Origin of the sequence: Pauljensenia sp. UMB9872, assembly GCF_030212665.1 — a bacterium.
Taxonomy (GTDB): Bacteria; Actinomycetota; Actinomycetes; order Actinomycetales; family Actinomycetaceae; genus Pauljensenia; species Pauljensenia turicensis_B.
Genome location: NZ_JASOER010000015.1, coordinates 1 through 56031 on the forward strand (window position 1 = coordinate 1; position 56031 = coordinate 56031).

The 56031-nt window shown below is 57.4% G+C and carries 50 protein-coding genes and 1 tRNA gene; 19 read left to right on the plus strand and 32 right to left on the minus strand.

Annotation, left to right across the window (positions count from 1 at the left end):
* Positions 1-102: 102 nt before the first annotated feature.
* The 14 genes from QP109_RS06895 to rimP all read right to left on the minus strand — a co-directional run bounded on the left by QP109_RS06895 (position 103) and on the right by rimP (position 16214).
* Complete coding sequence (locus QP109_RS06895; RefSeq protein WP_285024095.1) at positions 103-1794, minus strand: ribonuclease J; 1692 nt, start codon at positions 1792-1794, stop codon at positions 103-105.
* A gap of 53 nt (positions 1795-1847) precedes the next feature.
* The gene (gene dapA / locus QP109_RS06900; RefSeq protein ID WP_101627327.1) at positions 1848-2744 is read right to left on the minus strand and encodes a 4-hydroxy-tetrahydrodipicolinate synthase; all 897 of its coding nucleotides are present in this window, start codon (positions 2742-2744) and stop codon (positions 1848-1850) included.
* Between the two features lie 60 nt (positions 2745-2804).
* Positions 2805-3380, minus strand: a complete 576-nt coding sequence (locus tag QP109_RS06905; RefSeq protein WP_285024096.1) for a GNAT family N-acetyltransferase — start codon at positions 3378-3380, stop codon at positions 2805-2807.
* Entirely contained in the window at positions 3377-4129 is a 753-nt protein-coding gene (gene dapB, locus QP109_RS06910) for a 4-hydroxy-tetrahydrodipicolinate reductase (protein ID WP_285024097.1), read from the minus strand. Before dapB ends, QP109_RS06905 begins: the two co-directional genes overlap by 4 nt.
* A 22-nt stretch (positions 4130-4151) precedes the next feature.
* Positions 4152-5471 carry a M16 family metallopeptidase gene (locus tag QP109_RS06915; protein ID WP_270771437.1) on the minus strand — a complete coding sequence of 440 codons (1320 nt, stop codon included), beginning with the start codon at positions 5469-5471 and terminating at the stop codon, positions 4152-4154.
* A gap of 200 nt (positions 5472-5671) precedes the next feature.
* A complete protein-coding gene (locus QP109_RS06920) occupies positions 5672-8044 on the minus strand; it encodes a polyribonucleotide nucleotidyltransferase (protein WP_285024098.1) in 2373 nt (790 codons plus the stop codon).
* 227 nt (positions 8045-8271) lie between these two features.
* On the minus strand, positions 8272-8541 hold the full coding sequence (gene rpsO / locus QP109_RS06925; RefSeq protein WP_006681724.1) for a 30S ribosomal protein S15: 270 nt from the start codon (positions 8539-8541) through the stop codon (positions 8272-8274).
* 177 nt (positions 8542-8718) lie between these two features.
* Positions 8719-9708: a bifunctional riboflavin kinase/FAD synthetase gene (locus QP109_RS06930; RefSeq protein ID WP_285024099.1), complete on the minus strand. Its 990-nt coding sequence runs from the start codon at positions 9706-9708 to the stop codon at positions 8719-8721.
* Positions 9705-10733, minus strand: coding sequence for a tRNA pseudouridine(55) synthase TruB (gene truB, locus QP109_RS06935; RefSeq protein ID WP_285024101.1), 1029 nt, complete (start codon positions 10731-10733; stop codon positions 9705-9707). Before truB ends, QP109_RS06930 begins: the two co-directional genes overlap by 4 nt.
* Before the next feature lies 1 nt (position 10734).
* On the minus strand, positions 10735-11211 hold the full coding sequence (gene rbfA, locus QP109_RS06940; RefSeq protein WP_285024102.1) for a 30S ribosome-binding factor RbfA: 477 nt from the start codon (positions 11209-11211) through the stop codon (positions 10735-10737).
* A 238-nt stretch (positions 11212-11449) separates the two neighbouring features.
* Complete coding sequence (gene infB, locus QP109_RS06945) at positions 11450-14233, minus strand: translation initiation factor IF-2 (protein ID WP_285024103.1); 2784 nt, start codon at positions 14231-14233, stop codon at positions 11450-11452.
* 107 nt (positions 14234-14340) lie between these two features.
* On the minus strand, positions 14341-14616 hold the full coding sequence (locus tag QP109_RS06950; RefSeq protein WP_101627335.1) for a YlxR family protein: 276 nt from the start codon (positions 14614-14616) through the stop codon (positions 14341-14343).
* A gap of 72 nt (positions 14617-14688) precedes the next feature.
* The gene (gene nusA / locus QP109_RS06955; RefSeq protein ID WP_285024104.1) at positions 14689-15735 is read right to left on the minus strand and encodes a transcription termination factor NusA; all 1047 of its coding nucleotides are present in this window, start codon (positions 15733-15735) and stop codon (positions 14689-14691) included.
* Positions 15736-15740: 5 nt separating this feature from the next.
* Positions 15741-16214 carry a ribosome maturation factor RimP gene (rimP, locus tag QP109_RS06960; RefSeq protein ID WP_243381058.1) on the minus strand — a complete coding sequence of 158 codons (474 nt, stop codon included), beginning with the start codon at positions 16212-16214 and terminating at the stop codon, positions 15741-15743.
* A gap of 72 nt (positions 16215-16286) precedes the next feature.
* On the opposite strand from rimP, the gene QP109_RS06965 reads away from it, so the two are divergent.
* The gene (locus tag QP109_RS06965; RefSeq protein WP_285024105.1) at positions 16287-17456 is read left to right on the plus strand and encodes a hypothetical protein; all 1170 of its coding nucleotides are present in this window, start codon (positions 16287-16289) and stop codon (positions 17454-17456) included.
* A gap of 80 nt (positions 17457-17536) precedes the next feature.
* Positions 17537-18022, plus strand: coding sequence for a hypothetical protein (locus tag QP109_RS06970; protein ID WP_243381061.1), 486 nt, complete (start codon positions 17537-17539; stop codon positions 18020-18022).
* Between the two features lie 77 nt (positions 18023-18099).
* Here the strand turns inward: QP109_RS06970 and QP109_RS06975 are convergent, their stop codons facing one another.
* The 3 genes from QP109_RS06975 to QP109_RS06985 all read right to left on the minus strand — a co-directional run bounded on the left by QP109_RS06975 (position 18100) and on the right by QP109_RS06985 (position 21937).
* Positions 18100-18579 carry an S-ribosylhomocysteine lyase gene (locus QP109_RS06975; RefSeq protein ID WP_101627340.1) on the minus strand — a complete coding sequence of 160 codons (480 nt, stop codon included), beginning with the start codon at positions 18577-18579 and terminating at the stop codon, positions 18100-18102.
* 72 nt (positions 18580-18651) lie between these two features.
* Complete coding sequence (gene dnaG / locus QP109_RS06980; protein WP_285024106.1) at positions 18652-20616, minus strand: DNA primase; 1965 nt, start codon at positions 20614-20616, stop codon at positions 18652-18654.
* A gap of 40 nt (positions 20617-20656) precedes the next feature.
* Positions 20657-21937, minus strand: coding sequence for a deoxyguanosinetriphosphate triphosphohydrolase (locus QP109_RS06985; protein WP_285024128.1), 1281 nt, complete (start codon positions 21935-21937; stop codon positions 20657-20659).
* Between the two features lie 81 nt (positions 21938-22018).
* Here QP109_RS06985 and QP109_RS06990 point away from each other — a divergent pair, with 81 nt between their 5' ends.
* Positions 22019-23146 (plus strand): hypothetical protein, encoded by a 1128-nt coding sequence (locus tag QP109_RS06990; protein ID WP_285024107.1) that lies wholly within the window; start codon positions 22019-22021, stop codon positions 23144-23146.
* 47 nt (positions 23147-23193) lie between these two features.
* Here QP109_RS06990 and aroD read toward each other — a convergent pair whose 3' ends face one another.
* Together aroD and dusB are read right to left on the minus strand one after the other, a co-directional pair.
* On the minus strand, positions 23194-23994 hold the full coding sequence (gene aroD / locus QP109_RS06995; RefSeq protein ID WP_285024108.1) for a type I 3-dehydroquinate dehydratase: 801 nt from the start codon (positions 23992-23994) through the stop codon (positions 23194-23196).
* 1 nt (position 23995) lies between these two features.
* The gene (dusB, locus tag QP109_RS07000; RefSeq protein ID WP_285024109.1) at positions 23996-25270 is read right to left on the minus strand and encodes a tRNA dihydrouridine synthase DusB; all 1275 of its coding nucleotides are present in this window, start codon (positions 25268-25270) and stop codon (positions 23996-23998) included.
* On the opposite strand from dusB, the gene QP109_RS07005 reads away from it, so the two are divergent.
* The 3 genes from QP109_RS07005 to QP109_RS07015 all read left to right on the plus strand — a co-directional run bounded on the left by QP109_RS07005 (position 25269) and on the right by QP109_RS07015 (position 27701).
* Positions 25269-25478 carry a hypothetical protein gene (locus QP109_RS07005; protein WP_285024110.1) on the plus strand — a complete coding sequence of 70 codons (210 nt, stop codon included), beginning with the start codon at positions 25269-25271 and terminating at the stop codon, positions 25476-25478. The two genes, dusB and QP109_RS07005, sit on opposite strands and share 2 nt — an antisense overlap.
* A gap of 108 nt (positions 25479-25586) precedes the next feature.
* Positions 25587-26345 (plus strand): hypothetical protein, encoded by a 759-nt coding sequence (locus QP109_RS07010; RefSeq protein ID WP_285024111.1) that lies wholly within the window; start codon positions 25587-25589, stop codon positions 26343-26345.
* Between the two features lie 75 nt (positions 26346-26420).
* The gene (locus tag QP109_RS07015; protein ID WP_285024112.1) at positions 26421-27701 is read left to right on the plus strand and encodes a hypothetical protein; all 1281 of its coding nucleotides are present in this window, start codon (positions 26421-26423) and stop codon (positions 27699-27701) included.
* Between the two features lie 159 nt (positions 27702-27860).
* On the opposite strand, the gene QP109_RS07020 is transcribed toward QP109_RS07015, so the two are convergent.
* Positions 27861-29252: a glycine--tRNA ligase gene (locus QP109_RS07020; protein WP_285024113.1), complete on the minus strand. Its 1392-nt coding sequence runs from the start codon at positions 29250-29252 to the stop codon at positions 27861-27863.
* Positions 29253-29408: 156 nt separating this feature from the next.
* Here QP109_RS07020 and QP109_RS07025 point away from each other — a divergent pair, with 156 nt between their 5' ends.
* The 5 genes from QP109_RS07025 (at position 29409) to QP109_RS07045 (ending at position 33311) form a co-directional block, all read left to right on the plus strand.
* Positions 29409-30470, plus strand: coding sequence for a metal ABC transporter substrate-binding protein (locus tag QP109_RS07025; RefSeq protein ID WP_285024114.1), 1062 nt, complete (start codon positions 29409-29411; stop codon positions 30468-30470).
* Positions 30467-31291: a metal ABC transporter ATP-binding protein gene (locus tag QP109_RS07030; protein ID WP_285024115.1), complete on the plus strand. Its 825-nt coding sequence runs from the start codon at positions 30467-30469 to the stop codon at positions 31289-31291. The genes QP109_RS07025 and QP109_RS07030 overlap by 4 nt, the downstream gene beginning before the upstream one ends.
* Positions 31291-32250 carry a metal ABC transporter permease gene (locus tag QP109_RS07035; protein ID WP_502929286.1) on the plus strand — a complete coding sequence of 320 codons (960 nt, stop codon included), beginning with the start codon at positions 31291-31293 and terminating at the stop codon, positions 32248-32250. The genes QP109_RS07030 and QP109_RS07035 overlap by 1 nt, the downstream gene beginning before the upstream one ends.
* Positions 32251-32367: 117 nt before the next feature.
* On the plus strand, positions 32368-32805 hold the full coding sequence (locus QP109_RS07040; protein ID WP_285024116.1) for a Fur family transcriptional regulator: 438 nt from the start codon (positions 32368-32370) through the stop codon (positions 32803-32805).
* Positions 32802-33311: a VTT domain-containing protein gene (locus tag QP109_RS07045; protein WP_285024117.1), complete on the plus strand. Its 510-nt coding sequence runs from the start codon at positions 32802-32804 to the stop codon at positions 33309-33311. The genes QP109_RS07040 and QP109_RS07045 overlap by 4 nt, the downstream gene beginning before the upstream one ends.
* A 6-nt stretch (positions 33312-33317) precedes the next feature.
* Here the strand turns inward: QP109_RS07045 and QP109_RS07050 are convergent, their stop codons facing one another.
* The 9 genes from QP109_RS07050 to QP109_RS07090 all read right to left on the minus strand — a co-directional run bounded on the left by QP109_RS07050 (position 33318) and on the right by QP109_RS07090 (position 42404).
* Positions 33318-34148, minus strand: a complete 831-nt coding sequence (locus tag QP109_RS07050; protein WP_195224977.1) for an isoprenyl transferase — start codon at positions 34146-34148, stop codon at positions 33318-33320.
* The gene (recO, locus tag QP109_RS07055; RefSeq protein ID WP_270771650.1) at positions 34148-34882 is read right to left on the minus strand and encodes a DNA repair protein RecO; all 735 of its coding nucleotides are present in this window, start codon (positions 34880-34882) and stop codon (positions 34148-34150) included. The genes QP109_RS07050 and recO overlap by 1 nt, the downstream gene beginning before the upstream one ends.
* A gap of 164 nt (positions 34883-35046) precedes the next feature.
* Complete coding sequence (leuA, locus tag QP109_RS07060) at positions 35047-36801, minus strand: 2-isopropylmalate synthase (RefSeq protein ID WP_285024118.1); 1755 nt, start codon at positions 36799-36801, stop codon at positions 35047-35049.
* Positions 36802-37043: 242 nt separating this feature from the next.
* Positions 37044-37343: a DUF1304 family protein gene (locus QP109_RS07065; RefSeq protein WP_285024119.1), complete on the minus strand. Its 300-nt coding sequence runs from the start codon at positions 37341-37343 to the stop codon at positions 37044-37046.
* A gap of 112 nt (positions 37344-37455) precedes the next feature.
* Positions 37456-38421 (minus strand): amino acid kinase family protein, encoded by a 966-nt coding sequence (locus QP109_RS07070; RefSeq protein WP_285024120.1) that lies wholly within the window; start codon positions 38419-38421, stop codon positions 37456-37458.
* Positions 38422-39621, minus strand: a complete 1200-nt coding sequence (gene era, locus QP109_RS07075; protein ID WP_285024121.1) for a GTPase Era — start codon at positions 39619-39621, stop codon at positions 38422-38424. It lies immediately after the preceding gene.
* Positions 39621-40940 carry a hemolysin family protein gene (locus QP109_RS07080; protein ID WP_285024122.1) on the minus strand — a complete coding sequence of 440 codons (1320 nt, stop codon included), beginning with the start codon at positions 40938-40940 and terminating at the stop codon, positions 39621-39623. The genes era and QP109_RS07080 overlap by 1 nt, the downstream gene beginning before the upstream one ends.
* Positions 40937-41386, minus strand: coding sequence for an rRNA maturation RNase YbeY (ybeY, locus tag QP109_RS07085; protein WP_285024123.1), 450 nt, complete (start codon positions 41384-41386; stop codon positions 40937-40939). The genes QP109_RS07080 and ybeY overlap by 4 nt, the downstream gene beginning before the upstream one ends.
* Complete coding sequence (locus QP109_RS07090) at positions 41379-42404, minus strand: PhoH family protein (RefSeq protein ID WP_285024129.1); 1026 nt, start codon at positions 42402-42404, stop codon at positions 41379-41381. Before QP109_RS07090 ends, ybeY begins: the two co-directional genes overlap by 8 nt.
* 135 nt (positions 42405-42539) lie before the next feature.
* Here QP109_RS07090 and hrpB point away from each other — a divergent pair, with 135 nt between their 5' ends.
* Positions 42540-45086, plus strand: coding sequence for an ATP-dependent helicase HrpB (gene hrpB / locus QP109_RS07095; protein WP_285024124.1), 2547 nt, complete (start codon positions 42540-42542; stop codon positions 45084-45086).
* A 203-nt stretch (positions 45087-45289) separates the two neighbouring features.
* Here the strand turns inward: hrpB and lysA are convergent, their stop codons facing one another.
* On the minus strand, positions 45290-46741 hold the full coding sequence (gene lysA, locus QP109_RS07100) for a diaminopimelate decarboxylase (RefSeq protein ID WP_285024125.1): 1452 nt from the start codon (positions 46739-46741) through the stop codon (positions 45290-45292).
* A 1-nt stretch (position 46742) separates the two neighbouring features.
* A complete protein-coding gene (argS, locus tag QP109_RS07105) occupies positions 46743-48422 on the minus strand; it encodes an arginine--tRNA ligase (RefSeq protein ID WP_285024126.1) in 1680 nt (559 codons plus the stop codon).
* Positions 48423-48774: 352 nt separating this feature from the next.
* On the opposite strand from argS, the gene QP109_RS07110 reads away from it, so the two are divergent.
* The 6 genes from QP109_RS07110 to QP109_RS07135 all read left to right on the plus strand — a co-directional run bounded on the left by QP109_RS07110 (position 48775) and on the right by QP109_RS07135 (position 55149).
* The gene (locus QP109_RS07110) at positions 48775-50109 is read left to right on the plus strand and encodes an ABC transporter substrate-binding protein (RefSeq protein WP_101627361.1); all 1335 of its coding nucleotides are present in this window, start codon (positions 48775-48777) and stop codon (positions 50107-50109) included.
* A 95-nt stretch (positions 50110-50204) separates the two neighbouring features.
* Positions 50205-51050, plus strand: coding sequence for a carbohydrate ABC transporter permease (locus QP109_RS07115; RefSeq protein ID WP_101627362.1), 846 nt, complete (start codon positions 50205-50207; stop codon positions 51048-51050).
* Positions 51047-51922 carry a carbohydrate ABC transporter permease gene (locus tag QP109_RS07120; protein WP_101627363.1) on the plus strand — a complete coding sequence of 292 codons (876 nt, stop codon included), beginning with the start codon at positions 51047-51049 and terminating at the stop codon, positions 51920-51922. The genes QP109_RS07115 and QP109_RS07120 overlap by 4 nt, the downstream gene beginning before the upstream one ends.
* 126 nt (positions 51923-52048) lie before the next feature.
* Complete coding sequence (locus QP109_RS07125) at positions 52049-53113, plus strand: LacI family DNA-binding transcriptional regulator (protein ID WP_101627364.1); 1065 nt, start codon at positions 52049-52051, stop codon at positions 53111-53113.
* On the plus strand, positions 53110-53781 hold the full coding sequence (locus QP109_RS07130; RefSeq protein WP_101627365.1) for a YesL family protein: 672 nt from the start codon (positions 53110-53112) through the stop codon (positions 53779-53781). The genes QP109_RS07125 and QP109_RS07130 overlap by 4 nt, the downstream gene beginning before the upstream one ends.
* Before the next feature lie 90 nt (positions 53782-53871).
* A complete protein-coding gene (locus tag QP109_RS07135) occupies positions 53872-55149 on the plus strand; it encodes an Nramp family divalent metal transporter (protein WP_101627366.1) in 1278 nt (425 codons plus the stop codon).
* Between the two features lie 105 nt (positions 55150-55254).
* Here the strand turns inward: QP109_RS07135 and QP109_RS07140 are convergent, their stop codons facing one another.
* On the minus strand, positions 55255-55710 hold the full coding sequence (locus QP109_RS07140; RefSeq protein ID WP_006681762.1) for a ribose-5-phosphate isomerase: 456 nt from the start codon (positions 55708-55710) through the stop codon (positions 55255-55257).
* 153 nt (positions 55711-55863) lie between these two features.
* Between QP109_RS07140 and QP109_RS07145 the strand changes: the two genes are divergently transcribed.
* Positions 55864-55936: transfer RNA gene (locus QP109_RS07145), tRNA-Arg, on the plus strand.
* Positions 55937-56031: the final 95 nt, after the last annotated feature.

Sequence of the window (56031 nt, forward strand, 5' to 3'; positions counted from 1 at the left end):
ATCAGGAAAGGACCCCTCAAATAAAAATACGCCCGACGGCGACACGCCGACCGGACACACTTTCTGCTACTTAACCCGTAAAGAGGTCCCCACGTGCCTCTCCTATTGTTCTACAACGACTGGGACGATCATCGGACGACGGCGGAGCTTGCGCGCCACCCAACGACCGATCACACGACGCATTGCCTGCTGGAGAACATAGGGGTCAACTCCACCGGGAGCAGCCGCGTCCACGAGCGCTTCTTCGACGTCCGGCTGAATCTCTTCAAAGACCGAATCATCTTCTGCCATACCGATTGCGCGGATGGTCGGCGCAGAGAGCACCATACCTGAATCGTGTTCAACGACGGCATAGACGGAGATAAAGCCTTCGGAGCCGAGCGTGCGTCTAGTTTCAAGCTCGTGTTCAGAGATTTCGCCGATGGAGCGACCGTCGACGTACACGTATTCGCAGGGAACGGCTCCACTGACGCGTGCCGTGCCGTCCTTCAAGTCGACGCAGACGCCGTCTTCTGCCAGCACCACATTGTCGGGTGAGATACCGGTCTTCACGGCGAGTTGTCCGTTAGCGACCAGGTGGCGGACCTCGCCGTGAATCGGCATGACGTTGGTGGGTTGCACGATGTTGTAGCAGTAAATCAGCTCGCCTGCAGCGGCGTGGCCGGATACGTGAACCTTCGCGTTCGCCTTGTGCACGACGCGTGCACCCAGGCGCATGAGGTCGTTGATGACGCGGTAGACAGAGTTTTCGTTTCCAGGAATCAGAGAGGACGCTAGGACCACCATGTCGCCGGGCTCAATGGAGACGCTACGGTGAGTTCCAAGGCTCATACGAGACAGCGCTGCCATTGGTTCACCCTGCGAGCCGGTTGCCATGTAGACACGCTTGGAGGGTTCAAGCATTTCGATGGTGCGCGCGTCGACGATAACGCCCTCGGGAATAGTTAGGTAGCCCTTTTCCTGGGCAATGCGCATATTGCGTTCCATTGAGCGCCCCACCAGGCAAACGTGCCGCCCGTGGTGCGCCGCAGCCTGAATAACCTGCTGGACGCGGTGGACGTGCGAGGCGAAGGATGCAACGACGATCTGTCCCGAAGCTTCACCAAATACTCGATCAAGAACCGGGCCGATTTCACGTTCGGGAGTGATGAAGCCGGGAACCTCAGCGTTCGTGGAGTCAACCATGAACAGGTCCACGCCTTCTTCACCGAAGCGAGCAAAGGCACGAAGGTCGGTCAGGCGGGAGTCAAGGGGAAGCTGGTCCATCTTAAAATCACCGGTGATCAGCAGTTTTCCTGCCGGGGTGCGGACAAAGACAGCCAGAGCGTCGGGAATCGAGTGGGTCACGGAGACGAATTCAAGATCGAAGTCACCAATAGTGATTCGGTCACCTTCTGCTACGACGTGCAGGTTGTCGCAGGTCAACTTGTGCTCACGAAGCTTCGGTTCGACGAATGCCAGCGTCAGTTCCGAACCGTAGATTGGGATGTTTTCGCGGAGTTTCAACAGGTACGGAACAGCGCCGATATGGTCTTCGTGACCGTGGGTGAGGACCATGCCGACAACGTCGTCCATGCGGTCTTCAATCCAAGAAAAGTCCGGGAGAATCAGGTCAACACCCGGCTGGGTTTCTTCAGGGAAAAGAACACCACAGTCGACGACGAGGAGTTTGGAGTCGAACTCCAGCACGTTCATGTTGCGACCGACTTCGCCCAAGCCACCAAGTGGGATGATGCGAATAGCGCCCTCTTCTAGGGGTGCGGGTTCGGAAAGGTTCTCATACAGGGACTTCATAGGTCTAAGTGTGCCACGACCTCGGGGGAAATCCGTAAGCACTCAGACCCACGTCAGAGCAGTTCGGCCACTTTCAGCGCAGACTTCAAGGATTCCATTTCGTCATCCGAGGCTCCCACCAACGGCAGACGCAGAACCGGCGTTTCAATGACGCCCTGCAGGTACATGGCTGCTTTTGCCATGACAGCCCCCTGTCCCCCGCCCATGATGGCAGCCACCAGCGGGCGGAGCGAGTAGGCGAGTTCGCGGGCTTCCCAGACCTTATCGGCATCCAGCAGGTCGATCATTTTCCGGTAGTGGGACGAGGCAACATGTGACACGACCGACACGAAACCGGAGGCTCCGCCGGTCATCCAAGCGAAGTTCAAGCCGTCATCACCCGAGTAGTACTCAAGTTTGGTTCGGTGCATTCGTTCGACGCCCTGTTCAACGTTCCCCGTGGCATCTTTAACAGCTTTGATACGCGGGTGGGTGGCAAGGTCGTCCAGTGTCTCATCACTGAACGCCAAGCCAGTACGTCCCGGAATGTCGTAGAGCATGACGGGAAGATCAGTTGCGTCCGCAATAGCGCGAACGTGGGCACGCAGACCCACCTGAGATGGACGGTTGTAATACGGGGAAACAACCAGTAGGCCGTCAGCCCCCGACGCCTGCGCCCCCTGGCCAATGCGCACAGCGTGCGCGGTATCGTTCGAGCACGCACCGCAGAGAATAAACGCGCGTTCACCCACGGCTTCCTTCACGGCAACCGTCAGTTCATTCTTCTCAGGCTGATGGGTCGTCGGAGATTCGCCAGTCGTTCCAGACAGCACAATTGTGTCGGACCCGTCGTCGACGAGCTTCTTCGCCAAACGGACCGCGGAGTCGAGGTCGATTGCCCCGTCAGCGTGGAACGGGGTCACCATTGCGGTTGCGAGGGAGCCGAAAAGACGGCGCGGGGTGTAGCTCATGGGTTGAGCATATGACGAGAACACATCGACACAGCCCAAAGTTCACTAGGTGAACGCCTATTACTCGTCAGGTGTCTGCGTTAAAGTCCACCACAGGTGCTGGACAACATCAGGCATGTCCGGGAATGTGCGCCTGAGCCCTGCCGGTCCGAACCCGCATGAGGTGAAGAAACGGATCCGGGCCTCGTCCCTTGAATCAATCCACGTACTGAGGGCGGTCGCACGCGAAACGTCGACGCACGCCTGCACCAAGCGAGAGGCATGTCCGCTTCGACGGAAACTTTCGTCCACGTCCATTTCGGCGATCAACGAGGGCCCCGTGATGGCGCTACCATCACCGGCGGTGAAATCATCGGCGGGAACAACCAGAGCATAACCGGCGACCGCGTTGGCGTGGAGGGCAACAAGAGTGAAGCACCCAGCGGGAGCAGGAGCAGTCAATGTTGTTGCCCACTGTTGGGCAAGAACCTGTTCGTCCACCTGTGCGTTCACGCCGAAGAGCCTCTTGAGCGAGGCCGCCTGAATACGCGCGATCTGTGGCGCATCCTGAGCCAATGCGGTGCGAACCGATCGGCCGGGTGACTTCGGAGCGGACCCAGGTGCACCTGCTTGCGGCATACCACGGTCGATGCTCATGGAAGCCCCGGCAGGTCAAGGACAGTATCCAAGCCGATCGACAGACCCGGATGCTTGCTCACTTCGCGCACGCCCAACAAAACGCCGGGCATGAAAGAGAAACGGTCGAAGGAATCCGTGCGAATCACCAGCTGTTCACCAGGGTTGCCCAGCAGAATCTCTTCCGAGGCTGTCAGGCCACGCAGGCGGACAGCGTGGACGGGCACGCCGTCTACGACTCCCCCGCGGGCACCCAGTGGATCCGACTGGGTGGCATCCGGCATGGGACTACATCCGGCCTTTCGGCGCGACGCTGCGATCCCCTTCGCAGTGGCAACCGCAGTACCGGAAGGCGCATCCACCTTGTTCGGGTGGTGCATTTCGATAACCTCAGCGGACTCGAAGTACGGAGCGGCCAGCGCAGCGAACTTCATCGCCAGCACGGCAGACATCGCGAAGTTCGGTGCGATCAGGACGCAACGGCCAGATTCTTCAGCGTGGGCGCGCACACGCTCATAGGATTCGTCGCTCCACCCCGTTGTGCCCACAACGACGTTCACCCCAGCGTCCAGCAGTGCGTGGACGTTTGCTTCGGTAACAGACGGCGTTGAGAAGTCGACGGCAACCTCGGCGCCACCAAGGTTGCTGGCGATGATCTGATCCCCCGCATCAAGACCAGCGACAAACTCCATATCGTCTGCACCGTTCACGGCTTCAACGACGGTCGCGCCCATACGGCCTTGAGCGCCAATGACTGCTACGTGAATCATGATGAGTTCCTCTTCTTGTCTTTTAGGCGTTGTTCGGAAGGACGAGAGCACGAGAGAAGTCACGGCTTACAAGGTCGGTGGCCATGGCCTTCACGTCTTCAGCGCTCACCTGGTTGATCGCGTCAATTGCTTGTTCGATGGACTTGTATCGGCCAGACACTTCAGCGCGACCAATGAGCATCATGCGCGACCAGTTATCTTCTTGGCCCAGCACGACGGAGCCCCGCACTTGGCCTCGTACGCGCTCCATCTCTAAGGCGGTCGGGCCTTCGCTTGCGAGCAACTCCAATTGGGCCCGCATGAGTTTTTCGACCTCGTCTACCTTCGCCGGCGATGTGCCCGCGTACATGCCGAAGCTACCGGTTTCCGCGTAGGACGAACCGAAAGCGTAGGTCGTGTAGGCCAGGCCTCGTTTCTCGCGAACTTCCTGGAACAAGCGCGACGACATCGACCCGCCCAGCACATTGAGCAAAACGTTAAAGGTCGGGAGTTCATCAGCGAGTGCGCAAAACCCCTTGGTGCCGATCACAACGTGAGCTTGTTCAACATCGCGACGCCTGACCATTTCCGCCGACTGTGCGCCTTCGCTGGTTGCGAGCTTCGAGCGGCGCTGACGAGGCCGACTGGATGATTTCAGCTGTGATGCCCAATTGGACGCCGACAGAGCATCGGTCACCATGTTCACGACTGCTTCATGCTCGATATCGCCGGCAACCGCAACGATCAAGTTATTCGGCGCATAGTGGCGGTGATAGTGCTCAAGCACCTTGTCACGACTGAGCGCGCTGATGATGTCAGGGGTGCCACCCACCGGGCGACCAAGCGGAGTATCACCGTGAATTGCCTGCTGGAATGCTTCGTGGACGTTCTCGGTCGGAGAGTCTTTTGACATCGCAAGCTCATCGAGGATGACCCCTCGTTCCATTTCAAACTCTGCCGGATCCAACAGCGAGTTGGTCAGCATGTCAGCGATCGTACCCACCGCCATTGTGAGATCGGTCGAAACGACGCGAGCCCAGTATGCGGTGTGTTCCTTCGCGGTTTCCGCATTCGTTTCTCCGCCCACGCGGTCGAAACTTTCGGCGATGTCAAAAGCGGAGCGAGTATCCGTCCCTTTAAACAACAGGTGTTCAAGGAAGTGGGTCGAACCTGCGACTTCGGGGGTTTCATCGCGAGATCCCACAGGAACCCACATGCTGACTCCGGCAGAATGCGTGGCAGGAATGTGCTGGGTGATGATACGCGTACCAAACGAGGTCACTGTCCGTCGCAGATCGCCATCAGTGTCATCCAGTAGCTGATTGTCGATCGCATCGAGTGTCAGTTCGATCGGTTCGCTCACGGGTCTTCCAATTCCTTTTCTTCTCGCCGTTCACGCGATGTTCCCCCGATTGTTCAGGCGGAGGATCAAAGCGTCCATGTGTGTGAGTCTACTTGCTCAATGCTCAACCGGTTGGAGACGTTCAGGCAGAGCACCATTGGCTGAAAAACACTGTTGGGCCGGTGGCTTAGCCACCGGCCCAACGAGGTTATGAAGAACTATCAGTCTTCAGACGGAGCCTGGGTTGCTTCGCCCTCGTCCTCACGCTTGCGACGCGTGCGGGTGCGCGGACGACGCTCACGACGCTCGGAGCGGTCACGGCGTTCGCGACGCTCGGGGCGACCTTCGGACTTAGAGTTGGAAGCATTGGCAGCTTCAGCGGCTGCAGCTTCGTCATCAAGGACAGCGTGCAGGGAGAGCTTGCCACGATCGCCGATTTCAGCGATCTCGACCTCAACCTGCTGGCCAACCTGCAGAACGTCGTCGACAGACTCGACGCGCTTGCCACCGACCAGGCGACGAACCTGGGAAATGTGGAGCAGGCCATCCTTGCCCGGGGTCAGGGAGATGAATGCACCAAACGACGTGGTCTTGACGACCGTGCCGATGAAGCGTTCGCCGACCTCAGGCATCTGCGGGTTAGCGATCTGGTTAACCATCTGGCGCGCAGCTTCAGCGGCTTCGCCAGCAGCGGCAGCAATGTAGACGGTGCCGTCATCTTCGATCGTCAGATCTGCGCCGGTGTCTTCCTGGATCTGGTTGATCATCTTGCCCTTCGGGCCAATGACCTCACCGATCTTATCCACGGGAACCTGGACGGTGATGATGCGAGGAGCGTTCGGGCTCATTTCATCAGGGCCGTCAATAGCCTGGTTGATCAGATCAAGGATGGTCAGGCGAGCGTCGCGGGCCTGAGCAAGGGCGCCACGCAGAACCTGGGAATCAATACCGTCGAGCTTGGTGTCGAGCTGGAGTGCGGTGATGAAGTCCTTGGTGCCAGCTACCTTGAAGTCCATGTCGCCGAAGCCGTCTTCTGCGCCGAGAATGTCGGTCAGGGTAACAGCCTTCTGAACGCCATCAACTTCACCGGTCATGAGGCCCATGGCGATACCGGCGACGGGTGCGCGCAACGGGACGCCAGCCTGGAGTAGCGACAGGGTCGATGCGCAGACGGAGCCCATCGAGGACGAGCCGTTGGAGCCCATGGTCTCGGAGACCTGGCGGATTGCGTAGGGGAACTCTTCGCGCGATGGCAGAACCGGGATCAGAGCGCGCTCTGCAAGGTCACCGTGGCCGATTTCACGGCGCTTCGGGGCACCCACTCGGCCGGTTTCACCGGTCGAGAAGGGAGCGAAGTTGTACTGGTGCATGTAGCGCTTCGCGGTGACGGGGCTCAGGTTGTCGAGCTGCTGTTCCATGCGGAGCATTGCCAGTGTGGTAACACCCAGGATCTGGGTTTCGCCACGTTGGAAGATGGCGGAACCGTGGACGCGAGGCAGAACCTCGACCTCTGCGAAGAGGGAACGAATCTGGCGCGGAGTACGACCATCCATGCGGATTTCTTCGCGCAGCGTGCGCTGACGGATCGTGTACTTTTCGAGCGAACGGAAGGCTGCCTTCAGTTCCTTCTCAGCCTCTTCATGTTCGAAGCGCGCAAGCAGTGCCTCGAGCATCTCGGCCTTAACGGCGTCAACGGCTTCGTCGCGCGCCAGCTTGCCTTCGGTCAGGAGCGCCTTGGCAAGCTTGTCGCCAACCCATTCCTCGACTGCTACGTATTCTTCATCGGTGTAGTCGATGAACAGCGGGAACTCTGCAGTTTCCTTCGAAGCGGTCTTGGCGACCTCAATCTGGGCCTCGCAGAGGACCTTGATGAAGGGCTTTGCTGCTTCAAGACCATCGGCAACAACATCTTCGGTCGGAGCAATGGCGCCCCCCTGGATGAGTTCCCACTGGTTCTTTCCGCCACCGGCCTCAACCATCATGATTGCGACGTCTTCGGTGCCGTCTTCAGCGGTCACGATACGACCGGCGACAACGATGTTGAAGACGGAGCGCTCAAGCTCAGACCAACGCGGGAATGCCACCCACTGGCCGTCGATCAGAGCAAGACGGGTGCCACCGATCGGGCCGGTGAAGGGCAGGCCTGCGATCTGGGTGGACATGGATGCTGCGTTGATTGCCAGAACGTCATAAGCGTCATCGGGGTGAACGGTCAGGACGGTCTCGACAACCTGGACCTCGTTGCGCAGGCCCTTGACGAAGCCGGGGCGCAGCGGGCGGTCAATCAGGCGAGCTGCGAGGATTGCCTCGGTGCCGGCGCGACCTTCGCGACGGAAGAACGATCCGGGGATACGACCCGCAGCGTACGAACGTTCTTCAACGTCGACGGTCAGCGGGAAGAAGTCGAACTGATCGCGAGGCGACTTGCCGACGGTCGTGGCTGACAGGACGGTGGTCTCGTCGTCCAGGTATGCCAGAGCGGAGCCTGCGGCCTGCTTGGCAAGGCGACCCGTTTCGAAGCGCACGGTGCGCTTGCCGAAACGGCCGTTATCAATAATCGCCTCTGCGGCGGTGATGTCTGATCCTTCCATCATGATGGGGATTCTCCTTTGTGATTCTCAACTGAAGAACTCACGTCACGCTTCGGCCTTCGATCGAAGTCCACGGCGTCGCACCCGACAAACAAGCGGGGGTCCGTGAACCACTGTCGAAAACCGGCGACGCGTTCGTGGTTCTTTCCTATTAGGTTGTGGGTGTGTGGGTGAATACGCCACACGTAGTGAACCGGCCCGGTCCCCTACGGGATCGGGCCGGCACAAGTTCAGCGACGCAGGCCGAGACGCTCGATGAGCGAACGGTAGCGTTCGATGTCGACCGAAGCCAAGTAGCCAAGAAGGCGACGACGACGACCAACGAGCAACAGAAGGCCACGACGCGAGTGGTGATCGTGCGTGTGGTACTTGAAGTGCTCGGTCAGATCCTTGATGCGCTGGGTCAGCAGTGCGATCTGAACCTCGGGGGACCCGGTGTCGCCCTCGTGGGTCGCGTACTCGGCGATGATCTGGTCTTTAACGTCCTTGCTCAGCGGCACAGGCGTCTCCTTTGCTTCATTCGTTGCGCGGAGCTGTAAAGCTTTCCTTTACAGCATCGGATCCGCGGCCGTTTTGACGGCTTTTCAAGGTTAGCATGATGCGGGCTTTTCCCCGTATCTACGTGGGCAGACTCACCTTGTGAAAGAACAATCACACCCGAGGGAAAACCCTTGGTTTCAGACGGCGGTCACAGAATCGGGATCTACGCGATTCGCCACGGCGATTCCGAGCACGGATGCGGTCTTCAACAGGTCATTATCCATCTGGACAAGTAGTTCATCGAGAGAATCGAAGCTCATCATTTCGCGAATGCGTGACACGAAGGTGACCGCGATTTTTTCGCCGTAGAGGTTCAGGTCGGATCGCCCCAGCACGTGAGCTTCAACGGTGCGCTCTACCCCATCGAACTGTGGGTTCGTTCCCACCGAGATCGCTGCGGGCAAGAATTCTGCGGACTGCGTTCCTGGAACGGTACGGACAACCCAGCCGGCATACACGCCATCAGCAGGCACAACGCCTTCAATTCCGCCCTGTAAATTGGCGGTCGGGAATCCCAGGGTACGGCCTCGTTTAAAACCGTGTTCGACCGTGCCACGGATTCGATGCAAATGCCCCAAAACCCGGGCAGCGCCAGCGACATCGCCTTCGGCGAGCAGTTCACGCACCCACGATGAGGACCAGCGACGCCCTTCGGGAGCCTGAATATCGGTGACCATCACAACGTCAAAACCGTAGGTGCGTCCCAGCGCCCGAAGCGTATCGATTGTGCCTAAGTTGTGGGCGCCAAAACGGAAGTCTTCACCGACAACAACTTCAACCGCACCCAAACGGTCAACGAGGTACTCGGTGACGAAATCTTCGGCTTCCAGCGTGTACACGCTTTGGTCGTAGTGCTGCACAAGTGTTGCATCCAGTCCGCACGAGGCCATGGCATCAAGTCGATCTCGCAACGGCGAAATCAGCTGGAGGTTTACTTCCGGGCGATGCACCTGGGTCGGATGCGGGTCGAAAGTAATCGCCACGGCATCCACACCGCGTTTGCGTGCGCGCTCAACGCACGAGGCAACGACTCGGCGGTGCCCATTGTGCATACCGTCAAAGTTACCGATGGTGACCACCGACTTTTCGTCGCCGGGAATCTCAGACAGGTCGGTCCAGACCTTCATTGTGTTGCTCCAGAAAATACGTTGAGAGTCTTCAAAGAATGATTCTTAATGGCCAGCAACCCACAGAGCACTCCAGATGTATTGCACGCTGCGATGACATCGCCGGGGTTCCCTAATGCCATTACTTCCTGCGCGTCACGCGTCGGTGCCTGGCCATGGGAGAAACGCTGTTCTTCTTCCGCGCTCAGAACAATGGAGGGGAACAATGAGGTCGCGGCCTCGTCAATCGGAATCAGGCCGGGAGATGGCAAGGAGGGCGTGCCTGGCGAAAACTCCCCTCGCGCTTCGGTTTCTGCTTGCAGATCAGCCAGCTGGTGGGCGCCCGAAAGGGTGAACGAGGCAACGCGCGTACGACGCAACGCCGTCAAGTGCGCGCCACACCCCAGCATCTGCCCGAGGTCGCGGGCGAGGGAACGAATATACGTGCCAGACGAGCAATCGACGTGAACGTCAACATCAGCGACACTGACTGGAATAGCCGTCATTTCAGTCGAATCATCATCTGTAGCAATCGCATACTCCGCCATTTGAATGCGCGGATCGCTCAGTCGTTCGAAGGCGTGGATTGTAATCGGACGCGCTTTCAGCTCAACGAAGTGGCCTTCGCGTGCTAAGGCGTAGGCTCGCTTACCATCGACCTTGATCGCCGAGACCGTTGCAGGAACCTGCATGATCTCACCGCGCAGGCTTGCCATTGCAGATTCGAGGGCTTCTAGGTCCAGCTGTTCGCATCCGGCAATCGAAATCGGCTGGCCTTGCGCATCATCCGTGGTCATTGCGACGCCGAAACGAATCGTCGCGTCATAAGCCTTCGAGCCGGCGGTAATGTAGGTCAGCAGTCGCGTTGCTTGACCGATGCCGATTACCAAAACGCCGGTCGCCATCGGATCAAGGGTTCCTCCGTGGCCGACCTTGCGAGTATGCGCCACGCGTCGCATCTTCGACACGACATCGTGGCTGGTCATCCCAGCTGGCTTATCGACAAGAACGATGCCTGGGATGGAAGTGTCAGGCTTTTTCGCCATCTCAGGCGAGGTCCTGGTTATTTTCGTCGAAGCCGTCGGCTTCCTCGCCATCTTCATCTTCGTCGTCGCGACGGTAGGGATCTGCATCTCCAGCGTAGGTAGCCCCGATTGACGAGGCCGCGATCTCTTCATCGCGCTTCTTCGCTGCTGCCAGCGCGTCTTCGAGAGCTGCCGCAGACTCGGGCAGACCATCCAGAATGAATTCAAGAGTCGGAGTCAGGCGAATGCCTAGAGCCTTACCCACTTCGGAGCGAATAATGCCCTTTGCAGATTCGAATGCGCGACCGGCGCCTGCGCGGTCGCCGTCATCGCCCAGGACTGTGTAGAAGATCGAAGCATGCTGAAGGTCGCCGGTCACTCGCACGTCGGTGATCGTGACGAAGCTGAGACGCGGATCCTTGATTCGACGGCCGAGCATACGCGCGACGGTCTGGTGAATACGGTCTTGAACTTTACGTTGGCGTGCTTCGTCTGCCATGGCACTCCCCTTTTTTCTTCTGTCACCCATTCGGTGGCTCATGATTTCAGTCGAACTGGCGTACTTGCTGGTATCCCATCGTAGAGGGTCTAGCCCTCATCGGCTGAATGCTGCTGGATACCTCACGTTCAACGCACCTATCCAAACGCGTTACCCGGTTGGAACACAAAGGTCGGGTGGAAACGAAACTCGCTTCCACCCGACACTACGTATGTCCTACAAGCGGACCATCACAACCTCAGTCACGCGGCTTTTCGCGCATTTCCCAGGTTTCGATGATGTCGCCTTCGGCGATGTCCTTGTAGCCCAGCGTAATACCACATTCGTAGCCTTCGCGGACCTCGGTGACATCGTCCTTCTCGCGACGTAGCGATGCGATTTCGAGGTTGTCTGCGACAACCACGCCGTCGCGAACCAAGCGAGCCTTGGTTCCACGCTTGATCGTGCCAGAGCGGATGATCGAACCTGCGATGTTGCCGAACTTGCCGGAGCGGAAGACCTGACGGATCTCTGCGCTACCGAGTGCGACCTCTTCGTAGATCGGCTTGAGCATCCCCTTAAGAGCGGCCTCAATGTCGTCGATCGCCGAGTAGATGACGTTGTAGTACTTGATCTCGACGCCTTCGGAGTCGGCCAGTTCTGCCACGCGTTCTGCGGGGCGAACGTTGAAGCCGATGATGACGGCGTTGTCGACCGTTGCCAGGTTGACGTCGTTCTGCGTGATTGCACCAACACCGCGGTGGATGATGCGCAGTGCGACCTCTTCGCCCACATCGATGCTGAGGAGCGAATCTTCCAGGGCCTCGACGGCACCGGAAACGTCACCCTTGATGATGAGGTTGAGGGTATCGACCTCGCCTTCCTTGAGGACCTTATCGAAGTCTTCAAGGGAGACACGCTTACGACGCTTGGCAAGCATTGCCTGACGTTCTGCTGCCTCACGCTTGCCAGCAATCTGGCGAGCAGTACGGTCATCGGGGGCAACCAAGAAGGAGTCGCCTGCACGCGGAACGGAGGTCAGACCAAGGACAGCAACCGGACGCGACGGACCGGCTTCAGAAACGTCATCCCCCGTGTCATCGAACATGGCGCGGACGCGACCGTAGGAGGAACCGACGACCAGCGCGTCACCGATGCGCAGGGTGCCACGCTGAACCAGCATGGTTGCAACGGCACCACGACCCTTATCGAGGTTCGCTTCAATGGCAACGCCACGTGCTGCGGTATCGGGGTTAGCTTCCAAGGTCAAAGCAGCGTCTGCGGTCAACAGAACTGCTTCGAGCAGTTCGCGGATACCGGTACGTTGCTTTGCCGAGATGTCGACAAACATGATGTCGCCACCGTATTCCTCGGCAACCAGACCGTATTCGGTCAGCTGGCCACGGATCTTGTCCGGGCTTGCACCTTCCTTATCGACCTTGTTGACCGCGACAACGATCGGAACGTTTGCTGCCTGAGCGTGGTTGATTGCTTCAACCGTCTGTGGCATAACTCCGTCGTCGGCTGCGACAACCAGAATCGCGATGTCAGTGACCTGAGCACCGCGGGCACGCATAGCGGTGAATGCTTCGTGACCGGGGGTATCGATGAACGTGATCGGACGCTTGCGACCTTCATGTTCAACGTTAACCTGGTAGGCGCCGATGTGCTGCGTAATGCCACCGTGCTCGGTGTCGACCACGTCGGTGTGACGGATCGCGTCAAGCAGCTTGGTCTTGCCGTGGTCGACGTGGCCCATGACGGTGACGACCGGCGGACGAGGCATGAGGTTTTCGACGTCGTCGAGTTCTTCGGCCTCGAGGTCGATATCGAAGGACTCCAGTAGTTCGCGGTCTTCTTCTTCGGGAGAAACGACCTTGACGTCGTAACCGAGTTCTGCACCGAGTGTTTCAAAGGTGTCCTGGTCGAGCGACTGGGTTGCGGTTGCCATTTCACCAAGGTGGAACAGAACGGTGACCAGTGCTGCGGGATTGACCTCGATCTTCTCGGCGAAGTCTGCGAGGGATGCACCCTGGCGGATACGGATAACCTTGCCGTTTCCGCGAGGAATCTGAACGCCACCAATGACGGGTGCATTCTGCTGTTCGAACTCTTGACGTTTTGCGCGCTTCGACTTGCGTCCGCGCTGACTGCGACCGCCTCCGCGACCGAATGCGCCCGGAGTTGAGCCACGTCCACCACGGCCACCACCGCGGGGAGCACCTGAGAAACCGCCACCGGCGTTTGCACCGGGACCGCCCGCAGAGTGACCCCCAGCGGGACGTGCGCCACCGCGACCACGGCCACCACCGCTACGTGCGGGGCGATCGTTTGCGGGCACGCCGCCGGAAGCGTTGCGAGCAAAGTTTGCTTGTCCTGGCATCATGCCGGGGTTCGGGCGATTACCACCGCCGGAACGGTTACCACTCGGACGAGGGCTACCGGAACGGTTGGAATTGCCGCGTGCCGGGCGATCGTTGCCGCCCTGCGGACGGCTACCACCGGGGCGCGGGCCCGGACGAGGACCGGGGCGGGGGCCACCGGTGCCACCCGGCCGAGGCATGCCTTGGCTGGACGCATACGGGTTGTTACCCGGACGCGGGCCACCCGAACGAGGGCCGGGACGAGGCGTAGAAGGACGTGGCGCGCTAGCGTCGTCCTTGCTTTCAGCTTTTTGCTTGCCTGCCGGCTTGGGGGCTGCAGGCTTAGGAGCACCCGGCTTGGGGGCCGAGGTCTTCTCAGCGCTCTTTGTTGCCTTCGGTGAGGCAGGCTTCGGAGCGGAAGATTGTGAAGAAGAAGCCTTCGATGCCACAGTCTTCTTTTCGGCGGGCTTCTTTTCGCTCTTGGTAGCGGTCTTCTTCGTTGAAGGGGCTTCAGTCGGGCCCTTCGATCCGTAGTGCTCACGCACGGAACGCACAACTGGCGATTCCAATGCTGAGCCTGAGGCTTTGACGAACTCACCGTGGTCGTTGAGGTACGTCAAAAGTTCCTTGCTGGTGATTCCGAGCTCTTTGGCGAGCTCGTGGACACGCAACTTTGCCACTTTTCTCCTGTCCGGAAGCGCCTCCGGACGGAGACGCGTTACTTGTATTGCTGGCAGCTCATCGCTGGGTACTCATCGGGTGCCCATCGGCTTCCAACCCGCTTTCATTACTCGACGAGAGCACTGTGTGCTCGTGATGAGGCAACCTGGCCAAGCTGGTCCCACATGTGGGCGTCAATGTCGTCCTCGCATGAGAGTGCTCGTTGAAATGCCCGACGCTTGCGGGCGGTTTCGATACACGTTGGATCCGGGTGAATCCACGCACCTCGACCGGGTTGCGCGCTTGTGGGGTCTACGGTGCAAACCCCATCTTTCGAAACAACAACGCGGATAAGATCCGCGCGTAACGCTCGACGTGAGCATCCCACGCATGTACGCACCATTACCGCGCCATGTGGCACGGTGATTTGGTTCAGCGCAGGATGCGACACATGACTAGTTTAATCGAGCTGGGCTTATTCCTCGTCGCCCACGTATGAGCGACTGGTCACGTCATCAGGCAAAGAGGAGCGCGAAACGTCTGCTTCTTCACCGTTTTCCGTATCCGAATGAATGTCGATATGGAATTCGGTCAGGCGCGCGGCTAGGCGAGCATTCTGGCCTTCCTTACCGATCGCCAGCGACAGCTGGAAGTCCGGGACGATCGCGGTTGCGGTGCGATTGTCGATCGAGTGAACGACAACGCGGGCAACGCGTGCAGGCGACAGGGCGTTTGCGACGTAGCGTGCCGGATCTGCCGACCAGTCGACAATATCGATCTTTTCGCCACCGAGTTCGTTCATGACCGCGCGCACACGTGCACCCATCGGACCGATGCATGCGCCCTTGGCGTTAATGCCGTCACGGGTCGGTGCAACGGCGATCTTCGTGCGGTGTCCGGCTTCGCGTGCGATCGACTTGATCTTGACCAAGCCCTGCTGAATTTCGGGGACCTCACGCGCGAAGAGACCGGAAACGAGGCCCGGGTGAGTGCGCGAAAGCGTGATGCGTGCGCCTTTTTCGGTGCGTTCAACGTTGACGACGAACGCGCGAATACGGTCTCCGTGACGGTAGGTTTCGCCGGGAGTCTTTTCCGAGTCGGGAAGAACTGCTTCGAAGTCATCGCCGACCTTGACGATGGTGATGCGCCCGTCGCGCGACTGGTCAACGACGCCGGTGACGACCTGTCCCTTCTGGGAAGCAAAGTCGCCGAGGACCTTCTGATCGTCTGCATCACGCAGGCGCGCAATGATGATCGAACGAGCGGTCGCCTGGGCGATACGACCGAAGTTCTTCGGGGTGTCGTCGAATTCGCCGATCGGGTTGCCCTCTTCGTCTTCTTCGGTGGCAATCACCGCGACGCTACCGGTCTTCTTATCGATTTCGATTCGAGCCTGAGAGATGGCGCCGGGAAGATTGTGGTAGGCCTTGAGAAGGGCTTCTTCAATGGCATCGACAAGCCGGTCTAGGGACACGCCCTTTTCCTGCTCGACCATGCGCAGTGCTGTCATATCGATTTCCATGCGTCTCATTCCTCCGAACCGAATTCGACGCGCGGACGCGCCTTCTTAACCTGTGTGTACTCAATGGTAGTAGGCGTTCCATCGACGTTCAGCACAGCATGGAAATCAGTGGCGGATTCGACACGCCCGACCAGCTTCGTAGCGTCTTTGAGTTTGACGGCGACAAGGCGCCCAATTTGGCGCTCCCAATGACGAGGAGTGACCAGTTCACGCTCAGCTCCCGGTGTTGACACCTCAAGGAAGTATTCGCCATCGACGGGATCGACTTCGTCCAAAATCGGGCTGACTGCACGTGACATATCGGCAAGAGCTTCCGAATCAACGCTGGCGCCAGGCTCGATTGCTTCGACGATCACTCGAACAATCTGCATTCCGGATTCTTTGACTCCAATAACGGAATCGAGTTCGAGTCCGAACCCTGAAGCGATAGGCGCTAAGCGTTCTTCGAGCGCCTCAAAGTGATGTTGTGGCTTCGCCACCATTCCTCCTACGTGTCCAACACGGCATTAGCTCCCCATCGTACCCGCCTTGAAACATGACATGATTTAAAGGTGCATCTTGTTGATCATCACACTCAGACTGACCGCGCCGCTTCGTCGCGACCACTTCGGCGTCGCCGAATCGGCACCTCGGTGAGCATCGGTATCGCTTCTGCCTTGATCCTCAGCGCCTGCACGTCAACGAATATCCCATTTTTAACGCGAACACTTCAGATCCCGTCGATGTCTGACACCGACGTCATTCGCGATCGCGCTGCGCGCGCTGATCAGGCAGCAGCGATTCGCGCTCAGGGCTTCGCTTCCCTTGCTTCATCGTGTGAGTCATGTGCCACTGCGCTTTCAACTTTTTCTACGCAGGCTGAGGGACGCGCGGATTCCTTAGGTGGGGTCTGGCAACCGTGGGGAACGCGGGTGCCAGACAATGCCAAGAACGTTCCGGATATTGCCGACGCGCCACTTTCGATTGACGAATTCATCGCGTGGAACGAAACAACTGCTCTTCGAGATCTTGCAACCGCCTCAAATCCCGATGCTCTTGACGGCGGACAAGCCGTTGCCCTAGCTCAAGTGGCTTTGAGCCGCTACGCCGATACTCAGGGACTTGCTCTGACGTACGGGATTGGTACAAGCACGCAGAGCCAGAGCCTCCAGACTCTCAACTCTCGCTTCAGCCTGAAAACAGACAATAGGGAGCTCGAGGCACTGGCAACATGGGGGATTGACCAGGAACACCTTGAGAATGGCACGCTGTTGCCCACGCTCGAAGTAAGCGACGAAACAGGTGAAAAGCTTGCGGCTTCCACGGAGCTCGCCGATTCTGTCGCACGTTGGGATTGTGTTGCTCAGTCACTGCCGACTGCTCAATTAAAAAACCACGTCATTTCTGATGCCGGCATCAAAGCTGATGAACTATTCAGCCGCGTCGATAAAACACTAAAGAATGGTGCAACGGACACGCGCGCCATGAGGTGTTCAATCGATACGTCCAGCGCTGACGCTATTTTCTTGACTCTGATTGAAGCCGACCTTCACTTGGTGAATACGTCTGACGAAGGCCTCCGGACAATCGGCATTCAGGCAGCCCTCGATGACATTCGCTCATGGATGGGTGTTGCCACGATGAGCTCTCTTCCATTACCGACTCCCGTTCCCGCCGAGGGCACTGACGACTCCCAGTCATCTCAATCCGTTGCACGCACCGAATCCGGACAGAGCAACTAACTGTCCGTCTTGGAAGCCTGCTTTTCACAGGACGCCACCTCGCCCAGCCGGGGCAGGTGGCGTTTGCCTACAATGAGCCCATGACTACCGTTCTGCCCGCGTCCGCTCTTGGCCTACTCCCCGACATTGATCGCAACCCCATCGCTGAACAAGTAGGAGATGACCTCTGGGTTGTCGCCGGCACTCATGCGCTGATCCTGACTTCCGCCACCGCGGTCATCGACTCCGCAATGTGGTACGAGGCCGCGACCGCTCAATGGGAGGCTGAAACTCGTCAGTTGTCGGTCACCTGGGTTGATCCTCAACGCCCGGATTGGATGCTGACGACAGTGTCTGAAGATCCGCACGTTCTGATGCGGACCATCAGTGACCACGTCAATCATTCGATCGTGATTCACAAGGCCTTGAAGGTGTCGAATGGAACGCAAGTGGCGGCGTGGATTCGGCGCGCGGAAGACGGAAAGCTGTTTTCTGTTCTGATTGCGCTTGGCCCGCTTGACGAGGCTTCCCAGAAGGAAGCAGATGCCTTCGAACGCGATTTGCGCGAGAGCGTGGGCCTCGATTAGGTCTGTTCCCCAGCAATACACGTGTCGGCGAAGTCCATGACCTCGCCGACACGTTTTTCAGTCGCTACAACGTGCCCTTAGTCGTCCAGCAGAGTGCGCACGAAAGGATCAATGGAGAATTTCTTATCCAGGATGGCTCGCGTCCATTCTTTGGCGGAGAACAGTGAGTGATCACGGTAGTTACCGCAGGACACGATGTCGGTGCCGGGAACGTCATCCCAAGTGACCTGGTCAGCGATTGCTTCAAGGCTGGAGACAACGGCTCGCGTGACTTCTTCAATGCTTGGGGTGCCCCACGTAATCAGGTGGAAACCGGTTCGGCAACCGAACGGCGAGCAGTCAATCACTCCATCCATGCGGTCGCGCAGGAGGGAGGCCATGAGGTGTTCGATCGTGTGCAGACCACCGGTTGGGATCGCGTTTTCATTCGGCTGGACGAAACGCAGATCAAAGTTAGAAATCGCATCCCCCTTCGGGCCGTGTTCAACGGCAATCAGGCGAACATAGGGTGCTTTCACTGCGGTGTGATCCAGCGCGAAGCTCTCAACTTCAGCCATGGTGGCCTCCTTGGGGTCGAACATGTCGGTAGCACGGCACCGGGAAAGCCAGTGCGAGAAACGATCAACAATCTAGTCGCGTTCACGCAAAGAACGTCGTCGCTGTTCAAGAGTAACCAGATATTCGAATGTTTCTTGATACTTCGGGTCATCTTCATTCATACGCTGAAGCTGCGACCGAATGTCGGCTGTTTTGCGATTCAGGTCCAATCGAACCAGCGCGTTCACAACTCCCTTGCAGTAAGAACGCATTTCGTCTTCGCGATCCTGAGGAAGTTCGACGACTGCAAGTTTGGTGATAATCGGTTCGATCAGTTCGCCTGCTTCTTGGCGAATATCATCCACGAAACGACGTGTCGCCACCTCTTGTGCATAGGCACTATCGCCTGTTTCGTCCTGTGCTTTCTTCAGCTGACGAGCAAACGCATCAACGCCACCAACCGCTTTAATCGCATCGAATACGGCTCTGCGCGTTGGATGAGTAAATGTCGCGCCATCGATGGAATCAAACTGCGTGCCAATGAAATAAATCGGCTGTTGCAAAACTGCTTCCAGCGCCTGGCGCTCCACGCGCGAGACGAGATCTTCGGGTTCGGGGCGTGCTTGCGGTTGCGGGCGACCCGCTCTGGCCATGTGGTTATTCTGCGCACTGTCGAAACGCTGATATCTCCCGCGTGATAGTGAACGAATCTGGTTGTGAACGAAACGAGGCTCCATGCCAAGCCAGCCGGCTAGCAGGCGTTCGTACTCCATCCGCAATGCGCGATCTTTAATGTCAGCAACGATGGGAGCAGATGCTTCCAAAGCCCGAACGCGTCCTTCGGGGAAATTGAGGTTCGATTGGCGAAGGATCGAACGCAAGACGAATTCAAACAGTGGAATACGCGAGCGAATCAATTCAACAACCGCGTTCTTCCCTCGATTAATCATAATGTCGCACGGATCCATCCCCTGAGGATCAACTGCAACAAACGTTTGAGACGCAAAGTTCTGGTCTTCTTTAAAGGCGCGAAGAGCAGCCTTTTGACCCGCCTCGTCACCGTCAAAGGTAAAGATCACTTCGGAGCCTCGTGCCTGCCCACTGGACAGGACAACCCCGGCAGCAGAATCCGCCGAGTCGCCCAGCAGTCGGCGGACAACGCGAACGTGCTCGGATCCGAAAGCCGTACCGCAGGTAGCAACCGCGCAGGTCACACCGGCCATATGAGCAGCCATCACGTCCGTGTATCCCTCGACGATGACGACCTTACGGTTCTTGGAAATCTCTTTCTTCGCCAAATCCAGCCCGTACAGCAACGTGGACTTCTTATACAGCGGAGTTTCGGGGGTATTCAAGTACTTCGGGCTCTGCTTGTCTTCGTCGTTCAAACGCCTAGCGCCAAAACCAACGGTTGTTCCCGTGATATCCCGGATCGGCCACATGACGCGACCGCGGAAACGATCAATCAGACCCCGCTGCCCACGCGACGCCAAGCCGGACTTTTCAATCTCTTCATCGGTAAAACCACTTGAGCGAAGCATGCGCGTCAGAGTGTCCCAGGAATCGGATGAGTAACCGACGCCAAAATGCCGACACTCTGCAGGTCCGAACCCGCGGCCTCCTAAGAACTTACGGGCAGGCAAGGCCTCTGGAGTTTCAAGCTGTTTTTGATAGAACTCTTCAGCAATCCGATGCATGTCGATCAGACGCTGGCGCCTGCCGGGCTGTTCACGCACCGTCTGAGAGCTTCCCTCTTCGTAGCGAAGAGGGACACCCGTCATTTGAGACAGGTATTCAAGAGTCTCTGGGAAGGAAAAATTATTGATCTTCTGAACAAAAGCGAAGATGTCTCCGCCTTCTCCACACCCGAAGCAATGCCAGAGACCCGTCGTCGGATTAACGGTAAAACTCGGAGTGCGTTCATCGTGAAAAGGGCACAACCCCTTCAAAGAGTTCATTCCGCCGCTACGCAAAGTGACGTGTTCACCTACGACACGAGCAACATCAATTGCCTGTCGTAAGCGTTCCTTGTCTTCTTCAAGAATGCGTCCGGCCATAGACGCTAGTCTACCGATCTGTTCACCATTTAGCGCACGCTCACAATTGGGTTGAAAGCATGCCACACCGCTGGGCGTGCCAGCGTGACGCGGACGCATCCGTCAGCGACGCGACCTGGTCAATCACCACGCGCAAACGCTCATTATCATCGTTCGTTTGACGCCAATTTTCAGCAAAAAGAGGCTCCAAAGCTGACGGTCCAGCCTTGAAAAGAGCATCCACCAAGTCCGCCAAAAGCGTGCGCTGCTGGTAATACACCGGCTCGTTCTCACGCGGGCTCATCACGAAGTGAACAGCCAGCCCCTTCAGGATCTGGATCTCCGCACGGGCCTCGGGAGGAACAACCAGATCCGCACGGTATCGTCCCAACGGACCGGCACCAAACTCAACACGAGTCGCGCTGACTGTAGAGGCACAGAAACGTCCGATCAGTTCGGATGTGAAATCTTTTAATTCCGCGAGCGCACGATAGGAGCCATCAAAGGATTGTGGCCATTCGGGCATACGAAGCAGACGGTCAATTGCCAGTTCCAAATCGGTGCGGGCAACCCTTGTCCCGTACCAGTTGATCGTCGAGTCAATGATCGCATTCAGTGTCGATTCATCACTGAGGGATGCAACGTCGCATTTACCCGTTGCAATGGCATCTTCAACGTCATGCACGGAGTAGGCAATGTCGTCTGAGAGATCCATGATCTGTGCTTCCAAGCAACGTCGACCAACGGGTGCTCCCTGACGCATCCACTCGAAAACGTGAGCATCATCTGAATAGACGGAGAACTTCTTTGCCGACTTCACCGGATCCGGCCCCTGCCCCTTTGCCCACGGGTATTTACAGATCGCATCCAATGTCGCCTTCGTCAGGTTCAACCCCGCCGGATGCCCATCATCGGTCAGTACTTTCGGCTCAAGTCGGGTTACCAGACGCAGGGTCTGCGCGTTTCCTTCAAAACCACCGCAATCGCCGGCAAGCTCATCCAAAACCCTCTCGCCATTATGCCCAAACGGCGGGTGTCCAAGATCGTGGCTCAGGCACGCTGCATCCACCACGTCAGGATTCGCGCCCAATTCTTTACCCAGTTCACGACCAACCTGCGCAACCTCAAGAGAGTGCGTCAGACGCGTACGAACAAAGTCGTCGGTGGCCGGGCCTAACACCTGAGTCTTCTCACCCAGACGACGCAAACCCGACGAGTGCACAATTCGAGCCCTGTCGCGTTCGAACGCTGTCCGCATCGCTGACTTCGAAGGTTCGGGCCACATACGTGACTGATCCTGGGACGAATACACGGGCGTGAGCACCAGGGCACTCCGAGTCATTTCAGGGCTTTCATTCACCACATAAGCCTATCTCTTGGGAACGGGCAGACGAGTTATTCACATCTGTGACACGATGAAAGGGTGCAACACCACGAGCCTCGCCCACACGCCGTCCGTACCCTGCTCGTTCACCGATCCATGCGTGGCCCCAGTCCCTGGTGGCATTCGTGTGCGCTCGCGACGATCCCTACTCCTCTGTCTGCGGATAACGTTGCTCAGATTTCCGCTGATGCACTGGCTTTACACAATGCCGGTTTTGATACCGTTCTTGTCACTGTTGATGCCCCAGTTCTGCTGGTTCATTCGAGTTCGCCGTTGCCGGAGTTTATTCATCAGTTGAAAGCGCGCCACCAGCGTGTGATTGTGCGTATCCCGAATGAAACATTCGTGTCTTTGGGGGCGCGCGGAGCGGATATGGAAAACCGCGTCACGACGCTTCTTCTGAGGACGCGCGGCGCCCTCAACGCTGGCGCGGATGGTGTTGATTTGGGCGTGTGCGCCGAAGAGTATGAAGACTCCCCGGTCCGCAGGGCGCTTGCGCGAGAGCGTTTCACTTCTCTTGTCCGCCAGATTGAAGCAGAGTGTGCAACGTTTGATTCTCAGCCAATTGTGACGGCACGCTTGTCTGGCTTTGATACTCCCGCGATTATGTCTCACCTTGAAGACGAGTGGTTCCATCATCTGCACGATGATGCGCTACTGACTGCTTCTTTTGACGCTCCAAGCCTTGAGTTGGTTATTTCAGATTCGCTGTCTATCCGTGATCGTATTGGTGCGGTTGCTCCGTGGAACGTTGATTGTCTGCCCGCCGATCAGCAGTCTGATGTGGATCGCGCGTTAACGCTACTTGCGCTTGGTCTTCCGGGTGTGTTCCACGGTCGCCTTCGTGAAGAAAGCGTGGTCGAGCAGGTCAGTGCGGCCTCGTACATTCGGACGGCGCTTACCCTGCGATCCGAACGCAAGCTGGGAACACACGCGCTGGGCGTACTGCACGGGTTGGAGTGGGCGCGCCCCGATACTCTTGTATATCTGAACTCCGACGTGATGATCGTTGTGAACACCGCCGATCAGCCTCTCGCTCTTCCGCCCGGTTCCCAGATCCTTGTAGCGAGTTCCCAGGGTAGCGATGGTGTGGTCGCTCCCAGGTCGTGCGCGTGGGTGAGCGTCGCCCGCATCCAGCCGGCACCGACCGCCGAGTTCTCTGACTGACCGATCCACGACCACCGTTTCGGTTTTTCGCTTTCATGCGCGCCTTTTCAGCGTTGAAGGGTGACGAGGCCACGCCGAGTTTCTTCAACGCTGAGCTGACCTGGGGCGCTGGAGGACGACGCGGAAGCGAACGTTGCCGCGTTGGCGAATGTTTGACCGCAGATCCTGGTGATCGCACCGAATTCACCCATTCCAATGCCGATAACAGGGCGGGCATAGGTTCGTGATGCTCTTACTTGCGCGTCCATGATCCTCAGCGCGTCCTCGGGCCGATGAGTCATATAGGCAACTTTGAGCACGTCGGCGCCAGCTTTTGCCATCAATGCGAATACTCGATCAATGTCGACGGCGGAGGGCGTTCGGGCAAAATCATGGTGCGACGCCACGGCGATGCTCCCGGCCTCGTGAATCTCTTCAACTATGTCGAATGCACCCGGGCGACAAATTTCAAGGTCAATCGCGTCGGCGAAGGTGGCCAGAATGACAAGAAAGTCCGCGTATTGAACGTCAGAAAGATCGACGAGGCCCCCTTCGGTGGCTGTGCGAATTGTTGCCAGCAGAGGAAGCGGGCTCTGATCCATCACGAGCTTGAGTCCAGTGCGTAATAGGCCTTCACGCTCGCTCGCTTGCACCGAGGCAAGGAGTGGGTCAACGCGCCATTCAATCAAGTCGGGCTGAGCGCCAGCGACATCCGCGATCTCGGTTGTCAGCGATTCCAGTGAAGCGCTCATCAGCGGAGAGATAACAGCCGTTGGAGCGCCGCCTCCGATCTTGAGCATTCCTCGCGGAGTCGACGCATGACCAATCGTCACTTCAGTTGGGATGAAATCATCGCAGGGATTCGACATATCAACCTCCACTGGCATCGGATTCAGCAAGATGAAGGGTCTGGCGTTCAGCATCACTCAGATAGGGAGAGTCCAACCACCCATCGGGCAGATGTGGCGTCTTTTCACCGCCGGCACGACCGCGAGCACCCAGCGCCGCCCGCGGATACTCCTGATCGAGGTCCAACGTGTGGAGAAGATCGTGGAGTTCTTCGAGGGTCGACACCATTGCAAGAGCGTGACGAGTTGGCCCGCCGACCGCGAAGCCCCGCAGATACCAGCCGACGTGCTTGCGCATTTCGCGGAGAGCCCGCAGTTCATCGCCCTGGTCTTCGACGACCCATGCGGCGTGCTTTTCGATGATGTCCGCGATGTCGGAAAGACTCGGGTCAGTAAAAGCAGGGCCACTCATCAGTGTCGAAGTCAGGTCGGTAAACAGCCAGGGGCGCCCCTGGCATCCTCGACCGACTACAACTGCATCGCAACCGGTTTCATCCATCATTCGCTGTGCATCTGCGCCGGAGAAAATATCGCCGTTTCCGAAGACAGGAATACGCATCGCGTCTTTCAAACGCTTGATCTGCTTCCAGTCAGCGTGCCCCGCGTAGTGCTGGGTTTGCGTGCGCGCGTGGAGGGCAACCGCTGCGACACCGCGATTTTCAGCCACTTTCGCAGCGTCGAGGAACGTAATATGATCGTCGTCAATACCAACGCGCATTTTCACTGTGACGGGAATATCGCGGCCGACTGCTGCTCCGGCCGTGTCCGCAGCACCAACAACCGCGTGTACAAGATCGTCGAACAGGTCGCGCTTCCATGGAAGGGCAGCTCCCCCACCCTTCTTCGTCACTTTCGGAACCGGGCACCCAAAGTTCAGGTCAATGTGATCCACCAGGTCACGGTCAATAAGGATCGATGTAGCCTGAGCCATCGTTGCTGGATCAACGCCGTAGAGCTGGATGGAGCGCACGCGCTCGGCGGGGTCTGGGCGCACCATTTGCAATGTGCGCACATTACCTTCAACGAGGGCGCGCGACGTTACCATCTCGCACACGTATAGGCCGGAGAGCGCGTCCACGCCTTTTTCTGGAGTGACCTGAGCGTTCGGACTGGCAGGATTCAACCAATCCGGCAGTCCTTCTTCGCCCATCTGCCGACATAAACGCCGAAATGGCACATCGGTTACTCCCGCCATCGGGGCAAGAACAATGGGCGACCAGACTCGCAGCGGGCCGATCCGGAGCGGATTCACGGAGCAGCTGCGCGTCGTCCCCCGGGTCGCTTCCAGTGAAGTCATGGTGCCCATTCTGCCCTCGATTGAACAACTCGAATTCGCCGGAGAGGTGAACTCCCTCATGGGCTTCCTCGTCGCCTCCCGCCTCATGCATCCCGATGACAACGTCGGGAGCGCATCAGCGCCGCTGTCTTCTTCCTCCTCCGAGCACTCCGCGGGAAATGGAATCATTCGCACCTCCGCCGTATTCGATGCCCACCCACCACAGTAACATTTTGCTAACAGTCGAAGCGAACCTCTATTCACGATCAGGCATTCTTGCTAACTTCGCCTTATTGGACGATGAAGTCCATACCCCTTTTTTGAAAGGATTATTCTCATGCTCCACAGGAATCGTTTTATCGTTCTCTTCGCCGGAGGAGCGGCAGTTATCGCCTCCGCCATCGCGTTTCCCGCGAGCGCATCCGAGACGAGCGAGCGGGATCTTGTCAATGAACTCATTCGTCAGAATCCTGGAAGCACCCAGGAGATGATCCTCGACTCCGCAGATGAGATCGTGCAGGAGACGGGAGCATCTCGGGAGGAGGTTCTTCGACGCTTCATCGAAGCCGAACAGGAGAACGCGCGTCTGCGCGAACAGACGCTCTCTGAGAATCGACAGGCCGAATCGAAAAGCACGGATGACAGCGCCCGCACCCTCCCCACCGCGTACTACAAGGGGGACATGTATCTCACGCCGTCCTATACGGCGGCTGTCATCAACCACGGTCACATCGGCATCTATGGCGATAAGGATTGGGTTGTCGAGGCTTCGGGCCCCAAGTGGAAGAGTAACTGGTGGTGGCATTACCAGATTCCGGTTGCGAAGGGAACAGTCCTCATGGAAACGACTCTGACGCAGGCACAACAGAACAGTGCCGCAGATTACGCCTATCGTTCTTTGATCGGATACCCGTATAATTACAAGTTCTGGAGCAATAAAGAGCAGGCTCCGACGCGTTTGAATTGCTCCCAGCTCGTGTGGCTGGCGTACATGCGAACCTCCGGTGTGGATCTTGACGGGAACGGCGGCCCCGGCGTATACCCCTACGACATCAAAGCGTCCCCTTACACGAAAGTGAATTGGACCGTCGAATAGTTCGGCGTATTTGATCGACAGATCCAGACGGAGGCGCGGATATCACTAAGACATTCGCCCCTCCGGAGCGGAGGAATGATGAGACCCGGAGAGACGATGAAGCACTGGACACTCGCCACGTACGCCGTATTGAGCGCTCTTTCCCTGAGCGCCTGCATCGCAGGAAGCCCCCGATCTCTTCCAGCAGCGGAGTTCACGACTCAGGGGGAAGCCCTGGCGATACAGCTCAGCAAGTCCGCCATTCGCTATGAAGGTACGCCCTCGAAGACCGGATACATGGTCCTCGCCGATCCTTCGGGTCGAACGCGCGCCTTCCAATCGGGGCAGATGTTCGGCGCCCAGCCCCTGTGGACCGAGTCCGGTTTGTTCTACGGAGGCGCCGCCTCTGAGCTCCTCACCACGGATGAAGGAACTCGGGAGATCACCCGCGATATCGAACCGGATGGAGAGTTGGCTAGGTACCCGCACGACGGCGGACGAGGCTTCATGAGCGTCTACAACGGCGGAGCGGATCCCGGGGGCTACCAGCAGCCTGTCCTCATCGGGCATCCCGAGGGCACGGAGAGCCTCGATGTAAGAGGCGCCTACATGAATATGGGCGCTTGCTCCGACACGCTCTACGCAGTGACGGAGACGAAGTTTGCGCCCAATCTTCTCGAACAGGCGAAGGCCGTTCACCGGGAGAATACGGGGGATTCTTCACAGAACGAGGAATTCGACGTTCTCGTTCAGCTTTTCCCCTCAGACGATCCGCAGAATCCGACGGTCCTCGAAGCCCTCCCCCACGACGAACGATTCTCCCGGGGCAATCGGGAGTTCCTCTGCTACGGCGAGACCATCTCCCTTCTCAGTTTCCTCCTCGATCATCCTGATGCCCAGCGCGGGGATGGACGCGATCCCTCCGCCGGGCACGCGGTTCTCGAGTCGTGGAATCTTCGGACTCACGAGCGGCTCTCGCTCGACCTCACCGACAATGACGGAGCATTCCTGGATCTGACGCGGGACGACCTGACGATCCCGACGGGCACTCTGGACGGTTCGACCTTCCGTTTCGTCACGATGACGGGCAAGGTGTTCTCAGTCGATATCGATACGGGGATCGGGACTCATCTCTACACCTTCGAGCGCTCCCCGGAAGGAGGGAGCGTTCCCCGATACGATGCGACAACACGGGCGATCTACCGGCTCGACAACGGAATGAACGACGATTCGGTTCTCGACTTCTCCCGATACGTCTTCGACACGGAACGCTTCGAGCATCTGTTCGACGTGGAGAGCCTTGCGCCGTATCGGCGGGGCGGTCTCAATATCGAAGGGATCGCCGTGAATCCGGTCTGGGAGAAGGCCCTGTCTTAAGGCCGCTTCGAGGGTCCTTAGACGAACTCTTCACCGATGGGAGGCCGGCCTGACGCGGCACGAGCGCAGGAAGTCAGGATTTCGAGCCGGAAACGTCATGCTCTCGCGGGAGTTACTCGCGAGAGCATGACATCTGCGTGTCAGCGCGCCGGCGGCTCGTCAGCAGTCGAGGAGCTTGGACGCGAGCCAAGGCTTCACCTGGTCGAGCGGGATGCGCTCCTGCGTCATGGTGTCGCGGTCGCGGACGGTCACTGCCTTGTCTTCAACCGAGTCGAAGTCGTAGGTGATGCAGTACGGGGTGCCGATTTCGTCCTGGCGACGGTAGCGACGGCCAACGGCGCCCGCATCGTCGTATTCGATATTCCAGATGGAGCGGAGGTCTGCTGCAAGTTCGCGTGCCGGGCCGGTCAGCTCGGGCTTACGCGATAGCGGCAGTACAGCTGCCTTCACGGGGGCAAGACGCGAGTCGAGGCGCAGAACGGTGCGCTTGTCGACGCCACCCTTGGTGTTGGGGGCTTCGTCCTCGTGGTAGGCCTCGATGAGGAATGCCATGAGGGAGCGGGTCAGGCCAGCGGACGGCTCGATGACGTAGGGAGTCCAACGTTCGCCGGTGGTCTGGTCGAAGTAGTCGAGCTTTGAGCCGGAGGCTTCGGAGTGGACACCCAAGTCGTAGTCGGTACGGTTTGCGATGCCTTCGAGTTCACCCCATTCGGAGCCCTGGAATCCGAAGCGGTATTCGATGTCGACGGTGCGCTTGGAGTAGTGCGAGAGCTTTTCCTTTGGGTGCTCGTAGAAGCGCAGGTTGTCGGGGTTGATGCCAAGGTCGGTATACCAGTCGCGACGGTAGTCGATCCAGTACTGGTGCCATTCTTCGTCGGTGCCCGGTGCGCAGAAGAACTCGAGTTCCATCTGCTCAAATTCGCGGGTACGGAAGATGAAGTTACCGGGGGTGATTTCGTTACGGAAGGACTTGCCGATCTGGCCGATGCCAAACGGTGGCTTCTTGCGCGAGGCTGCCGCAACATTTGCGTAGTTGATGAAGATACCCTGAGCGGTTTCGGGGCGCAGGTAGTGCAGACCGGACTCGTCGTCGACCGGGCCGAGGTAAGTCTTGAGCAGGCCAGAAAATGCGCGAGGCTCGGTGAACTGACCGCGGGTGCCGCAGTTGGGGCATGCCACGTCTCCGAGAGCGACGTCATCCGGGTTGTCGAGGCCGTGCTTAGCAGCGTGAGCTTCCTGCAGATTGTCTGCACGGAGGCGCTTGTGACAGGAGGTGCATTCAACGAGCGGATCGGTGAATGCCTTGACGTGACCGGAAGCAACCCAAGTCTGACGAGGAAGGATGACGGAGGAGTCCAGACCCACGACGTCTTCGCGGGAGCGAACCATGTACTGCCACCACTGCTTCTTGATGTTTTCCTTCAGTTCAACGCCGAGCGGGCCGTAGTCCCACGCTGAGCGAGTGCCACCGTAAATATCGCCACATGGGAAGACGAATCCGCGACGCTTGGCTAGAGAGATAACGGAATCAAGACGAGAAGGCGCTGCCACTTTGTGCTCCTTGTTTTGGTGGCCACACCTGGCTGGCGCAGCCTGCGATAGTGGGAGTCTATCGAACTTAGCGACGGCTTCGTTGACAGGCTCAGTGTGACGCACACCCCCTTCCCACTATTGGCAATGATTACCATTAAGGGTGAAACTTGAAACATGAAGTTGTCTCGTTCTGTTGTTATCGCTAGCGCGCTCGCTGCCTCTTTCGCTTTGGCCGCATGCTCGGGCACGACGACCACCCAGTCGGCGTCAGATACCTCCGCATCCGGTTCGTCATCATCTCTGAATGTGATGGCGTCCTTCTACCCGCTGAAGTATCTGACCGAAGAAATCGGTGGCGACCTTGTTAAGGTCACCTCGTTGACCCCCGACGGCGCCGAACCGCACGATCTTGAGCTTTCTCCCGCCACCGTCGACCAGCTTGGCAAGGCCGATGCTGTCGTTTATCTGGGGGGCTTCCAGTCGGCAGTGGACGAAGCTGTTGAGCACAACGCTCCGGAAACGGTCATCGACGTCGCGAAGGCTGTTCAGCTTGTTAACGTTGCAGAAGACGGCAATCACCCGGCCGAAGAGGAAGAAGAAGGCGACGCTACCGAGTCTGATTCGCACGATCATGAAGCAGATCATGACGACGCCGATCACATGGCCTCGAGCGAAACCGCTGAAGAAGCTGAGCACCATCACCATCACCACCACGACATGACGACTGACCCTCACTTCTGGCTGGATCCGGAACGCATGGGCCAGGCAGCAACGGCTATCGGTCAGGCTCTCGCCAAGGCTGATCCGGAAAATGCTCAGACCTACACATCCAATGCTGCGACGGTCACCAAGAACATGAAAGATCTGTCGACTGAACTCGTTGACGCAACAGCAACCTGCAAACACCAGACCTTCGTCACTGCTCACACCGCATTCGGCTACCTTGCAGACCGCACCGGCCTGACACAGGTGGGCATCTCGGGTCTGGATCCTGAGTCCTCGCCCTCGCCGGCCCGCCTGGAAGAAATCTCCAAGCTCGTGAAGTCCGAAGGTATCACGACGATCTTCACTGAAGCTCTCATCGACCCGAAGGTTGAGCAGACTCTTGCTAACGATCTTGGAATCCAGACCGCGGTTCTCGATCCGATCGAAAGCCAGGTTGATTCATCCAAGGACTACGCAGCGGTCATGCGTGACAACATCACCGCTCTTCAGACGGCTTTGTCCTGCAAGTGAGCAACACTAAAAACTCGGGAGCGGATATTCCTGAGGTGGGGATATCCGCTCCCGTCATTTCACTGGATAATGTCCACGTTGCGTGGGATTCTCACCTCGTTCTCCACGGGATCGAATTCGATGTTCACCCCGGGCAAGCTGTTGCCCTGACGGGGGCGAATGGATCAGGAAAGTCCACGACTCTCCACGCCATTCTTGGTACCGCTCCGATTACCCGCGGATCGATTCACCTCTTCGGTGTTGATAACACTCACCGTCGCGCGGTCAACTGGGATCGAATCGGCTATGTCCCTCAGCGCATCAGCGTTGGTGGCGCAGTCACATCCAGTGCTCTGGAAGTTGTAAAGTCAGGTCTTCTTGGCTCAAAGAAGTGGTGGAGCCTTCCCGGAAATACAAAGAAGGCAATGGCTGCGCTGAAGAGAGTCGGGTTGGCACACCGTGCCAAAGACTCGATGTCGATTCTTTCGGGTGGACAGCAACAGCGAGTCCTCATCGCTCGAGCACTCGTCCGAAATCCCGATTTGCTTATCATGGACGAACCCATGGCTGGCATCGACCGGACATCTCGAGAGCGCCTCGCACGAATCGTTAGCGAAGCAAAAGCTGAGGGAACAACGATTCTTGTCGTACTCCACGAGCTCGGCGAACTCGCCCCACTTCTCGATAGGGAACTCCACATCGGTAGCGGACACGTCACCTACGACGGCGCGCCTCACATCAGTGACGACCACGAACAGCATTCCGATGGCGGCAACCATCATCACGGGCATCCACATCCGCAAGCCGGACCAGGCCTCGTCGACGATATTTGGCAGGCGTGATGATCGCGACAATTATCGACGGACTCACTTCACTGCTGACCTCGTCCCTCATGCAACGCTCACTTCTTGCCGCTCTCATCGTCGGCTTGTCAGCACCGGTTGTCGGCACCTACTTGGTGCATCGCCGACTGGCAATGCTCGGTGACGGAATCGGGCATATTTCGCTGACCGGCGTAGCGCTCGGCTGGCTTGCCGGCACAATGGCGAACGCGAACCCGCAAGATTCGTGGGCGATCCCAGGGGCGATGATTATTTCGCTTGTGGGAGCTATCGCGATCGAATTGGTTCGCCAGTCTGGGCGTACGTCTGCTGACGTGGCGCTCGCGATGCTGTTCTACGGTGGCATTGCCGGCGGTGTCCTTCTTATCGGTCTTGCCGGTGGCACTTCAGCCCAGCTGAACTCCTACCTCTTCGGCTCGATTGCAACCGTGACATGGACCGATATCACGCTGATTTCAGTCCTCGGAATCCTCATCTTGGCAGTGGGAGTCGGTATTGCACCAGCTCTTTTCTCAGTGACGAACGATGAAGATTTCGCGCGTTCAACCGGGCTACCCACGAAGACACTGTCGATGATTATTGCCATCCTGTCTGCCCTGACCGTGGCTGTTGCGATGCGCGTTGTGGGGTCGCTACTGGTGTCCGCACTCATGATCATTCCCGTTGCCATCTCACAGTTGATGGCTAAGTCATTTCGATCAACGATGGCATGGGCCATGGTTTTCGGCGCGATCATCTGCATCACGGGACTGTCTTTCACATACTTCGTCGATCTATCCCCGGGCGCATCCATCGTCGTATTCGCAATTGCCCTGTACGCGATCGGATTCATCATCAAGGGGCTGGTCGACAGGCACCAGCGTGCCTCAAAGATGGCGAATGTGCGCGCCCGCGTCGCTCACCCCGAACATCACAACAACCACTCAACACAACAGAATCGCTCCCGTACCCGGCTTTGATCAGACGCAGTGTCACTATCACGGTCGGACAGAAACGAACCAAACCGATATGCTCAGGCTGAGCACGTGAACCACCCATCCACCCGATTGACCCGATGCAAAACTGGAGGACCGAAAATGCAACGCATGACCAAGCAACGTCAGGCGGTTTTCGCCGAGCTCACTCGGGTACCTGATTTCCGTAGCGCCCAACAGATTTTCGAAGACCTGCACAAGCAGGGACACAAGGTCGGTCTTGCGACCGTCTACAGGAACCTACAAGCGCTTGCTGACGGCCACGATGTGGACGTGTTGCGTAGCGCCGACGGAGAGTCCCTGTTCCGCGTATGCCATTCATCCACGCACCACCACCATTTGGTCTGTCGCAACTGCGGGCACACTGAAGAGATCGAACTGGATATGACCGAGAAGTGGATTCACGATATTGCATCCGCGCACGGCTTTACGGCTGTCGAGCATTCGGTTGAATTGTTTGGCCTATGCCAGACATGTTCGGCTAGCGCGGCAGATGATAAGGGCCCTGCGGGCACTCAGTCGTCTCAGGATGCTCAGTGATCCCCTCATGGGCCGATCATGGCTCGACGCTTTTTATTGCCCTCTTCGTGATCGTTTTTTGCCGAGCCCAGGGAACCTATTGGTTGGGTCGGCTTGCCGCGCGTGGCGCGTTGGCTGGCGTCGGCAAAGATGGTGTGTGGGGTTCGATTGCCCGCTGGTTTAACGGCCCTACGCCGAAGCGCGGTGCGAAGCTGTTGGACAAGTGGGGGTTAATCATCATTCCCCTGTGTTTCCTGACCGTTGGTATCCAAACTGCGGTAAACGCCGGTGCCGGCTTAGTCTCCATGAAGTGGCGCACGTACACACTAGCGATGATTCCTGGTTGCATCGCATGGGCAATCCTGTACGGCATGGGGATGCTGGCTATTTGGATGGCATTGCTTGGCGCAGTTGCTGGCTCCTGGTGGGGTCGCGTAGGAGTGTTTGCCGTCGCTGCTGTTGCCATTGGAGTAATTGCATGGCGCAAGCGCACCTCCAGCGAGCCTGCTACCGTCCGCGTCGACTGACTCGTTTTACGAGGCCGACCCCACCTGATCGATCGCTCCCCCAAATCGGCGGTCACGCCCTGCGTATTCGAGCAGACAGTCCCACAGCACTTCACGATCGAACGCAGGCCACGGCGTATCAATGAACATCATTTCCGAGTACGCCATCTGCCAGAGCAGGTAGTTGGAGATGCGCTTCTCCCCCGACGTGCGAATCATCAGGTCAACGTCAGGAACATCGGGCAGATACAGGTGATAGGTAAATGACTTTTCTGTCACGCCCTCTGGGCGGAGCTTCCCCATTGCGACCTGCCTAGCGATATCTCGCGCAGCATCAGCGATCTCTGCACGACCGCCATAGTTCACGCACATGATGAGGTCCAGTGTGGAGTTATCTTTCGTGGCCTCGTCTGCCTTCGACAGGGCCTTCACGACGGATTTCCATAGGCGGGGTTCACGCCCGCTCCAGCGCACGTGGACTCCCCAGTCCTTCAGTTGATCGGTACGGCGAGCAAGAACGTCGGTCGCGTAATTCATGATGAAACGGACCTCTGCTGGGCTCCGCTTCCAGTTTTCCGTGGAGAACGTGTATACCGACAGGTAGCGGACTCCCGCATCGATGGCACCCGCGATTGTATCCATCAGCGCATATTCACCGGCACGGTGTCCTTCGGTGCGCGCTAGGCCTCGTGAATTCGCCCAACGGCCGTTACCATCCATGATCAGCGCAACGTGCGCGGGCACTTCCCCCGTAGCAAATTCGGGAACAGGCTGATGCCACTGACCCGGCCCGGTCAGAGGCGCGCTGGGATCACCACCGGCTCGATCCATCGGTGTCAGATTCGCTTCAGGTGCCATCAACTGTTCCTTTCAAGGACCCGCAATGAACGAATGCGATGTTCAACGTGCCATTGAGCATAGGCGTTGACAAGCCCGTATGCCTCAATGCGAGCGAAATCCGGCGAGTTATCGGCTCGGTTCCACTCTCCGGACAGCAGGTCCCCCATCAATTCCATTGCTTCGAAAGAGGGAGCTGACGCTCCGATGGGCCGGCAGTTTTCGCAGACGGCACCACCTTCGTGAATGGAAAAAGCAGCGTGTGGCCCCTGGGCTCCGCACACGGCACAATCGAAGAACGAAGGTGCCCAGCCGGCTATCGCAAGCGCGCGGAGAATATACGATGCGAGCACCAGATTGGGGTCGTGACGCACGTGTGCAAGAGCGTAGAGAGCACCGATCAGCAGAAGATGTTGGGAGCGCGCTCCATCATCAGAATCAGCAGTCAGTTTCTCTGCGATCTCGATCATGACGCATGCGCGGGCATATAGTTCAAAATCTTTCGATAACGCGTCACCGTGCTGGGTAATGACTTCAGCTTGGGTGATGATGTCGAGGTTTCTCCCACGATGGAGTTGCACGTCGATCACGCCGAATGGTTCAAGGCGCGCGCCCATCTTCGACGTTGTTCTGCGTACGCCTTTACCGACTGCGCGAACCAGACCGTTATTCGCGGTGAGCAGTGTGATGATCCTGTCGGCCTCCCCCAGTTTGTGGGTGCGAAGCACGATTGCTTCGTCTCGATACGTTCTCATCACGGTGAAATTGTCCCACTTCGGCGCATTGATGGCGCGTTATGCAACACGGGAACGAGGCGACTGTCGAGTCCCTGGCTGAAATAGGAGTGAGAAAACGGCGACTGGAAAACGGCCGGGGCGGGAACGAAGTGGTCGTACCCGCCCCGTTTCTACACTGTATGTCAGCGCAAAGCCCTGTTCACCGCAGAAATAACTGCTTTATAGGTTGCGCGTGTAATCGACGAATCGATACCGACACCCCAGAGGATCTGACCGTTGACGGTGGCTTCAACGTAGGACGCTGCCTTCGCGTCACCACCCTGGCCCATCGCATGTTCGGAGTAGTCGAGGACGCGGACATCCACGTCGAACTGGCCGAGCGCCTTGACGAATGCTTCGATCGGACCGCCGGCGTGTGCCCTGACCTCGACGGGCTCACCTTGATCCTTCAGTGTCACCTTCAGATCAACCTGCTCGTCGGTGTTAGTCGTCACGTGAGAAGTTCCGAGTTCGAAGCGACCCCAGGCGGTAAGGTCCTTCGCTGCCGAGTTCGGCAGGTATTCATCGGCGAAGATTTGCCAGAGGGTATCGCCGTCGATCTCGCCACCGTAGGAGTCCGTGTGTCGCTGAACGATGCGAGAGAACTCGATCTGCAGACGACGTGGCAGTTCCAGATTGTGGGTGGTCGACATGAGGTAGGCGACGCCACCCTTGCCGGACTGCGAGTTCACGCGGACAACGGCCTCGTAGGAACGACCCACGTCGTGCGGGTCGATCGGCAAGTAGGGCAACTCCCACACCACTGCATTTTCATCACCGCCAGCTTCGTCAACTTTCTTCTTGCGGGCGAAGAAGCCCTTCTTAATCGCATCCTGGTGCGATCCGGAGAAAGAAGTGTAGACGAGGTCCCCCACGTAAGGTGCACGCGGTGACGTTTCCATCGACGTGCAGTATTCGACGGTCTGACGGATCTCATCGATATTCGTTAGGTCAACACCCGGGTCAATGCCTTGGCTGAACAGGTTGAGCCCCAGGGTCAGCAGGTCAACGTTACCGGTGCGTTCACCCTGGCCGAGCAAGCAGCCTTCCACGCGGTCTGCACCGGCGAGCAATGCCAGTTCAGCCGCAGCAACGCCGGTTCCACGGTCGTTGTGCGGGTGTACGCTGATCGCAATGTTTTTGCGACGGCTGAGGTTGCGTGACATGTATTCGATCTGGTCGGCATAAACGTTCGGCGTTGCACGTTCAACGGTTGCCGGCAGGTTCACAATGATTTCGCGGTCGTCTTCGGGCTGCCAAATATCCATGACGGATTCGCAGATTTCGAGAGCAAAGTCGAGTTCGGTATCCACGAAGATTTCGGGTGAATACTCAAAGCCGAAGATCGTTTCGTCGCCCAGACGCTTTTCTGCCTGCGCCACCACTTCGCGTGCACCAAAGACAGCCAAGTCGATCGTTTGCGCCTTGTCATTGCCGAAGACGAGCTCGCGGAACAGCGGCGACGTCGCGTTGTACAGGTGGACGGTCGCGCGCGGGAAACCGACGAGGGCTTCAAGGGTGCGCTCAATGATTTCAGGGCGAGACTGGGTCAGAACCGAGATCGTCACATCGTCCGGCACGGCATCTGCGTCAATCAGGGATCGCACGAAATCAAAGTCAGTCTGCGATGCTGCGGGGAAACCGATTTCTATCTCCTTGTATCCGCGACTGACTAACAGGTCGAACATCTTGCGTTTACGACTCGGGTCCATCGGCTCAATCAGTGCCTGGTTACCGTCACGCAGGTCCGTCGACATCCAGCGAGGTGCGTGAGTAATCCGATTCGAGGGCCACGTGCGGTCGTCCAGAACAACGGGGTTCGTGTCGAGGAACGGCTTGTACTTTGCAATCGGCATGTGCGAGCCAGAAGGAGTGGGGACGTTTCCAGTCGTCTTCATTGTGTTTCTTTCTTCGCTATCCTGATTCGCCCGGTTATCGGTGGGCGTCGGGTCGAAACACGTTGAGCCGTGGCGAGGTTTCGACCCTTTCAGGCCTCGTCACGGCAAAGAAGCAGGAGCATCCATTTTCGGCTCATGCCTCGTAGCGTATGACAGACGGGGTAAGCGTACGCGTCCACTTCGTTATATGGACGTTTTCGCCTTTCAGATTGCCAGCCCAATCACGAGGCCGGCCACCGCAATCAAGGGGAACACACCCTGTTTGATGGCCGCGCTGTGGTGCTCCTTGGATGTGATAAAGAGAACGAGTGCGAGCGCAGCATGGAAGCGGTAGCAAAGATGGCGAGTGTATTGTCCACGACAAACAGCGTGCCCTCACCATGCGATACACACGCAAGAATGGCACCAATCAGGCCATCAAGAGCGAAGAAAAGAGTGTAGACACCCTGGTTGGAGGCGTAGAACACGTGCTTTCGCGATTCTTCAGCGCTATCGTCGAAGATTGAACGCGCGGTCGACTCTTCCCGAGCAAAGGTTTCCACATTGAAACAGTGCAGAAGACCAGCATAGATCGTCGTAGCAAGACCAATAATCGTCAGAGATGTCTTGGTTCTATTGTCCCGCGCTTCGTAGCAACGCGCGTTTAACCATTGGTCACACCGAGGTGATGGTTGTTCCCACTTCACCGCTCAGAGCTCTATCAGCATCCGCCAACGCGCAAATGACACCACGGCGAACCGTACCAGCCGGGGCCTTCGATACGAAGTCAACGATTGCTTCAACTTTGGGGCGCATGGAACCTTCAGCAAGTTCCCCCGACTCAATCAGAGCACGCCCTTCATCTAAAGAAATGTGGTGAAGCCAGTGTTGCATTGGTGTTCCCCACCCCGTGGCAACCGCCGGAACTGCAGTCAGGATGACCAGAGCAGAGGCTCCCAACTCATCAGCCATGAGAGCTGCGCTTCGGTCCTTGTCGATAACCGCGTCCACGGCTTTCATTTCATAGTCGGTGCGAATAACTGGGATACCGCCACCGCCTGAAGCGATGACGATGAAGCCGGCGTTTGCCAGAGCTTGAATCGCCTCAATTTCAACGATCCGACGTGGCAATGGAGAAGCAACATACTTCCTAAATCCACGCCCAGCATCCTCGCGGTACACGGATCCGGGCTCTTCCTTCATCCGCTGTTCCGCCATTTCCCGAGTCAGAAATTGACCGATTGGTTTGGTCGGGTCAGCGAATGCTGGATCATTGGGATCGACTTCCACACGAGTCAGAAGACCGGCTACTTTGCCGGAATACCCGCGAGTCGCCCCAGCCTCGTCGATTGAACGCACCAGGTGCTCGCCAATGTACCCCTGGCTCATCGCAACCATCTCTGGAAGATCAACGTCGGGCACACCGGGGTCAGCTGCAACGCCCAGGGAAAACGCGCGCGTGATCTGACCGACCTGGGGCCCATTCCCGTGAGCGATCACAAGAGGGCCTGCATCAGCCAAACTCACCAAGACTGGCGCAGCCTGACGCAACAGATGCAACTGATCGTCGGGTGTCTGCCCTAGAGCATTACCTCCTAGAGCAACAACCGTCGTGGAACTAGAAGAGTAATCGCTCTTCATCTAGAACCCGAGACGTCCCAACATTTTCGGATCTGACTGCCAGTCTTTCGCCGTTCGCACATGCAGATCCAAATACACACGCGCTTTCAGCAAGTCCTCGATCAAAGGACGCGACTTTGAGCCAATCTCTTTCAGGCGCGATCCTTTCTTACCAATGATGATGGCCTTCTGAGAATCGCGTTCAACATAAACGTTGACGTGCACATTCATCAGCGGTGGACGAGTATCACCCTGCCGACGAGGCCTGGCAACGATCTCTTCAACCTGAACTGCAAGTGAGTGCGGAAGCTCATCACGGACCCCTTCAAGTGCAGCTTCGCGAATGAACTCTGCAATCAGAGTGTCACGCGATTCATCGGTCACATCCCCATCCGGGTAGAGCGGTGGGGAGAGCGGAACCGTCTTCGTCAGCACATCAAGCAGCTGGTCAACGCCATTTCCGTCAAAAGCACTGACGGGAATGATCGCCGCGAAATCACCCATCTTGTCAATCGACAGCAGATGCTTCATCAGGCGCTCTCGACTGACCAGATCACACTTCGTCGCAACAGCAATAATCGGACGACGAACGTCCTTCAATTCGCGGGCAATGAACTTGTCGCCAGGACCAATACGCTGGTCAGCAGGCAAACAGAAGACAACGACATCAACTTCCGCGAGCGCCTCGCGAACCATGTCATTCAGACGCTTGCCCAAAAGCGTTCGCGGACGATGATATCCGGGGGTATCAACTAAAACCAGCTGGCTCTTTTCACCGTGGACGATGCCACGAATATTGTGACGCGTCGTTTCAGGACGACCCGATGTGATCGCAATCTTCTGGCCGACGAGCGCGTTTGTCAGCGTTGATTTACCTACGTTCGGGCGACCCACGATAGAGACGAATCCCGCGCGGAAGTCCTGAGGAAAGTCTGGGATCATCAGGCCGGCGCCTGCGTTCGTTTCGTCGCGCAGAGCTTTCATTCCCTCGACGACAGCGAACATATCTTCGGGGTCAATGTCACTTGCGTCGTCGAGATCGACGTCATCGAAGGCCTGGCTATCTGCGTCATCAACGTCATCGAACTCAGTGGTGTGCGCGACCTCGTCCCCTAATGCGCCAAGTTCGCCAGCATCAATGTCACTGTCATCGACGAACACTTCATCGCTTTCGAACGCGTTTGGGCCTGCCATCAGCTCGTCATCGCTGGGGAAATGCATTATGCGTCCTCACTGGTTTCTTCGGTCGATTCATCGCTCGCCACGAGTAGCGAACACACAATCGTACCAACTTGGCGACGGCGTCCTCGTGCTTCTTCGGCGAGCATGTGGATGCCTAATGCGTCACCCTGCGCCCCGGGAAGAGGGACGCGCCCCAATGCCTTTGCGAGCAAACCACCGACAGAGTCCACGTCGTCATCTTCAAGTTCAAGGTCGAAGAGCTCGCCGAGCTCGGTAATTGGATAGCGTGCAGGTACACGCCACGATCCGTCGTCACGTTGTTCGGGCTCAATAATTCCCTTGTCATGTTCGTCGGTGAGGTCACCAACGACTTCTTCAATGAGGTCCTCAAGGGTCACCAGCCCCGCTACGCCACCGTATTCATCGATGACGATCGCCATATGGAAGTGGTCTGCTTGCATCAGACGAAGCAGATCGTCTGCGGGCTTCATTTCGACGGTGAACTCGACCGGGCGCATCATCTGCTCTGCCACCTGGTCCATGTCCGCCCCGTAGGTCTGCAAGCGGGCAACAACATCCTTGAAGTAGAGGATGCCACGAATGTCATCGACATCGTCACCTTCAACAGGAATACGTGAAAAGCCCGAGCGGACAAACAGGCGCAAGGCTTTATGAGCGGGAAGATCCGCCGGGGCGGTCACCATTTCAGTTCTGGGAACCATCACTTCGCGGACAAGCGTATGCCCCAGGTCCAGAACGGATCGCAACATTTCGCGGTCCTCGTCTTCAAGTCCTTCGGTTTCACCCACCTGGTCGACCATTTCGCGCAGGTCATTTGCCATTTCGGCGCGTGCTTCGGCTTCCGTCAGGTCAGATGCGGGAAGACGCCCACGGATGGCCTCAACAAGAGGGTCGAGGAATCTTGTCAGAGTAACGAGGGAGGACACCAACGGTGCTCCCGACAGAGCAATCTTCTCTGGACTGCGCTGTCCCCAACGGGAAGGAACAAGCGAAATGAAGACGAAATGGACGAAGGTGATCGCTAGTAAAGCAACGAGAGCTGTCGCCCACCACGCCAACGACATCGAAGAAAACGCAAGCGTTAATGAGACGGCAACAATCACTTGGAAAAACGTGCGAAAACCACGCAAAACAAGCGTCGCCCGCCTGCGATGGTCCAGTAGAGTCAACAGTGTGGAAGCGTTCTGGCGTTCTTCCTCAACCAGATCTGTTGCACGCGCAATCGACATACGAGAAAACGCAACCTCGATCGACTGAAGCATCGCAGCTAAGAAAAGCCCGACAACCGCAATGATGATCAGAGCAGGAAGAGGAAGTGAGGCGGTAGAAGGGATCATCGAGTTGCCAGGAAAGTCAGCAGTAGCTTACGTTGCAGGTCAAACATGACTTTCTTTTCATCTTCTTCGGCGTGATCGTAGCCGAGCAGATGCAACATACCGTGGGTGGCCAGCATCAGCATTTCTTCAACCATCGCGTGACCGGCTTCAAGGGCCTGTTTCTGGGCGACCTGCGGGCAAATACAGATATCACCAAGCGTCCCCGACAAAGTCGGGTTGTCGACACTTCCCGGGCGGAGCTCATCCATCGGGAAGCTCATCACGTCAGTCGGTCCAGGAAGATCAAGCCAGCGCAAATGCAGGTCTTCCATCGGCTCAGGATTGATGAACAGAATGTTCAGTTCGACGTCGGTGGCGACGTGCATCTGCGTGAGCACGTGGTCAGCAAGAGCAGCGAATTCGCTCCCGTCAATGACGAAATCAGTTTCGTTGATGACTTCAGTCATCGGTTCCTCCCTGGTAGCGACCAGTGCGTGATCGATCAGATGACGGCCTTCTCGTCCGAGCTGCGCGTGAGCGTGAAACATTCGTACGTGTTCGCCCAGATGTGGAGCGTTGAGCACTCAGTCGGTCTTCCCAACGCTCGTAGGCGTCTATGATTTCTCCGACCAGCTGATGACGCACTACGTCTGCGCTGGTCAGGTAGCAGAATTCAATTCCGTCGATGTCACTCAGGATCTTCGAGATGACCGCAAGACCGGACTGACCAGCACCCGGTAAATCCACCTGAGACGCGTCGCCAGTGACAACAATCTGAGAGTTGAATCCGAGCCTCGTCAAAAACATTTTCATCTGGTTCGGCGTCGTATTCTGCGCCTCATCCAAGATGATGAAGGAGTCGTTCAGCGTGCGACCGCGCATGTACGCCAGAGGGGCGACTTCGATTGTGCCCGCAGCCATGAGTTTTGGCAGGACCTCGGGATCGAGCATGTCTTTCAGCGCATCGTAGAGCGGACGCAGGTACGGGTCGATCTTGTCGGTCAGGGAACCGGGCAGGAAACCGAGGTTCTCCCCCGCTTCCACCGCAGGACGGGTCAGCACAATGCGCTTGACCTGCCCGGAAAGCAGACGTTGCACGCCGGCTGCCATCGCAAGATAGGTCTTACCCGTACCCGCCGGACCGAGTCCGAAGACGATCGTCGACCGATCAATCGCATCAACATAGGCCTTCTGACCAGCAGACTTCGGGCGGATAGAACGACCGCGGACGGAAAGAATTTCGTCGGAAACGGCGGGCGTTGCGATTGTTCGGGTGAGCAGTGAGATGGCGTGCTCGACTGCCTGCGCATCCAGTGGCTGCCCCTTCTTCGCCAAAGAAATCAGTTCTTCGATCAAGTCGCCGGTAACACCAAGATCCGCAGAAAAGCCGGTGAGAGAAATATCGCGGCCGATGACGTGGAAGTTCACGCGCGGGAAACCGTGTTCCAGAGCGCGCAGCACCTGATCTGATGTGCCAAGCAGCATCAGAGGATCAAGGTCAGCAGGGATTGAAATGTGACGGGTTGATGCGACAATTCGCGCAACGTCGGGGTCTGCCACTGATGCTCCGTTTCTTTCTTCGTATTCCACAGTCTAGCGACTTCACGTCATACTTATCCCATGAGCGCGTGCGATCCCCTTCTGGCTAACCTGCCACGCCTACCTATCGCCGACGCCTTAGATCGTATTGCACCTTCAATCAAGCCAGGTCATGCCCTAGTTCTTTCTTCTCCGCCTGGCTCGGGTAAGACGACTGTGCTTCCTCCTCTTCTTGAAGCGAGCCTCGATACTCGTGTGATCGTCTGTGCCCCGCGCCAGATCGCGGTGCGGAGTGCCGCTCGCCGTCTTGCCTGGCTCCTCGGCGAAAAGGTGGGTGACACGTCCGGATATCGAGTACGAGGCGACGTCAAGGTCTCCGACCGTACTCGGGTCGAATTTGTCACGCCCGGTATTATGCTTCGTCGTCTGCAGGGCGATCCGGAGCTTGAAGGCGTTGGCGCCGTGGTCATCGATGAGTTCCACGAGCGCCATCTTGAAACGGATCTGTCGCTTGCGTTCATCTTGGACACGATGAGCGTCCTACGCCCAGATCTTCACCTGACTCTCACGTCAGCAACGTTGAATGCTGATCGTTTGGCTTCGTTCCTTGGCGGCGTCCTCAATGAAGTAGACGTTGTTGATGTTCCCGGCGCACTGCATCCGATTACGACGCATTGGATGGCGCCGTCTGCCCAACCTCTTGCAACGACAAGTAGCGGAAATGTGGTGGTCGCGCGTGAGTTCATCTCGCACATCGTGTCAGCCACGCGCCAAGCGGTCAGCCAAACCAATTCCGACATCCTCGTTTTCGTGCCCGGCGCCAAAGAAATCGACGAGGCCGCCCAGGCTTTAGGAGGGTTCGGCCCCCACGAAGTTAGCGGGGTCATGATGGATGTGCGGGGCCTGCACGGGCGCCTCGCTCCCGGAGCGCAAGACGCGATTCTGAGCGTCGACGATAGTCAGAAAGCTCGACGGATCATTATTACAACGTCGATCGCAGAGTCGTCTTTGACCGTACCGGGCATTGGATGTGTTGTGGATTCTGGTCTTGCACGCGTTCCGTCGTATGACGTTCAACGCGATGCAGGTTCATTGATAACAGTTCCAGCGCCTCGCGCGAGTTGCGATCAGCGTGCTGGACGCTCTGCCAGGCTCGGGCCGGGCACGGTTTATCGGTGCTTTGATCAGGTGAGTTTCGCGCGCAGACCCGACCAGATCACCCCGGAAATCCTGTCGACGGATCTTGCAGACGCTGAGCTTCAAGCACGTTGCTGGACCAGCGGCGGTTTGGACGCGTTGGAACTTATTGACCCAGCCCCACCTGGGGCGTTAAAGCGCGCCCGCGAGCGCCTCCACGCCGCAGACCTTGTAGACGATGATTATTCTCCGACGACACTTGGTCGTCGCGTTGCTCGACTGCCTGTTTCCCCTTTCCTTGGGAAGGCTTTGATTGCTGCTTCACCACTGATCGGGAGTAAACGCGCCGCATACTTTGTCGCTCTTCTCGGTGAGAATCCTCGAGTTGGCGACGGTGACCTGGCACATTTTGCCCGGCGATTGAAGGCGGAGCACGCCGATATTGCCCGTCGGGTACGTCAGTCTTCACAGCGCCTCGAACGCTGGGCGGATCCTCATTCCGACCCCGGTAGGCTCTCTGACGACGAGGCAATCGGCCTTGTTGCTGGGCTTGCTCATCCAACGTGGATTGCTCGCGCTCGAGGTGGACAAAGCGGAACCTACCTTTTTGCTGACGGGCAGGGAGCTTATCTCCCACCCTCGTCTTTGCTGGCGGGAAGCGAATGGCTGGCAATCACGGATGTGACGCGCAGTGTCGGCCGGGCCGATGGACTCATCCGAGCGGCTGTTCCGATGAGCGCCGAAGACGCACTATCCCTAGGACACTCACTCATCACGGAGCGCACGGACTGCACGTTCAGCGGTGGAAGAATCCGCGCAACCGCAACCACAATGCTTGGCGCCATTGCACTTGGGCAACCACGCAATGTGAAGCCCAGCCCTGAGGAGGTCATGCGCCTACTCACCGATGAGTTCGCCACTCACGGTCTTTCAATGCTGAAGTGGACCGAGTCTGCGACGCATATGCGCGCTCGTCTTGCAGCATTGCACGCGGTAGCGCCCGATATGTGGCCCGACGTGAGCGATGATGCGCTGATTGCTGACGCTGACTCGTGGTGTGCTCCCTTCATTTCCGCATTGGCAGAGGGCGGATCAATCGCCAGGATTGACACTGCGTCGCTCATCAGGAGTTTGATCCCTTGGCAACATGCGGGTTCTTTCGACGAGTGGGCTCCCGCCGACATTGAGATTCCCACCGGAGAGCGAAGGAAAATCGACTGGTCAACTGGCACTCCAACGGTGACACTGCGGGTACAGGAAGCCTTCGGTTGGACTGCAACGCCCACCTTCGCCAACGGGCGTCTTCCCCTTCTTATTCACCTGACGGACCCCGCGGGCAGACCCACTGCCGTCACCTCAGACCTCGCAAGTTTTTGGGCGGAGCCTTACCAGCAGGTGCGATCCCAGCTACGGGGTCGTTATCCCAAGCATCTATGGCCTGAAGACCCGATGAGTGCGAAGCCGACGTCGCGCGCGAAACCTCGTCGATAGTTCCCACTCAAGGTGCTCAACGAGGCGCAGGCATGACTCGCACCACCAAATGATGAAATCGGGATTGAAAACCGTCGTAGCAGACGTTGAATAGGCCGATCAGGAACGCACTGCGCATCCTTTCCTTTTCAAGTGCGTGGCTCAACAGTTAACTGATCTTCTTCAGGGAGAAACATGAACAACATACGCTGAAGAATTCGCCCCTACTCGTCGTTGGCGGCGGCCAGGCTGGCAAGTCCAGTATCGAGTTCCAGCAGGTCATCAATGGTTTGAGGACGCATGATCCAACTCGCCTGACCGCTTTCAACAGCAATGACACCCGGTTTGGTCGCCATGTTGTAGTTCGATGCCATCGAATAACCGTAGGCACCGGTCACCGGGATAACGAGAAGGTCACCGGCTTGCACGTCACTCGGAAGATCAACATCCCAGACGATAACGTCGCCACTTTCGCAGTGCTTGCCCACGATTCGCGAGCGCACTGGTTCGACATCGGAAACACGATTTGCGAGCGTCGCCGTGTAGCGTGCCCCGTATAAAGCCGGTCGAATATTGTCAGCCATCCCCCCATCAACCGCGATGTAGCGACGCTTCAGGCCATCTCCTAGGGTCGCGTCTTTTACGGCCCCAACGCGGTAGAGGCTCACCATCGCGGGTCCAACAACCGAACGCCCAGGCTCAACTGAAACGTGCGGAACAGGGAAGTCCAGCTCAGCGCACGCGTCACGCACAGCACCCGCAATTGCGCGCGCTACCTCAAGCGGCGAAGTCGGTGTTTCGTCATCACCCGTGTAGGCAACGCCAGCCCCGCCACCAAGATCAATATCGGGAATTGTCAGGCCGGTACGCCCCTGGATCTGCTTCGCCAGCCGGCAGATAATCGTAGCCGCTTCAACGAATGCGTCAATGCCGATGATCTGCGAGCCTATATGCGAGTGCAGGCCTCGCAACTCAAGATGATCCGAGGAGGCAATCGCGTCAACGACCTCGTCAAGCTGACCATCGAAGGCGCCAACGCCGAACTTCTGATCTTCGTGCCCGGTGGAAATGTATTCGTTTCCGCCCGCATGCACACCCGTCTTCACGCGCACCATGACGCGTGCGACGACGCCGAGCTTCTTGGCGATGTGGTCGAGCTGGCCGACTTCGTAGAGAGAATCGATGAAGATTCGTTCGATACCTTCTTTGTTGCCTGCCAACAGCGCACATTCAATTTCACTATCAAGCTTGTTGTTCCCGTGCAATCCCACTTTGGCGGGGTTTGCGCCGGAGCGCAACGCCATTGTCAGCTCGCCGAGGGAAGCCGTGTCGACTCCCATCCCCGCATCCGTGACGACGCGGACTACGTCGGATGAAAGGAATGCCTTGCCGGCGTAGAAAGCGTCGCCACCATTCATTCCGTAGTCGTCCCAGAATTCTTCGGCCATCGCGGTCGCCCAGACATTCGCGCGTCCAGCAAGATCAGCGCGATCAAGGACAAACGCGGGCGTGGCAAAGTCATCGGCAAGGTCCGTCAAAGAAACTCCACCGATTTCTAGAACGCCATTGTCGAGGCGCTTGGCTGACCACGGCCAGATGTCGGGCCGTTGATCGGGCTCTGGGCAAATCAGATCCCCGACCGGGCGGGCGTCAAACGATGCTGGCGCTTCCCCCACGTCACATCCGTTCTGGAGCAGCAACGCCCAGCAAGCCAAGGCCGGTACGCAGAACCTGTGCCACGGCATCATTCAGCCAGAGGCGGGCAACGTGACCAGCATCGACTGGATCATCTCCACGAGGAGTGACGCGACACTGGCCGTACCACGTGTGATATGCAGCAGCGAGGCCCTCGAGGTAGCGGGCGACACGGTGCGGTTCACGTAGCTCAGCAGCCTGGGCGACCTGGGCAGGGAACTGAGCAAGCACACCCAGAAGATCCGAATCCGCCTGTGTGTCGAGAGCTGCGGGCTCGAATCCAGCTTCGCGCGTCACGCCGTGTTCGGCGGCATTGCGCGCAACGTTACGAGTACGAGCATGGGCGTACTGGACGTAGTAGACGGGGTTTTCATTCGTGCGCGATGACAGCAGATCAAGGTCAATGTCGAGGTTGGAGTCCATCGAAACGCGGACCAGCGAGTAGCGGGCCGCATCGACGCCCACAGCGTCAACAAGGTCATCAAGGGTCACGATCGTGCCCGCACGCTTCGACATACGAACCGGCTTGCCCTCCTTCACCAAGTTCACCATCTGACCGATGAGGATCTGCATGTTTTCACCCGGCTTATCACCGAAGGCTTCACACATTGCCATCATGCGACCGATGTAACCGTGGTGGTCAGCACCGAGCAGGTAGATTGCGACGTCTGCGCCACGCTGGCGCTTATCTAAGTAGTAGGCAACGTCACCGGCGAAATAGGCGGCCTGACCATCCGATTTAATAAGGACGCGGTCCTTGTCGTCACCGTACTTGGTGGTGCGCAACCACACGGCGCCATCCTGGTCGAAGACCTCTCCGCGTTCGCGCAGGGTTTCAATCGCACGAGCGACTGCCCCTGATTCGTGGAGAGAGTCTTCGTGGAAGAAGACATCGAACTCAGAACGGAAGTCGGATAAGCGCTGTTTGATCTCGGCGAACATCAGCTCTACGCCACGAGCGCGGAAGGCTTCAACAGCTTCTTCAGTTTCGAGGGTGACAGGATCAGGCTGACCGGCCGTAGCCGCATCGGCACGCACCTGGGCAGCAATATCGGCGATGTACTGGCCACCGTAGCCGTCTTCAGGCGCTTCTTGACCCATTGCACGGGCATAGAGGGAACGCGCGAAGCGATCAATCTGCGAACCGTGATCGTTGAAGTAGTACTCGCGGGTTACCTGTGCACCCGCTGCAACCATCAGACGAGCAAGCGAGTCACCAACAGCCGCCCAGCGAGCACCGCCAAGGTGAACCGGACCGGTCGGGTTTGCGGACACGTATTCGAGGTTCACGTGCTTGCCAGCAAGCTTGTCTCCGGTGCCATAGGCATCGCCAGCTTCGATGATCGTTCGAGCAAGTTCACCAGCAGATGCGGCACCGAGCCGAATGTTGATAAAGCCCGGTCCTGCGATCTCAGCCTCGTCGATTCCCTCAACTGAAACAAGAGCGGAAGTGAGAAGCTGCGCGAACTCACGAGGCGCCATGCCGGCCTTCTTACCCAGCTGCATCGCGATGTTGGTTGCCCAATCGCCGTGGTCGCGGTTGCGCGGACGCTCAACCTTCACAGGGTCGGGAACGTCTTCGGCGTTCAGAGCAAGCGAACCATTATCGATAGCAGCGATGATGGCCTGACGAATAACGAGTGCAAGTTCTTCTGGAGTCACGCCTTCTAGGGTAGTTGTTTTCGTCCCCGATTAGCTACGCGCGCCGAGGTGAAATAGGACGAATTGAAAGCAAATCTGCAGGTCAGGAACGGAATCGTTACCGGTAACGTATCCGTAAATGATTCAAAAACGACCCAACAGCCATTAAATGACTCAACCACGCCATTTTTTCGTCACCAAATTGTGACCTGACAATTGTGGACGCAAACGCCTTCATCGTCCTATACTCACTATCACCGGAAACGTTACCGACGGAGATGTAAATTCTTCAGAGGTGACCCCGCTATCGCATCAACTTGACGCACTTCAGGTAGCGTCACGAACTCGAAGCGTCCAAAGGAGGACATCTGCGATGTCGAAGTTCATGAAGGTCGCCGCAGCATCTGTTGCAGCAGCCGCAGCCCTTTCTACTCTGGCAGCTTGCTCGTCAGGTTCAGATTCAGCCGATGACACCACCGGCTCCGTCTACTACCTGAACTTCAAGCCCGAATCCGATGCCACCTGGCACGAAATCGCCAAGGCTTACACCGAGGAAACCGGCGTCGAGGTCAAGGTTGTCACGGCCGCCTCCGGCACCTACGAGCAGACCCTCAAGTCTGAAATTGCCAAGTCGGACGCTCCAACCCTGTTCCAGATCAACGGCCCCATCGGCCTGAAGAACTGGCAGGACTACACCGCCGACCTGACCGACACCGACTTCAACAAGGCTCTCCTTGACCCCTCAATGGCAGTCAAGGGTGAAGATGGCAAGGTCTACGGCGTTCCTTACGTCGTCGAAGGCTATGGCATCATCTACAACCAGTCCATCATGGACAAGTACTTCGCCCTCTCCGGCGCGAAGGCCACCTCGATGGAAGAAATCAACAACTTCGCCACCCTAAAGACTGTTGTTGAGGACATGCAGGCTCGCAAGGACGAGCTCGGCATCGACGGCGTCTTTGCTTCAACCTCACTCAAGCCCGGTGAAGACTGGCGCTGGCAGACGCACCTCGCCGACCTTCCCGTCTACTTCGAGTACCAGGACGACGGCGTGGACGACAAGGCAGAAATGACCTTCTCGCACGGCAATGAGTTCAAGAACATCTTCGATCTCTACCTGCAGAATTCCACCATTGCTCCCGAGCTCGCTTCCTCCAAGGCAGTCAACGACTCCATGGCTGAATTCGCCCTCGGCAAGGCCGCTATGGTTCAGAATGGCAACTGGGCATACGGCCAGATTTCTGACATTGAAGGCAACACTGTCAAGCCTGAAGATGTCAAGATGCTCCCGATCTACACCGGACACAAGGGCGAAGAAACCCAGGGCTTGAACATCGGCACCGAGAACTTCTTCTCGATCAACTCGAAGGTTTCCGAGGCCAAGCAGAAGGCTTCGATCGACTTCGTCAACTGGTTGATCAACTCCGAAAAGGGTAAGAAGTACATGGTCGAAGACCTCGGCTTCATTCCGCCGTTCAACACCTTCACCGATGCTGAGCAGCCGGCCGATCCGTTGGCAAAGGAAGTTGTTTCCTACCTGTCCAACACCAAGCTGACCACGATTCCGTGGGTCTTCACCACCTTCCCGAGCCAGACCTTCAAGGATGACTTCGGTGCTGCCCTGTCGCAGTACGCAGCAGGCCAGATGGATTGGGACAAGGTCGTCGAGACCTTCACCACCGGATGGGCAGCTGAGAAGGGCGCCTGAGCTTAACGCTCCGCACTCATCTGCCGAATACGGGTGTGCGGGAACCAACCGGGTCCCGCACACCCGCCTTCGCATAGTTCAAGGAAGAACTTTTCATGATTAAAGCTCTTAAGAAATTTGGGTTGCTCTTCGTCGGACCCACATTCCTTGCGTACACGCTGGCATTCCTTGCCCCGTTCGCAATCGGTCTGTACCTGTCCTTCACGAAGTTCACGACCGTCACCAACGCGACGTTTGTCGGCGTTCAGAACTACATTGATGCATTCAGCGACAAGCAGGGCTTCGTTAGTGCTCTGATCTTCACCGTCGCCATCACAATTGTTTCCATCATTACGGTCAACGTGTTTGCATTCGCAATCGCATACGCACTGACCCGCAAGCTCAAGGGTACGAACTTCTTCCGTACCGTCTTCTTCATGCCGAACCTGATCGGCGGCATCGTCTTGGGCTACACCTGGCAGACAATTCTGAACGCAATCTTGCTGCACTGGCAAACCACGCTGGTCACCAATGCCACCTACGGCTTCGTCGGTTTGATCATCCTGATCAACTGGCAGATGGTCGGGTACATGATGATCATCTACATCGCTGGTCTTCAAGGTGTTCCGAAGGAACTCATTGAAGCAGCCGAAATCGATGGCGCAGGAAAATGGACGATTCTTCGTAACGTGACCATCCCGATGGTCATGCCGTCGATCACCATCTGCTTGTTCCTGACGCTGTCCAACTCGTTCAAGCTCTACGACCAGAACCTCGCATTGACGAACGGCCAGCCACTCGACATGACCGAGATGGTTGCTCTGAACATCGTTAACACGTTCTACTCGCGCGTCGGTTTCGAGGGCGTTGGTCAAGCCAAGGCCGTGATCTTCTTCCTCATCGTTTCCGTGATCGCATTCATTCAGTTGCGCGCAACCCGTAGCAAGGAGGTCGAAGCGTGAGCACAAAGGCTGCCCCCATCGTTGCCACGGAAGAACGCTCTAACCCTGTCAGCAAGGCGATTCTCTACATCGTTTTGATCGCACTGACTCTGGTGTTCCTTGGCCCTCTGTTCTTCATCTTGATGAACTCGTTCAAGGGCCGTCTGTTCATCTCTGATAACCCGTTTGCTCTGCCACTGGGCGATTACTTCGCCGGTATTCAGAACTACGTGACGGGCCTCGAGCAGACCGGGTTCTTGGCCGCCGCAGGCTGGTCCTTCTTCATCACGATTGGTTCTTTGATTCTGATCGTCTTCTTCTGCGCGATGACCGCGTACTACATTACGCGTGTGAAGACGTGGTGGACGAACCTGCTTTACCTCTTCTTCGTCTTCTCGATGATCGTTCCTTTCCAGATGGTCATGTTCCCAACCGTCAAGATCGCTGACATATTGCACCTCGACAACCCAATCGGCATGATCCTGCTGTACCTGGGCTTTGGTGCTCCCCTGTCGGTCTTCATCATCTCCGGCTTCGTGAAGTCGATTCCGCTGGAGATTGAAGAAGCATCCATGATTGATGGTTGCGGTCCGGTTCAGAACTACTTCCGCATCGTTATGCCGATGCTGAAGCCCGTGATGATCACCGTCGCGATCCTCAACGCGATGTGGGTCTGGAACGACTACCTCCTGCCCTACTTGGTTATTGGTCTGTCGACCCCGTACAAGACGATCCCTGTTGTTGTTCAGCAGCTGGTCGGCTCGCGCGGTTCAAACGACATGGGCGCGTTGATGGCAATGCTCGTTCTTGCGATCATTCCGATCATCATCTTCTACCTGTCCAGTCAAAAGCACATCATTGAAGGCGTCGTCGCCGGCGCAGTCAAGGGCTGAACATAGTCATGACGGACTCGCCCCTTATCTGAAGACGCGTCGCACCGCACTTGGTATGACACGGCTCACGATAAGGGGCGAGCATCATTGAACCCCCGTTTTCTAGAAAGCGAAACGAAGGCGACCATGCGAGCCTCGAATTCCCGCCCCACGATTAAAGACATCGCCAAAGCCGCCGGTGTTGGTGTGGTGACAGTGTCTCGTGCACTCAATAACAAGCCCGATATCTCCGACAGCACTCGCGAACGCATTGTGACGCTCGCCGATCAGATGGGATATCGCCCCAACCGTCATGCTCGCTTCCTCAAGCTCTCTCACAATCCTGCGATTGCCCTGATCATCAAGGGCATCGATAATCCGTTCTTCCAACAGGTTCTCGATCCATTGGAAGCTATCGTCCGCGAAAAGAACTATCTTCTGACCGTCGTGAAGGTCCCCCACTGGGCTGACGAAGTCGAAGAGGCCACGAAGATCGTTGATGAAGAACTGATGGCGGGAGCCATTTTCCTTGGCGGCTCTTTCCGCCACGAAGCATCCGTCTTCGAGAAGTTCAACGTGCCTTTCGTGCTTTCCACGGTGTCACGTCTGCCCAAAGTTGATGATTCGGCATATTCGTCTGTAGCCGTTGATGACCAAGAAGAAGCTAGCCGCGCTGTCCAGCATCTGATTGACTTCGGGCATACAACGATTGCCGCCCTTGGCGTTCCCGAAGGGGATGCTTCTGTTGGCGCCCAGCGCATCACCGGCTACCGACAGGCTCTTTCACATGCCGGTATTCCGCTTGATGATGATCTGATTCGCTTCGAAACACGCGAGCAGATGAACCCCTACACCTACGAACACGGATATCATTTGGCGAAGCGCCTGCTTCAAGAGCGTCCCGATGTGACCGCGATTTTTGCCATCGCGGATGTTCTCGCGATTGGTGCAATGCGCGCAATTCGCGAAGCGGGTTTGTTGATTCCTGATGACATGTCCATCATTGGTTTCGACGGCATTACGATCGGCCAGTTTGTCGAGCCTGAACTGACGACTGTCGTTCAGCCTCCCCTTGAGATCGCTCGTCTGACCTGCGATGTCTTATTCGAGCAGATCAATGATTCCGCACCGGTCCGTCACGTCTTTGTTCCCGCCACGATTCATGCTGGTGGTACAACTGCTCCCCTGGTTCAGAACGGAGAAGCCAAGTGAGCTCACGTTTTGGGCCTGATTCGTCAATCGCTCAGGTGCTGTCGTGGATTGCGGCACTTGTGATGGCGAACGTTGTCGGTTTGCTCATTTCGCTACCCGTCGTCACTTTCGGTGTGGGTCTTGGTGTGATGACCTTGGTTTCGTTGCGTTTAATTGCTTCCGAGTCCACGGCGATTGCCCCGGCCGTCGCTCAGGTTGTCCGCAAGGCAGCGTTGCCCGCGATTCTCCTTGCACTTGTTGAAGGCCTACTTTTCTCCCTACTGTTGTGGGAGTGGTCTGTGACGACGCATCTTGCTTCCCACTCGATGGTATTGATCGTTCGTACGCTGCTTGTGTTCGTAGTGCTGATTGCAGCGTTTACGCACGTGTGGGTCTGGCCGATGTTTGCTCACCGTTTGGCATACAAGGGACGCGTAAACGTCAAAGATCTTCCGCGTTTGGCCAGCGTCGCACTTTTGGCATCCGTGATGAAGCTTCATCGGACTCTGTTGGCGTTGCTCGTTGTGGCTGGACCCCTTGTGTTGGCATCAATTTCACTGCCGTGGGCGATCCGTTTGCTTTTCTGGTTCGTCGTTTTTGGGATCGCCTTCGCCCAGTACGTCTGCGTGCTCGCTACCTACCCCGTGCTCTCCACCGATCAGGTTGACGAGGCTTCGACTGAATCTTGATCCCTGGTCACGCTGGTCTAGGTTGCTTTGGCGTGTTCATGCTCTTCATTCTTGAGTGACATCGCAATAAAAACGCGTTAGGGTTTCGGCATGCCGAAACTTGATTCTACGGAGACGCAGCTACCTGCTCCCCGCACATCAAAGACTCATCACCCGTCGCTTGCGACGCTGCTGGGTCCTGCATTCGTTGCGGCAATCGCCTACGTAGACCCCGGGAATGTTGCAGCAAACATTACCGCCGGCGCACGCTACAGCTACCTGCTGGTATGGGTTCTTTTGGCATCCAACCTTGCAGCAATGCTCATTCAATACTTGAGCGCAAAGCTGGGCCTAGTCACGCGACTATCACTCCCCACTCTTCTCGGCACACGTTTGAAAAAACGCGCACGCATTGGCTATTGGCTTCAAGCAGAAGTCGTTGCAGCCGCAACTGACTTAGCGGAAATCATCGGCGGAGCTCTGGCACTTCACCTCCTCTTCGGGCTCCCGCTTCTTACCGGTGGACTCATTATCGGTGTCGTTTCAACACTGTTGTTAACCCTGCAAGGTGGCGGGACACAAAAGATCTTTGAACGCGTCATCATCGGCCTTTTGCTCATCATCACAATCGGATTCCTTGCAGGACTGGCCATTGCTCCGCCAGACGGCCCGTCAGTTGTGGCCGGCCTCGTCCCCCGATTTGCTGGCACGGACTCGGTTCTCGTCGCAGCGTCCATGCTTGGCGCAACCGTGATGCCACACGCGATTTACCTACATTCCTCGCTGGTGAACGACCACGACGAAAAAGCTCCTCGCGCGGACCTGAAACATCACTTGCGAGCAACCCGGATTGATATCGTGTGGGCACTCGGATTGGCGGGAATCGTCAACATCGGCCTGCTTCTTCTCGCAGCATCAGCACTGTCAGGGGTCAGCGGAACAGACACCATTGAAGGTGCTCACGCTGCAATCGCCAGTGCACTTGGACCGGTCGTTGCCACGATCTTCGCCGTTGGCCTTCTCGCGTCAGGCCTAGCATCGACATCCGTTGGCGCATACGCCGGTTCAGAAATCATGGCCGGATTGCTTCACATTCGGATCCCGCTGATTGTGCGACGACTGATCACGCTCATCCCCGCCCTCATCATCCTCGGAATAGGGGCAGAACCGACGTGGGCACTGGTCGTCTCCCAAGTTATCCTGTCCTTCGGCATTCCCTTCGCGATTATTCCTTTGATCCGCTACACGCGCCAGCCTTCGATTATGGGCGAGCACTCGAATGCGACTCTCACGCAGGTTTGTGGAACTCTGATTGCCGTTGCTATCGTGGCACTCAACATTTTCCTTGTGGCGCTGACCTTAGCTCCCTGCTTCGGATTCGACATCTAGGGGGCGGCCTCAACTCAGCCATGTGCGCCGTTAACAACACGAATGGGGTCTCTCGGAAAACCGAGGAACCCCATTCTATTGAGTTTCAGCGTCTAACGACACCACTCATTTTCGATGCGCTTCGTCGTAATCATCCATTTCAGAAATACGACGCTGGTGACGTTCATCTTCAGAGAACGGGGTTTCGAGGAAGGCATCGATGAATGCCAGGCACTCTTCGACGGTGTGCTGACGCGCACCAACAGAGACGACGTTCGCATTGTTGTGCTCGCGGGCAAGACGTGCGGTCGAATCATTCCACACCAGCGCAGCGCGCACACCCTTCACACGGTTCGCGGCCATCTGCTCACCATTTCCGGAGCCACCAATAACGACACCCAGAGAGCCAGCATCAGCAACCACTGCTTCTGCTGCTTCAATGCAGAACGGCGGGTAGTCGTCCAACGAGTCGTACTCATGGGCGCCGTGGTCAACAACGTCGTAACCTTTTTCCTTGAGGTGCTCGACGACTTTTTCCTTCAGCTCGTAGCCAGCATGGTCTGTTCCAATATGAACGCGCATTGTGTCCCTTCCTTGGGTATCAGCGAATCAACTCCCCTAGTATGACACTCCTCACCCTAAGCGTCATCAGGGCGTTCGACCTATGCACGAAAGTGAAGCGGTCAAGCACCATTCTTCACCCAACATCAACCTTTGCTAGACTCAATGCGTTAAGCCCCGATAGCTCAGTGGATAGAGCGTTCGCCTCCGGAGCGAAAGGTCGCAGGTTCGAATCCTGTTCGGGGCACTTTTTGTTACACAATAAGGGTTAATACCCAAAATTAGTTGCTTATGGTGGCGTGTTGTTAGTTTCTGAGCCAGCCTTTGCGGATGGTGAGGCCG

Excerpts from the sequence above, each read along its gene's own strand:
- QP109_RS07040 (WP_285024116.1), top strand. The coding sequence starts at position 32,368 with ATGCAACGCATGACCAAGCAACGTCAGGCGGTTTTCGCCGAGCTCACT.
- dapA (WP_101627327.1), bottom strand. The coding sequence starts at position 2,744 with ATGAGCTACACCCCGCGCCGTCTTTTCGGCTCCCTCGCAACCGCAATG.
- QP109_RS06950 (WP_101627335.1), bottom strand. The coding sequence starts at position 14,616 with ATGGTGCGTACATGCGTGGGATGCTCACGTCGAGCGTTACGCGCGGAT.
- era (WP_285024121.1), bottom strand. The coding sequence starts at position 39,621 with ATGCATTTCCCCAGCGATGACGAGCTGATGGCAGGCCCAAACGCGTTC.
- QP109_RS06975 (WP_101627340.1), bottom strand. The coding sequence starts at position 18,579 with ATGGCTGAAGTTGAGAGCTTCGCGCTGGATCACACCGCAGTGAAAGCA.
- QP109_RS07080 (WP_285024122.1), bottom strand. The coding sequence starts at position 40,940 with ATGATCCCTTCTACCGCCTCACTTCCTCTTCCTGCTCTGATCATCATT.
- dusB (WP_285024109.1), bottom strand. The coding sequence starts at position 25,270 with ATGACTTCACTGGAAGCGACCCGGGGGACGACGCGCAGCTGCTCCGTG.
- QP109_RS06920 (WP_285024098.1), bottom strand. The coding sequence starts at position 8,044 with ATGATGGAAGGATCAGACATCACCGCCGCAGAGGCGATTATTGATAAC.
- QP109_RS07115 (WP_101627362.1), top strand. The coding sequence starts at position 50,205 with ATGATTAAAGCTCTTAAGAAATTTGGGTTGCTCTTCGTCGGACCCACA.
- QP109_RS07090 (WP_285024129.1), bottom strand. The coding sequence starts at position 42,404 with ATGCTGCTTGGCACATCAGATCAGGTGCTGCGCGCTCTGGAACACGGT.
- rbfA (WP_285024102.1), bottom strand. The coding sequence starts at position 11,211 with ATGGCAGACGAAGCACGCCAACGTAAAGTTCAAGACCGTATTCACCAG.
- nusA (WP_285024104.1), bottom strand. The coding sequence starts at position 15,735 with ATGGAAATCGATATGACAGCACTGCGCATGGTCGAGCAGGAAAAGGGC.
- QP109_RS07070 (WP_285024120.1), bottom strand. The coding sequence starts at position 38,421 with ATGAAGAGCGATTACTCTTCTAGTTCCACGACGGTTGTTGCTCTAGGA.
- QP109_RS07005 (WP_285024110.1), top strand. The coding sequence starts at position 25,269 with ATGGTGCCCATTCTGCCCTCGATTGAACAACTCGAATTCGCCGGAGAG.
- dnaG (WP_285024106.1), bottom strand. The coding sequence starts at position 20,616 with ATGGCCGGACGCATTCTTGAAGAAGACAAGGAACGCTTACGACAGGCA.
- dapB (WP_285024097.1), bottom strand. The coding sequence starts at position 4,129 with ATGATTCACGTAGCAGTCATTGGCGCTCAAGGCCGTATGGGCGCGACC.
- recO (WP_270771650.1), bottom strand. The coding sequence starts at position 34,882 with ATGAGAACGTATCGAGACGAAGCAATCGTGCTTCGCACCCACAAACTG.
- QP109_RS07015 (WP_285024112.1), top strand. The coding sequence starts at position 26,421 with ATGATGAGACCCGGAGAGACGATGAAGCACTGGACACTCGCCACGTAC.
- QP109_RS07140 (WP_006681762.1), bottom strand. The coding sequence starts at position 55,710 with ATGCGCGTTCATATTGGAACAGACCATGCTGGCTACGAGCTGAAGGAA.
- QP109_RS07035 (WP_502929286.1), top strand. The coding sequence starts at position 31,291 with ATGATCGCGACAATTATCGACGGACTCACTTCACTGCTGACCTCGTCC.
- hrpB (WP_285024124.1), top strand. The coding sequence starts at position 42,540 with ATGAGCGCGTGCGATCCCCTTCTGGCTAACCTGCCACGCCTACCTATC.
- aroD (WP_285024108.1), bottom strand. The coding sequence starts at position 23,994 with ATGTCGAATCCCTGCGATGATTTCATCCCAACTGAAGTGACGATTGGT.
- QP109_RS07135 (WP_101627366.1), top strand. The coding sequence starts at position 53,872 with ATGCCGAAACTTGATTCTACGGAGACGCAGCTACCTGCTCCCCGCACA.
- ybeY (WP_285024123.1), bottom strand. The coding sequence starts at position 41,386 with ATGACTGAAGTCATCAACGAAACTGATTTCGTCATTGACGGGAGCGAA.
- leuA (WP_285024118.1), bottom strand. The coding sequence starts at position 36,801 with ATGAAGACGACTGGAAACGTCCCCACTCCTTCTGGCTCGCACATGCCG.
- truB (WP_285024101.1), bottom strand. The coding sequence starts at position 10,733 with ATGGCGAAAAAGCCTGACACTTCCATCCCAGGCATCGTTCTTGTCGAT.
- QP109_RS06970 (WP_243381061.1), top strand. The coding sequence starts at position 17,537 with ATGACTACCGTTCTGCCCGCGTCCGCTCTTGGCCTACTCCCCGACATT.
- QP109_RS06895 (WP_285024095.1), bottom strand. The coding sequence starts at position 1,794 with ATGAAGTCCCTGTATGAGAACCTTTCCGAACCCGCACCCCTAGAAGAG.
- QP109_RS07125 (WP_101627364.1), top strand. The coding sequence starts at position 52,049 with ATGCGAGCCTCGAATTCCCGCCCCACGATTAAAGACATCGCCAAAGCC.
- QP109_RS07025 (WP_285024114.1), top strand. The coding sequence starts at position 29,409 with ATGAAGTTGTCTCGTTCTGTTGTTATCGCTAGCGCGCTCGCTGCCTCT.
- QP109_RS06985 (WP_285024128.1), bottom strand. The coding sequence starts at position 21,937 with ATGACTCGGAGTGCCCTGGTGCTCACGCCCGTGTATTCGTCCCAGGAT.
- QP109_RS07050 (WP_195224977.1), bottom strand. The coding sequence starts at position 34,148 with ATGGCACCTGAAGCGAATCTGACACCGATGGATCGAGCCGGTGGTGAT.
- QP109_RS06930 (WP_285024099.1), bottom strand. The coding sequence starts at position 9,708 with ATGAAGGTCTGGACCGACCTGTCTGAGATTCCCGGCGACGAAAAGTCG.
- QP109_RS07010 (WP_285024111.1), top strand. The coding sequence starts at position 25,587 with ATGCTCCACAGGAATCGTTTTATCGTTCTCTTCGCCGGAGGAGCGGCA.
- QP109_RS06905 (WP_285024096.1), bottom strand. The coding sequence starts at position 3,380 with ATGAGCATCGACCGTGGTATGCCGCAAGCAGGTGCACCTGGGTCCGCT.
- QP109_RS07110 (WP_101627361.1), top strand. The coding sequence starts at position 48,775 with ATGTCGAAGTTCATGAAGGTCGCCGCAGCATCTGTTGCAGCAGCCGCA.